Origin of the sequence: Pararoseomonas baculiformis (assembly GCF_017813395.1) — a bacterium.
In the GTDB taxonomy this organism is placed as follows: Bacteria; Pseudomonadota; Alphaproteobacteria; order Acetobacterales; family Acetobacteraceae; genus Roseomonas; species Roseomonas baculiformis.
Genome location: NZ_JAGIZB010000010.1, coordinates 54,480 through 108,321, shown reverse-complemented (window position 1 = coordinate 108,321; position 53,842 = coordinate 54,480). Strand labels below are relative to the sequence as shown.

The following is a 53,842-nucleotide window of genomic DNA, read 5'->3' as shown; positions in this document are numbered from 1 at the left end:
TCTGGAAGCCGGCGCGGACGAGGATGGCGGCCTGGCCCAGCGGCACGCCCTTGCGCTGTGCCTGTTCGATCCGCTCGCCGACCATGCGGGCCTCCTCCTCGGAGTCCCACAGGGAAACCACGCGGACCTTCTCGCCATCGGCGTCGTTGCGCCCGGCGCGCAGCGTCTTGCCCAGGCGGCCTTCGTTCTTTGCAATGAGGTGCGAGGCGGCGGCGAGGATGGGGCGGGTGGAGCGGTAGTTGGACTCCAGGCGCACGATCCTGGCGCCGGGGAAGTCCTTCTCGAAGCGCAGGATGTTCTCCACCTCCGCGCCGCGCCAGGAATAGATGGACTGGTCGTCGTCGCCCACGCAGCAGATGTTGTGGTGGCCCTGGGCCAGCAGGCGCAGCCACAGATACTGCACGGTGTTCGTGTCCTGGTACTCGTCCACCAGGATGTAGCGGAAGGCGCGGTGATACTGGGCCAGCACGTCTGGCTGGGTGCGCAGGATCTCCGTCATGTGCAGCATCAGGTCGCCGAAATCGGCGGCGTTCAGGGCCTTCAGGCGCGACTGGTAGGCCTCGTAGATGGAGCGGGCCTTGTTGTTGGCATAGTCGCTGTCCTCGGCGGGCGAGACGCGGGCCGGCGTCAGGCCACGGTCCTTCCAGCGCTGGATCACCGCCATCATGCCCTGGGCGGGCCAGCGCTTGATGTCCACCACGGCGGCATCCATCACCTGCTTGAGCAGGCGCATCTGGTCGTCGGTGTCGAGGATGGTGAAGGAGCTGGTCAGCCCGACATATTCGGCGTGCCGCCGCAGCATCCGCGCGCAGAGGGCATGGAAGGTACCGAGCCAGAGCCCCTCCGCGGGACGGCCGAGGATGGCGGAGACTCGCTCGCGCATCTCCTTCGCCGCCTTGTTGGTGAAGGTGACGGCCAGCACCTGGTTGGGGAAGGCCCGGCGCGTCATGAGGATATGGGCGAAGCGGGTGGTCAGAACCCGTGTCTTGCCCGTGCCCGCGCCGGCGAGGACGAGCAGCGGCCCGTCCACCGTCTCCACGGCCTCGCGCTGCTCCGGATTGAGCTTGGCGAGGTAGTCGGTCCCGGAATCGGGGAATGGGGCGGGGGGCTGGGCTGGTGGGAACACGGGGGCGGCTATAGAACGGGACGCGAACCCGCGCCAAGCATTCGGGAGCGCCCTTGTCCCTTCGCCTTGCCCTCGAATGGTCCGCCCGGCATGGCGGCGCGCTGCTGGCAGTGGGGATTTTCGCGGGATTGCTGACCCCCCCGGTCGCCGCAGCGCTGCGCGACGTGGTCACCCCCGTGGTGGCGGGGCTGATGACCCTGGTGCTGCTGCGGGTGGATCCGGCGCAGGTGCTGGCCTATCTGCGGCGCCCCGTCCTGGTCGCGGCGCTGCTGGCCTGGCTGCTCCTGGCCTGCCCGGTGCTGGCCTTCGCCGTGGCCTGGGCCACGGGGCTGGACGGGCCCCTGGGCGCCGCGCTGGTGATCATGGCCACGGGCTGCGCCGCCACCTCCTCCCCCGCCTTCGCCCGGCTTGTGGGGCTGGATGGGGAAGTCTCACTCGTCGTCGCGGTGCTCTCCACCCTGCTCGTGCCCTTTACCGCCCCTCCCCTCGCTCTCGGGCTGCTGGGGATCGACCTGTCCATCTCCATGCCCGCGCTGATGGGGCGGCTGGTGCTGGTGGTGGGGCTGCCGCTGGTTCTTTCGCTGCTGATCCGCCGCTTGGTCGCGCGGGAGGTGCTGGAGCGCTGGGGGCGCGCGGTGGACGGCACGGTGGTGCTGCTGGTGGTGCTCTACGGCTTCGGGATCATGGATGGCGTGCTGGCGCGGCTGATGGCGGCGCCGGGCTTCGTGCTGGGCGGCATCGCCCTGGCCTTCGGCGGCTCCTTCGCGCTGAACGCGGCGACGGCCGCGGCCTTCCTGCCCGCGGGGCGCCGCCTGGCCCTCTCGGCGGGGCTGCTCTCGGGCAACCGGAACATGGCCCTGTATTTCGCGGTGCTGCCGGCCACGACCGATCCGCGGATCCTGCTCTTTTTTGCGCTCTGCCAGTTCCCGCTCTTCCTGAGCCCGTTCCTGCTGCGGCCGATCTATCGCCGCATGCGCGTCCAGGACTGAGGGAGCGCGGCGCGCCGGGCCCGTCCTGCCGGCAGCGCCTCCCCATCTTGCCCGGAAACTACCCGGGCATAAATAGGCCGGGATTCGAGGACTCCTGCCATGGACACCGCGGTCCAGCGCGTTACCGCCTTTGACGGCCACCGCCTTCTAGCCTCCGGCACGCCGGCAGAGGTTGCCATGGCCATCCGCGCCCGCCCCGGGGAGGCCGGGCCGGTGCTGGTCTTCGACGACAGGACGGGCCAGCAGGTGGATTTCGACCTGCGCGGCACCGACCCGGAGGTTCTGGCGCGGCTCGCGCCGCCGCGCGGGCCCGGGCGGCCGAGGCTGGGCGTGGTCGCGCGGGAGGTCACGCTGCTGCCGCGCCACTGGGAATGGCTGGCGGCACAGCCCGGCGGCGCCTCGGTGGCGCTGCGCAAGCTGGTGGAGGCGGCGATGCGCGGGAATGCCGGCGCGGAGGCCGCGCGCCTGGCGCGGGAGGCGGCCGACCGGTTCATGGCCGCCATCGCCGGCGATGCGCCGGGCTATGAGGAAGCCTCGCGCGCCCTTTACGCCGGGGATGCGGCGCGTTTCCGGGCCCTGACCGAGGGCTGGCCCGCTGATCTGCGGGACCATGCGAGGCGCCTCGCCGCCCCCGGCCTTGCCGGGGGGGCCGAAGCCGCCTGACCCCGCCGGGATTCAGCCCTGCGGGCGGGCGCCCAGGATATGGGCGATGGCGTAGGTCAGGTCCGGGCGGTTCAGCGTGTAGAAGTGGAACTCGTCCACGCCATTGGCCTGGAGCAGCCGCACCTGCTCGGCGGCCACCACGGCCGCCACCATGCGACGGGTTTCCGCATCCTCCTCCAGCCCATCGAACAGGCGGGCCATCCAGTCCGGCACCTTGGCGCCGCACATGGCGGAGAACTTGGCCACCTGGCCGAAATTCGTCACGGGCAGGATGCCCGGCACGATCGGCACGGTGATACCCGCGGCATGGGCACGGTCGATGAAGCGGAGGAAGGTCGGGGCATCGAAGAAGTACTGGGTGATGGCCCGGGTCGCGCCCGCGTCGATCTTGCGCTTGAGGTTGTCGAGGTCGTCATCGGGGGAGGTGGCGGTCGGGTGCACCTCCGGATAGGCGGCCACCGAGATCTCGAAATCGCCGATCCGCTTCAGCCCGGCCACGAGGTCGGCGGCATAGGCGTAGCCGCCCGGATGCGGCTCATAACCGGCCTGGCCGGCAGGCGGGTCGCCACGCAGGGCGACGATGTGGCGCACGCCCGCTTCCCAGTAGCCCCGGGCCACCTCGTCCACCTCGTCCCGGGTCGCGCCCACGCAGGTCAGGTGGGCGGCGGGGGTCAGGGAGGTTTCCCGCAGGATGCGGGTGACCGTGGCATGGGTGCGGGCCTGGGTGGTGCCCCCGGCGCCATAGGTGACCGAGACGAAGCGCGGCCGCAGCGGCTCCAGCCGCTTCACGCAGGACCAGAGCTGCGCTTCCAGGGCCTCGGTGCGGGGCGGGAAGAATTCGAAGGAGAGCAGCGGCGCCGGCATGGCCGTGAGCGAGGGCAGCGCGCCCACGCGGGGACCGGTCAGCCAGCTCTGGAGCGTCTTGGCCTTCGGAGACTGGTTGGCCTTCGGAGACTGGGCGGGAGGCGACATCTCGTTCATGGTGCGGTTCATAGAGCATCCCGCGCGGAAGCCGAAATGGTGAAGTCGCGCCGGGCGCCCCGTTTCGGCCGGCGGATCAGGATCACGAGAGCATCCACCACCCGGGCGACCCCGGCGCGCGCCCGGATTTCCCGTTTGCCGCCGCGGGTGCTAACAGCGGCAGGATCAGGATCGCCGAACCCATGCGCCATTTCCGCTTCCCCCTGCCCCGCCTCCTCGCCGCCACCCTGGCATTCGGGCTGCTCGGCGGTGCCCTTTCGGGCTGCGCCACCCGCCCGCCGGCTGACGACCCCGAGGCGATCGAGGAGTTCCGGGCGACCAACGACCCGATCGAGCCCTGGAACCGCGCGATGTACGACGTGCACCAGGCGATCGACACGGTGGTGCTGCGCCCCGTGGCCGTGGTCTACCGGGAGGTGCTGCCGCAGCCCGTCCGCACCGGCGTCTCCAATGTGCTGAGCAACCTGCGCAGCCCCGTGATCGCGCTGAACGACGCGCTGCAGGGCGAAACGCAGCGCTTCGGCACCACGCTGGGCCGCTTCCTGCTGAACACCACCCTGGGCGTCGGCGGCATCTTCGACGTGGCCTCGGAGTTCGGCCTGCCGCCGCATACCGAGGATTTCGGCCAGACCTTCGCCGTTGCGGGGGTGGAGGAAGGCCCCTACCTCTTCATCCCGATCCTGGGCCCGAGCAACCCGCGCGACCTGCTGGGCTTCGCCGCCGGCATCGCGGCCGATCCTTTCACCTGGCTGACCTACGGGAACCGGGACCTGGCGGATACGCTGAGCTACATCCGTGCCGGCACGACCGTGGTCAGCACGCGCGAATCCCTGCTCGACACCCTGGACGACGTGCAGCGGACCAGCCTCGACCCCTATGCGACGCTGCGGAGCGCCTATCGCCAGCAACGCGCGCGGGAGATCGCGAACACGCCGGGCGCCGTGCCGGCGGCGCCGCAGGGCCTTGGCTCCGGGCTGGGCAGCACCGGTCCCGCGCCGCAGCAGCCCTGAGGCAGAAAGGGCGGCCTGCCCGCCCGGGTAACGGAATCGTCCGGCGCGGAACATATCCGCACGCGATGCGTTGAGCCGGCGGAACCGACGCACCAACTGCAACGCGGGCGCGGCGGCCAAGGCCGCCCCGAAGCGCCGCAATGACAGAACGAGACGCCTGACCCGATGCCCGAGACGCTGATCGCCCGTCGCCCCCTGCTCGCTTCCCTGGGCCTTGCCTCCCTCGGGGCCGTGGGTGCCCTGCCGGCCAGGGCCCAGGCCGTGGATGCCAACCGCGCCGCCGCCTTCATCCAGGCCACGGGGCAGGAGCTGGTGGCCGCCATCAACGGGCGCGCCCCCGCAGCCCAGCGCCGCGAGCAGGTGGCGGCGATCCTGCGGCGCGCCGTGGACGTGGAGGGCGTGGGCCGCTTCATCCTCGGCCGCTACTGGCGCCAGGCGACGCCGGAGGAGCAGCAGCAATATATGCGGCTCTTCGAGGAGACGCTGATCCGCAACCTGTCCGCCCGGTTCGGCGAGTACCAGGGCATCCGCTTCTCCCTCGGCCGCACCCAGCAGCGCACCGAGGACGACACGCTGGTGAACACCATCGTCGAGCGCCCGAACAGCGCGCCCTTCACGCTGGACTGGCGCGTGGGCGAGGTGGGCGGCCAGCCGCGCGTGGTGGATGTGATCGCCGAGGGAACCTCGCTGCGCCTGACCACGCGCAGCGAGTACTCGGCGGTGATCAGCCGCAATGGCGGCCGCGTCTCCGCCCTGCTGGACGCGATGCGCAATCAGGTGGCGCAGCTGGCGGCGCGCGAGGGGCGCTAGCCCCTCCCTCCCCCCGGAGCGGCTAGCCTCCCGCCAGCTCCCGCTCCACCAGCCGGACGAGGCAGCTGGCCCCGATCGGCAGAAGATCGTCGTTGAAGTCGTATCGCCCGTTATGGACGGGCGTGCGGCTGGTCTCGGACTCGCCGGCCTGGCCGAGCAGCAGGAAGGCGCCACTCGTCTCCCGCAGCATATAGGCGAAGTCCTCTCCCGCCGTGAGCGAGGGCAGGTCCGCCTTGATGCCGTCGGCGCCCACCACATCCGCCGCCGCCTCGGCGGCCAGGGCTGCCTGGGCCGGGGTGTTGATGGTGGGCGGGTAGGAATAGTTCAGATCCAGTTCCAGCCGCAGCCCATGGGCGGCGGCGGTGTTCTCCACCACCTGGCGGAACAGGCCGTGGAGCCGGTCATGCGTCTCCGGCAGCAGGGTGCGGATGGTGCCGCGAAGCTCCACCGTCTCCGGGATCACGATGTCCGAGGTGCCCGCATGGAACTGGCCGATGCTGAGCACGGCCGTGTCATGTGGGCTGGTGCGGCGGCTCACGAGGGTCTGCAGCGCGTTGTAGATCTGCACGGCGCAGGGCAGCGGATCCAGCCCGTTATGCGGCTCCGCGCCATGGCTGCTCCTGCCATGCAGGCGGATGGAGAAGTAATCCACCGCGGCGAGAACGGTGCCCGGGCGGATGGCGATGGTGCCCAGCGGCATGCTGGGATGATTGTGCAGCCCATAAACGGCATCGCAGAGGAAGCGGGTGAAGAGCCCGTCCTTCACCATTTCCAGCGCACCGGTCAGCCCTTCCTCGGCGGGCTGGAAGATGAAGTGGACCGTGCCCGGGAAGTCCCGCGTGGTGGCAAGGTGCTTCGCGGCGCCCAGCAGCATGGCCGTATGCCCATCATGGCCGCAGGCATGCATGGCGCCAGGATTGGTGCTGCGATGGGCGAAGTCGTTCAGCTCGGGCATGGGCAGCGCGTCCATGTCGGCGCGCAGGCCGATGCTGCGGTTGCCCGGCCGCTTGCCCCGCAGCACGCCGACGACCCCGGTCTGGCCGAGGCCCCGATGCACCTCGATGCCCCAGGATTCCAGCTTCTCAGCCACGATGCCGGAGGTGCGGACCTCCTGGAAACCGGTTTCCGGATGCGCGTGGAAGTCGCGCCGCCAGGCCTGCATCTCCGGGCGGAGGGCTTCGAGGGCGTCGAGTGGGGGCATCTCAGCTGTCCTGCGGCAAGGACGGGCAGGATGCGGTAGCGGGCCCGGCACGGCAACGCCGGCGGATCCCTCCCCGCCGGGACGCGGGCGCTGCCGGCCTGGATTCAGGCCGCCCGCCGGCTCTCGAAGACCAGCATGCGATGGCCGGCATTGGTGAACTCGCCCGCCGGTTCCATGCCGATATCCTCCATCACCGCGCGGGAGGAGGTGTTGGTCGCCCGCGCCACCGCGATGATGCGGCGGAGACCGGCGGCATGGCCGAAATCCAGCGCGGCCTTCGCCGCCTCCCGCGCGAAGCCCTGGCCGCGGCAATGCGGCCAGAGGGCGTAGCGAAGGGCGACGCCGCGGCCATCCGGCCGCTCCATCAACCCGGTGATGCCGAGGAACTCGCCATCCTCCGTGCGGTGCACGGCCCAGGTGCCGTAGCCCCGCACCTCCCAGAAATCGATGTCGTCCTCCAGCTCCTCCTGCGTCCGCTCGGGCGTGCGGACGCCATGGAGCATCAGGCCGAAGGCCTCGGGATCGCCCTTCAGGCGGATGAGGTCGGGAAGGTTCTCCTTCCCGACCGGCAGCAGGGTCAGCCGCGCCGTCCTCACGACGCGGGACCGGGCCAGGCGAAGCGCCGGTTGCATGCCCGCCCTACCTGGTGAGGGGGCGGTACTTGATCCGGTGCGGCTGGTCCGCCGCCGCGCCCATGCGGCGTCGCTTGTCGGCCTCATAGGCCTGGTAGTTGCCCTCGAACCACTCGACATGGCTGTCGCCCTCGAAGGCGAGGATGTGGGTCGCCAGGCGGTCCAGGAACCAGCGGTCATGCGAGATGATCACCGCGCAGCCCGCGAAATCCTGCAGCGCCTCTTCCAGGGCACGGAGCGTATCCACGTCCAGGTCGTTGGTCGGCTCGTCCAGCAGCAGCACGTTGTGCGGGTTCTTCAGCATCTTCGCGAGGTGCACGCGGTTGCGCTCACCGCCCGAGAGGACGCCGACCGGCTTCTGCTGGTCGCCGCCCTTGAAGTTGAAGGCGGCGCAATAGGCACGGCTGGGCACCTGGCGCTTGCCCATGGTGATCAGCTCCTGCCCGTCGGAGATCTCCTTCCAGACGGTGTTCTTGTCGTCCAGCGTGTCGCGGCTCTGGTCGACATAGCCGAGCTGGACGCTGTCGCCGATGATCATGGTGCCGGAATCGGGCTTGTCGCGGCCCGTGATCATCTTGAACAGCGTGGTCTTGCCCGCGCCGTTCGGGCCGATGACGCCGACGATGCCGCCGGGCGGCAGCTTGAAGGACAGGTCGTCGATCAGCAGGCGGTTGCCGAAGGCCTTGCGGATGTTCTCGGCGGTGATGACGATGTTGCCCAGGCGCGGCGCGGGCGGGATCTGGATCTCGGTGGGGTCCGGCGCCTTGTCGAGGCTCTTCTGCAGCAGCTCCTCATAGGCCTGGATGCGCGCCTTGCTCTTGGACTGGCGCGCGGCCGGGCTGCGCCCGATCCATTCCTGCTCCTCGGCCAGCTGGCGCTGGCGGCTGCTCTCCTCCTTCTCCTCCTGCTGCAGGCGCTTGCGCTTGGCGGCGAGGTAGGAGGAGTAGTTGCCCTCATACGGGATGCCCCGGCCGCGATCGACCTCAAGGATCCAGTTCGTCACGTTGTCCAGGAAGTAGCGGTCATGGGTGACGATCAGCACGGCGCCCTGGTACTCGCGCAGCGTCTTCTCCAGCCAGGAGACGCTCTCAGCGTCCAGGTGGTTGGTCGGCTCGTCCAGCAGCAGCAGCTCGGGCTTCTCAAGAAGCAGCTTGCACAGCGCCACGCGGCGGCGCTCACCGCCGGAGAGATGGGTCACGGCGCTCTCCGCGGGCGGGCAGCGCAGGGCATCGAGGGCGATGTCCACCGTGCGGTCCAGTTCCCAGCCATTGGCGGCGTCGATGCGCTCCTGCAGCTCGGCCTGCTCGGCCAGCAGGGTGTTCATCTCGTCCTCGGACATCTCCTCGGCGAACTTCATGCTGATCTCGTTGAAGCGCTCGAGATCGGCCGTCAGCGTGCCGAAGGCGTCGCGGACATTCTCGCCGACGGTCTTGGTGGGATCGAGATGCGGTTCCTGGGAGAGATAGCCCACGCGCACGCCCTCGGCCGCCCAGGCCTCGCCGCCGAACTCCTTGTCCTGCCCGGCCATGATCCGCATCAGCGTGGACTTGCCGGCGCCGTTGGGGCCGAGCACGCCGATCTTGGCCGTGGGCAGGAAGGAGAGGGTGATGCCTTTGAAGACCTCGCGACCGCCCGGATAGGACTTGGTCAGGTCCTTCATGACGTAGATGTACTGGTAGGCGGCCATGGTGCGGGCTCCGGGAGGCGTGCTGCAGCGCCGCGTTCTAGCGGCGGCACCCCATCACGCCAAGGCAAGGGTTGAAATCAGGGGCCGGTGGCGCGGTCAGCGCCATTTCGGCGTGCGGTCCCGCGATATGCGGGTGGGGGCGTGGAAGTCCGGCGGCTTGCCGGCGACCCAGGCCAGGAAGCCGGCCAGGCGGGGCTCGGCCCGCAGCGCCTCGGGTTCGGTCAGGTGCCGGGCCAGTTCCGCCTCGGTGAAGCGGGCATGGATGGCCTGGTGACAGATATGGTGCAGGCGCACCGTGCCCCGGTGCGTGCCCCCCTTCAGCCTGGGCAGGAGGTGATGGCGGCTGGCCCTCGCGCCCGGCGGGATCGGGCGGAGGCAGAGCGGGCAAGGCGCATCTTCGGCAGGCGACGGGGACAGGGCGCGCCCGCTTCGCGCGGCGCGCCTTTCGTGGCGGCGGGACACGACGAAGACATGGGGATGGGGTGCGGCCCGGAAAAGGCGCCGGGCCCGCTGCTTGGCGCCTGCCCCCTGCCGGCGCTAGAAGCTGGCCGGCTGGGTCGCACTCCAGGGGAGCTGTGCCCGGCTCTCCATCGTCTTTCGGAACGGCCATGCAGGACCCCGTCCTCTTCACCCTGACGGTGCTGCTGATCCTGGGCACGCCAGGCCCGACCAACACGCTGCTGGCCACGGCGGGCGGAGCTATGGGGTTCCGAAGGGCTGCCCCGTTGGTCCCGGCAGAGGCCGCGGGATACCTCATCTCAATTCTCGTGATTGGCTTGGTGATTGGACCAGTGATCGCCTCGGCCCCGACGGTCCTAATCGGGCTGAGAGTGACTGTGGGCCTTTATCTAATCTGGCTGGCCGCAATGTTGTGGCGGAACGGCGCCATAGATGCCGCAGCACCGGTCACGGCACGCCAAGTCTTCATTACCACCCTGCTGAACCCCAAATCCTTGGTGCTTGCCCTTGGAGTGATTCCGTTTGGCGCCCCTCCCTGGTGGCCTTTCCTCCTCGGATTTCTTCTGCTTCTGACGTGCGTAGCTATTAGCTGGATCGCCCTTGGCGCACTTCTGGGAAGCGTGGCGAGCACTGTCGCCCGCGCTGGATGGGTGCCCCGCATCGGCGCCACGATCATAGGCGCTTTCGCATTGACCGCTGTGATTGGTCCCCTTTTCCGTTGAGGCTTACCATCAGAGAGAACGGAAGCAAAGCAGTATGCCAACCATTTCTCGGCCAGACAACGTGCAAAGCCATCAGTTTTGGAGATAATGATTTTTTCAGTGGGGGTTTAACGAAAACAAAAATGTAATAAAAACTCTCCCGAGATTAAAACGATAAGGTAGAATCGTGATGCAGACCGCCCTACAGCCAGACCGCTCCAATGATGCATTTACGGAGGCGGAGTTATGTGCCATGATGGAAAAGGATCACCCAGATCATGCTGGAGTGGGATTGCGAAGAACGATAGAGATCCTGTTAAAGCGCTGTCCAGAGAAAACTGTTGAAGCGATTGAAAACTTGATCGTCAGTGGATCTGCAGGCCGAACTGCACATCATCTACTGGCACATCATCTTATGCGACTGGGCGAAATAACAAGAGCTGAGCGACACTTCCGAGATCTCCACGCAACAAGCACCTCCAAAGCTAGAGGCGGGGATCTATGCACGCTGATTCGTTGCATTTTATCGCACCCAGAGCCATTTAGAAAGCAAATCATGGATGGCGACCCGGAGACTGATAGCTGTCACCTTAGCGTGCTCCAGCGACTTAGTTTGTGCGCCCAACTTGCCGCCAGACGCCACGAAAACGACCACACCTTTGATCCTTCTCCGTTCTTAGCCCGCTTTAATGAGGCGTTGAATCGGTCGGTGCTCCTGGCGCTCATCTCTTTCAAATCAGAAACAAGCTTCCAGAACGAAAGTGAAGCGCGGAGGAATCGGGCATTCCTTAACCTTACATCTCATACACTCAAAGCGAATGCCGTAGCGATTGTTGGAAGCGGCCCCTCGCTGAAAGAATTCAAAGCAGGAGACGCCATAGACAAGCACGACGTAGTGATCCGATTGAATTTCCCTAACTTGCAACGAATGAAGGAACATACCGGAGATCGAACCGACATCGTCGTTTTCAGTGGCCGTCAAATCTCGAAGGAGGGCGGTTCGGCGTGGCTAAAAACACAGCTGCAAAACGCTCCTCATCTACAATGTATTTATATGGGAAAGTTACCGCCGGAGACCTCGTCTACGCTTGGCACAGATATTGAACGCGTACATGAACTTCCTTCAAACATCCTTGGAATTATGAAGGATGTATGTTATCCGTTAATGACGAGTGGCCTCTTTGCTCAGGTCCTCTTTGGTGTAATACTGAAGGCTCCGTGCCGCGCCTTCGGTTTTGACCTGTTTGAAGGGGCCGATTTCCGACACATCTATGACCGGTATGTTGTTCCTCCACTTTATCATGAACTGGCTTTCGAACGATGGTATGCACGCGGGTTCATTCCCAGAATCAATCCCCTAATCGTAACTCGCGCCGAATCGGAGGCGCCGCCACAGGTAGAAACAGGCAAAAGCACCTAATCAGCTAGGTGCAACCACTCCTGCTTTGCCATTGAGCATCTGGGTTGACATGAGACGCCGCGTCTCGCCTTCGGCCGTTTAGTCCCGCCGGCCACGCCCCGGCGGGCCCCGGTCGTCCGGCCCGCCCCGGCCATCGCGCCAGTCCTCCCGGCGGTCACGCCAGTCGTCCCGGCGTTCGCGCCGCTCCTGCCGCCATTCCTCCCGGCGCTCGCGCCTTTCGTCACGCCACTCGGCGCGGCGGTCCGCGCGGCCATCCCGCCATTCCGGTCCTCGCCCAGGCGGGCCATCGCGCCAGGCCGGGGGCGGCGGATCGCGGAAGGCGGCGCGGGGCGGGGGTGGCCCGCCCCAGCGGTCCCGCTCCGCATACCAGGACCGGCCGCGGTAATGGTCCCGCCAGTAATTGCCGAACTGGAAGGTCACCACCGGCACGCCGGCCTGGGGCGCATATTGCGGCAGCGGCACGCGCCGCTCCTCATAGAGGTATTGCAGGAAGTTCGAGGAGACCCAGCCCCGGATATGGCCGAAGCCGACATCGCACCAGCTGTAGCCCTGCAGGCAGCCGAAGATCTCCACCTGGGCGCCGGCGGGCACCACGGTGACCTGCGGGTAGTTCGTGCCGGGCCCGGCGCGCAGGTTCACATTGCCGGTCGCGAAGCCGGGCGCGGCCAGGGCGGGGCCAGCCAGGCCGAGCAGAAGGGCGGTGGCTGGCAGGAGGGCGGATCGCATCAGAGTTCTCCCGCTGTTTCGCCACCATGAACGCCTGGCCGGCAGATGCGATGCGCTCGGGAATCAGGGCATTTCCTGGGCACGCTTCCGGAGCGGCCGGGCGAGGTTCTGCCCGGCCGGGGCGAATCCCAGGGCCTGGAGGAAGGCCCCGGCCGCCTCCCCCTCGCCGGGCGCCGCGGCTTCCAGCAGGTCGCACCCCGCCACCCGCGCGGCCTGGGCACCCGCCTTGATAAGCAGACGGCCGATGCCGTTGCGCCGCTCCTCCTGCGCCACGGCCAGGGCGCTGATTCGTGCCAAGGGGCGGTCGGCGGCGAGCGTGTGGTGCCAGTTCAGGGCGATCACGCCGATCGCGGCGCCGTTCCAGCCCGTGGCGACGAGGACGGCCCCGGCCTCGCGCGGCATGGCCTCCAGGCGCTGCGCCATCTGGCGAGGCGTGCCGCCGAGCAGGGCGGCCAGATCCGCCGAATCGGCGGGCAGCGCCGCGCGGATATCGACGCCGTATCGGGTTCCCGCTGCCATTCCGCTCCTTCCGGCATCGCGCGCCGGGCTGCCGCGTTGGCGGAAGCGGGCAGCGCGCCCATCAATATGGGGCGGGCGACCGGCTCGCCGCCAAGAGGAGAACGCGATGAAGAAGCATGGTTCGGCCACCTGGGAAGGCGGCATCAAGGATGGGCGCGGCACCATCTCCACCGAAAGCGGGGCGATGAATGCCCATCCCTACGGCTTCGCCATGCGCTTCGAGGGGGTGAAGGGCACCAATCCCGAGGAGCTGATCGGCGCCGCCCATGCCGGCTGCTTCACCATGGCGCTTTCCGGCGTGCTGGGGCGCGCCGGGCTGACGGCCGAGCGGATGGAGACCAAGGCCGATGTGACGCTCGACAAGGTGGGCGAGGGATTCGAGATCACCAGGATCCACCTGACCCTGCGGGCGAAGGTGCCGGGCGTGGATGACGCGCGCTTCCAGGAGCTGGCCGGGCAGGCGAAGACGGGCTGCCCGGTTTCCAAGGTGCTGCGCGCCGAAATCACGCTGGACGCAACGCTCGAGTCCTGATCCCGCCGCCCTCGCGCCGCCTTGCCTTGACAGGGCGGCGCGAGGCCCCTGGCATTCGGTTCCGCCGCCGAGGGGATGATCCATGACGACACGCCGCGCCCTGCTGGGCACCGCCGCCGCCGCAGGCCTCGCCCGCGCCGCGCCCGCCATCGCGCAGGGCGATGCCGCGCATACGCTGCGCTTCATCCCGCAGGCGGATGTGACGCAGATCGACCCGCTCTCCACCACCTCCTATGCCGTGCGCAACCACGGCCACATGTGCTGGGACACGCTCTACGGGCTGGATGCGGATTACCGCCCGCAGCCCCAGCTGGCCGAAGGGCATGTGGTGGAGGATGATGGGCGGCGCTGGACCTTCACCCTGCGGGACGGCCCCACCTTCCACGATGGCGAGAAGATCCGCGCCGCCGATGCCGTGGCCTCCATCCGCCGCTGGATGACGCGGGACACGCACGGGCAGACCCTGGCGGCGCGGATGGACGGGATCCGCGCGCTGGACGACCGGCGCTTCGAGATCCGGCTGAAGCGCCCCTTCGGCGTGATGCTGGACGCGCTGGGCAAGGCTTCTTCCTATCCCTGCTTCGTCATGCCGGAGCGCTTCGCCAGCCAGCCGGCCACGGCGCAGCTGACGGAAATCGTCGGTTCCGGCCCCTATCGCTTCGTGGCGGAGGAGCGCCGCTCCGGCTCGCAGGTGGTGTACCGGAAATACGACCGCTACGTGCCCACGCCTGTCGGCACCCCGGGGGTGACGGCCGGGCCGAAGCTCGCGCATTTCGAGCGGATGGTCTGGATGGTGATCGCCGATCCCAGCACCGCCGGCGCCGCGCTGCAGTCCGGCGAGGTGGATATCTGGGAGCGGATGCACAACGACCTCCGCCCCATCCTCGCCCGGCGGCGCGACGTGGCGATCGACCGCGTGGAGACGAGCGGCACGGTGGTGATGCTGCGCCCGAACCACCTGCACCCGCCTTTCGACGACCCCGCCGTGCGCCGCGCCGTGTGGCCCGCCCTGGTTCAGTCCGACTACATGCAGGCCATCATGGGGAATGACCGCTCGCTCTGGCGCGACGGCGTGGGCCCCTTCCCGCCCGGCACCGCCCTGGCCTCGGAGGAGGGGCTCTCGGTGCTGACCTCGCCCCGCGACATGGCGGCGGCGCGCGCTGCCCTGGCCGCCACGGGCAAGGCGGGCTCCAGGGTCGTGATGCTCGATCCCGCCGACCAGGCCACCAACAACGCGCTGACTCTCGTCGGCATCGACATGCTGCGGAAGATCGGCTTCGAGGTGGAAGACGCGGTCTCGGACTGGGGCACGCTCCTCCAGCGCCGCGCCAACAAGGCACCGCCCGCCCAGGGCGGCTGGAATGCGGTGGTGGTGCTCTTCGGCGGGGACGATCTTTCCAACCCGGGCGGCCATCCCCTGCTGCGCGCGAATGGGCAGGATGCCTGGTTCGGCTGGCCCAGCAGCCCGCGCCTGGAAGCCCTGCGCGACGAGTGGCTGGAAGCGCCGGACGTGGAGGCCCAGAAGCGCGTCGGCCGCGCCATCCAGGCGCAGTTCTTCCAGGACGTGCCCTACTGGCCCCTGGGCCAGTATTTCGTCGATTGCGCCCATCGCCGTGGCATGACGCTGGAGCGGCGGGGGATGATGCTGCCGCTGAACGTGAAGCGGTCATAGGGCCTGGTTGAGGAGCCCTTGTTCCATCGGCAGGGGGCGGGAGCCGCGATCGCGGCTCCCGCCCCGGGGTCGCGCAATCTCCATGCCGGCAGGGGCGTGTTCATCATTCCTGCCGGGAGGGTGCCCGAAGCGGTCGGCGTCGCTAAGGGCACCCGGTAACGGATCTCAGGCCCCGGGCTCGACCACAAGCGCCCGTCCCGCCACCACGCGGCTTGGCTGGGGAACGAAGCTTTCCCCCTTCTCCCGGATCAGCTGGAGAACACGCTGGTTCGAGCGATCCGCATTCTCCCGGCTATCGAAGAGGGTCACGACGGCGGCTCGTGTCCGGCCGGGATCGCCCCAGGCGGCATAGAAGCCGCGGAACCCCTGTGAACCACGGACCGCTGGAACCGAGATCTCCCGCGTGAACTGCTCAGCCTTGTCGGGTTCACCCATGTTCTCGAACTTGCGGATCAGCACGTAGAGCGGGCCGGAGGGGATGCCTTGCCCCCCTTCCGTCCCGTCCATGCCCGCCTGGATGGCGATCGGCCCGAGGAATGTTTCCGGGGGATCGGGCAGAAGGTCGCGCATGTCGGACCTAACCCAGGAAAGGGCCAGTTCGCCGGCCCTGCCCGCCTGCTGTTCATTCTCGAAGAGCGAGACGGCGACCGCATCGCCGTCCTCACTGGCGAAAGCGCAGTAGCCCCTGAATCCCGGCGCCCGCTTCAGGATGGGAACCAATCCCTCCCTGGCACTGCGGGCGATGTCAGTGGCCCTTGCACCACCCCCGGCAAAGCGCCTCAGGGTCAGATACATGGCGCTCCTCCCTGTCTGTTCCTGCCGGCCGTGCCCGGCAGGATGAGCCTGCGACCGGGCCGGAGCGGAAGTCAAAGAAACCATGCCGGAACCGGGGCGGCAGGCCTTCCCGCGGCCGTCGCTGTGCCCCCTTGTCTCTGCCCCCCGCTGCTTCGATCTTGGCGGGGACCGAGGAGACTTCGCCATGGATCTCGCCCCTTCCCCCGCCACGCTGCCTGTTCTCGCCGGGTCCGACGATGCCCGCCTGGACAAGCTGGCGGAGCTGGCCGTGAAGGTCGGGCTTGGGCTTGTTCCGGGGCAGGAGCTGGTGATGACGGCGCCCGTCGAGGCGCTGCCCCTGGCCCGCCGCATCACCGAGCACGCCTACAAGGCCGGCGCCGACCTGGTGACCACCATCCTCTCCGACGAGCAATCCGCCCTGCTGCGCTACCAGCATGCGCGGGACGAGAGCTTCGATGCCGCGCCCGGCTGGCTCTTCGAGGGCATGGCGGCCGCCTATCGCAACAACGCGGCGCGGCTGGCCATCGTGGGCGCGGATCCCTCCCTGCTCTCGGGGCAGGATCCGGCGAAGGTGGCGCGCGCCAACCGGGCGCAGAGCCTGGCCTATCGCCCGGCGCTGGACCTGATCGTGGACAGCCACATCAACTGGACCCTCGTGCCCTTCGCGCATCCGGCCTGGGCCAGCGCCGTCTTCCCCGGCGAAACGGCGGAGGAGGCGGTGCGCAAGCTGTGGGACGCGATCTACGCGACCACACGGGTGAACGAGGCCGATCCGATCGCCGCCTGGGCCGAGCATAACGCGAAGCTGAAGGCGCGGCAGGACCGGCTGAACGAGCAGCGCTTCCGCTCCCTGCATTTCCGCGGGCCGGGCACGGACCTGATTGTGGGGCTGGCGGATGGCCATGCCTGGATGGGCGGCGCCAGCAAGGCCAAGAACGGCATCTATGGCAACCCGAACATCCCGACCGAGGAGGTGTTCACCACCCCCCATCGGGCGATGACGGAGGGCGTCGTGGCGGCCACCAAGCCGCTTTCCCACCAGGGCACGCTGATCGACGGAATCCGTGTGCGCTTCGAGGCGGGCGCCATCGTGGAGGCCCATGCCACGCGCGGGCAGGAGGTGCTGGAGAAGATGATCTCCACCGATGCCGGTGCGCGCCAACTCGGCGAGGTGGCGCTGGTGCCCAATTCCAACCCCATCGCGCAGAGCGGGATCCTGTTCCTCAACACGCTCTTCGACGAGAACGCGGCCAGCCACATTGCCCTCGGCCAAGCTTATTCGAAGTGCTTCGTGGACACCTTCTCCGAGGAGGAGCTGGTGAAGCGCGGCGCCAATCGCAGCCTCATCCATGTGGACTGGATGATCGGCTCGCCCGAGGTGGAGGTGGACGGGCTGGACATGGAGGGCAATCGCACGCCGCTGATGCGCCGCGGCGAATGGGTGGAATGATCTTCCGGTGACTTCGGGCGGCGGCCGGGCTAGAGCCTTGGCCATGCGCCGCCTCCGGCCCGGCCTCGCGCGCCTTCTCCCGCTCCTGCTGCTGCTCCAATGGGGCGCGGCCACCGTGCCGCATGCGCGGGCGCTGGAGCGGCTGGGCGGGGCCATGCTGTTGGAGCTGTGCAGCCCCCACGGCGCGCGTAGCCTGCTGGTGGATGAGGAAGGCCAGCCGATCCAGCGGGATGCCGCGCAGGATTGCTGCACCCTCTGCCTCGCCCCTGCCGCCGCGCCGCCACCGGTATCCTGCGCCCCGCCGCGTCCTGTCGGCTACGTCGTCCTGGCGGCCGCTCCGGACCGGCCAGGCCTTCCACCGCTTCCGCCGCGCGCGCCGCCGCAGCTTCCCCGCGCGCCGCCCATCCTCTGATCCGCACGCCGCATCGCATCGGGGCGCCGCAGCGCGCCCCAGGGATCACCGAGGATCAGATCATGACCATTTCTCGTCGCACCATGGCCGGGCTTGCCGCGCTGGGCGCCCTTTCCTTCGTCCAGGCCGCCGCCGCGCAGCCGGCCGGCATTACCGTCGAGCAGCCCTGGGCCCGCGCGGCCCTGCAGGGCGGCACGGGTGGCGCCTTTCTCACCATCCGGAATGCCGGCAGCCAGCCGGATCGCCTCCTCTCCGCCTCCACGCCGCTGGCCCGCGCGGTGGAGATCCACGAAACCGTGCGGGAGGGTGACATCTCCCGCATGCGCCCCGTCCAGGCGCTGGAGGTGCCGGGGGAAGGAAGCGTCACCCTGCAGCCCGGCGGGCTGCATGTGATGCTGCTGGGCCTTTCCCAGGCGCTGCGCCCCGGGACCACCCTGCCCCTTACCCTCGCCTTCGAACGAGCGGGTTCCGTGACGGTGCAGGTCGCCGTGCAGGCCGCGGGCGCTTCCGGTCCCGCCGGCCATCATCACCACTGAGCGCGGGAGCGAGACGATGACACTGCGTTCCATCACGGCCGCGCTTGCGCTGGCCGCGGGCCTCGCGGCCCCGGCCGCCGCCCATGTGGTGCTGGATCAGGCCGAGGCGCCAGCCGGGAGCTATGTGCGGCTCGCCATCCGCGTCGGCCATGGGTGCGGCGGCGCCGCGACCACCGCCCTCCGCATCACCGTGCCGCCCGAGTTGCAGGGCGCCCGCCCCATGCCGCACCCGGGGTGGACGGTCTCGGCCGGAGGGGCAGAGGAAAGGGCCGGGCACGGTTCCCATGCCGGGCACGCTGCCCATCATGGCGGCCATCACGCCGCAGCTTCACCTGGCGAGATCGCCTGGACCGGCGGCCGGCTGGACGACGCCTTCTTCGACGAATTCGTCCTGCTGGTCCGCACCCCGGCGGAGGCTGGCGGCGTGCTCGCCTTCCCCGTGGTGCAGGAATGCGAAGGCGGCAAGGTGGCACGCTGGGTCGAGCGCGCCGCCAATCCCGGCGAGCGGGTGGCCTATCCGGTGCCCTTGCTGCGGGTAGTGCCGAAGCGATGATGCCGCGGCCGGGGTGGCGGCCACCCCGGCCCCCGGCTCCGGCTTGGCCGGGAATCCATGGACGGCCCGGTGGATGAAATCCCCCGGGCCCTCCTGCCACCCGCTTGCCAATCCCGCCCGAACATGACGATCCTCCCCCATGCCGCAAAGACGGCGTGGAGGGGACCGACAAGTCGCGCGGCGTGCCGTGCCCGATGTCCTCCCCGGCCTTCATCCCGCCCGCCGTGGCGTGTCGCCAGGAGAGAGTTCCGCATGAGTGTTGGCCTTCGCATCGTCGAGACGCGGCCCGAGCCCGATTCCTCCCTCATCGCCCGCGCGGCGAAGCTGCCCGTCGCGAATATCGGCGATGTGATGAACCGGCTGCAGTCAATGCGTGGCGGCTTCTTCGCCTATGGCGGGCGCAGGACCTTCGTCGGCCCGGCGCTCACGGTGAAGGCGCGCCCCGGCGACAACCTGTTCCTGCACCGGGCGATCGACCTTGCGCGGCCCGGCGAGGTGATTGTCTGCGATGGTGGCGGCGACCTGAACATCGCCCTCTCCGGCGACCTGATGATCGGCCACGCCGAGAAGCGCGGCGTGGGCGCGCTGGTGCTCGATGGCGCGGTGCGCGATATCGAGGGGCTCCGCAAGATGGATATCGGCGTCTGGGCGCGCGGCGCGAATCCCTCCGGCCCCTACAAGGACGGCCCGGGCGAGATCGGCTACCCCGTCGCCTGCGGCGGGCAGGTGGTGATGCCGGGCGACCTGATCGCGGCCGATGAGGACGGCATCGTGGTGATCCCGCGCGCCGAGGCCGCGGAGGTGATCGCGGCCGCCGAGAAGCACGCGGCGAAGGAGGCGGAAACCACGGCGGCGATCCATGGCGGCGGCTGGGCGCGCGGCTGGGTGGAGGAGACGCTCTCCGCCAAGGGCGTCGCCGTCACGCGATGAGGCTGGTTCCGGCGGAGCGCGTCCGGCTCCAGATCCTCAACGTGCTCCATGCCTGGGGCATGGCGGAGGACCTGGCCGCCACCACCGCCGAGGCGATGGTGGAGACGGACCTGATGGGCATCGACAGCCACGGGCTGTCGATGCTGATGATGTACGAGACCTTCCGGAACAACGGGCAGCTCGATCTTTCGGCGCGGCCGAAGGTGGTGCTGGATTCCGCCGCCACCGCGCTGGTGGATGGTGGCGCCAATCTCGGCCATCCCAACGCGGATTTCGCGATGCGCCTGGCGGTGCGGAAGGCGAAGGCGGCGGGAATCGGCGCGGTGGGCGTGCGGAACTCGCACCATTTCGGCGCGGCCGGGCATTACGCGCGCATCGCGACGGGTGAAGGGGTGATCGGCTTCATCACCTCATCGGCCCGCACCGTGCTGATGGTGCCGACCCGCGGCACGCTGCCACTGCTGGGCGCCAATCCCATCGCCTTCGCGGCGCCGGCGCTGCGGAACCGGCCCTTCGTGCTGGACATCTCCTCCACCACGGTCGCGGCGAACAAGGTGAAGGTTTACGACCTGAACGGGAAGCCGATCCCGGAAGGATGGGTGGTGGACGAGGCCGGGCGGCCCATCACGGATTCCGCCCGCGCGATGGAGGTGATCTTCAAGGAACCCGGCGGCGGCGTGACGCCACTGGGCGGCGCGGAGGTGACCGGCGGGCACAAGGGCTATGGCCTGGGCGCGATGGTGCAGATCCTCTCCTCCACGCTGACCGGCGCCGCCTTCGGCCCCATCCGCAATCCGCAGCGGAAGCCCGGCGATCCGGATGATGTCGGGCATTTCTTCATGGCGATCGATCCGCGCGCCTTCCGCCCGGAAGGCGGGTTCGAGGAGGACCTGGACGCCATGATCGACGTGCTGCACGCCACGCCGCCCGCCGATCCCGCGAAGCCCGTGAAGGTCGCGGGCGACCCGGAGGCGGAGGAGCGCGAGCGGCGCCTGGCCGGGGGCATTCCCGTGCCGCCCGCGCTGGAGAAGCATCTGCGCGAGATCTGCGCGCGCTCGGGTGCCCGGTACGAACTCAGCGACGACTGAGGATGCCGGCGCCCCGCCGAAGAACAATGAACAGGGAGCGACAGGAATGATGAGGATCACCCGCCGGGCCATGCTCGGCGCCACGGGCGCGGCGCTGGCCGCGCCGGCCTATGCGCAGCAGATCGGCCGCTGGCAGCCCACGCGGCCGATCCAGCTCATCGTCGGCTTCGCGCCAGGCGGCGGAAGCGACATCATCGCCCGCACCATCGCCGAGGCCTGCGCGCCGCTGGTGCCCGTGCCGATGGTGGTGGTGAACCGCCCCGGCGCGGGCGGTGCGCTGGCGGCCGAGCAGGTGGCGCGGGCGGCCCCCGATGGCCACACGCTGGTGATCCATGGCGGCAGCGAGAGCACCTCGATCCCCGCGCACCGTGAGGTGCCCTACGATCCCAAGACATCCTTCCGTGCGGTGATCCGGCTGACGCGGAACGGCCATATCCTGTCCTGCAAGGGCGGGGACCAGCCGCGCTATGCCAACCTGGCCGCGGCCATCGCGGCGGCGAAGGCGGATCCGGGCAGCATCGCGCATGGATCGGCGGGCGTCGGATCGCTCTCGCATTCGATCTTCATCCTGCTGGAGCGGGCGGCGAATGTGGAGCTGCTGCACGTGCCCTATACCGGCGGCGGCCCCGCCCTGCAGGCGCTGCTGGCCGGGCAGACGCAGCTGAACGTGAACGCCACGGACGAGCTGGGCGACCAGGTGAACTCCGGCGCGCTGAAGGCGCTGGCCATCGCCTCCGAGCAGCGGGCGCCCGCCTACAAGGACGTGCCCACGCTTCGCGAACTCGGCTACGACATCGTGGCGGACAACATGAAGGGCTGGGTCGGCCCTGCCGGCATGACGGACGAGATGGTGACCTACCTGCATGACCGCTTCCGCCAGGGCATGCAGACCCCGACCTGGGCGCGGTTCATGGAGCGCGTGGGCGAGGCCGATGGCTATGCGGATGGCCCGACCTTCCAGCGCGCCATGGACACGCTGCTCGACCAGATCCGCGCTGCCCTGAAGAGGAGCTGAGCACCTTGCAGACCATTTCGCCACCGGCGCGCGTCGCCTTCCTGGGCCTCGGGGTGATGGGGGCCTCGATGGCCGCCAACCTCCTGAAGGCCGGGTTCCAGCTCACGGTTCACAACCGCAGCCGGGGCAAGGCGGAGGCGCTGGAGGCGGATGGCGCGTCCTGGGCCGGAACGCCGGCCGAGGCTGCGCGCGGCGCCGCCTGCATCGGCCTCTGCCTGCCCGACACGCCGGATGTGGAGGCCGTGCTCTTCGGCCCGGATGGCGTGGCCGAAGGCGTGGCGCCCGGCACCGTCGTCATCGATTTCAGCACCATCGCCGCCGCCCCCGCCGCAGGCTTCGCGCGCCGGATGCTGGAGGAGCGCGGGGCCCATCTTCTGGACAGCCCCGTGAGCGGCGGGCCGGGCGGCGCGAAGGAGGGCACGCTGACCTGTATGATCGGCGGCGATGCCGCGGCCTTCGACGCCGCGCGGCCCTTTTTCGGGGCTGTGGGCAAGACCCTCACCCATCTCGGCCCGCCCGGCGCGGGGCAGGTCTGCAAGTCCGCGAACCAGCTTCTCGTCGCCGCCACCATGCAGGCGGTGTCCGAGGCGCTGGCCCTGGGCCGCAAGGCCGGGCTGGATCCGGCGGCGATGCGCCAGGCGCTGCTCGGCGGATCCGCGAAGTCCTTCGTGCTGGAGAACCACGCCAGGCGCATCAACGAGAAAACCTTCGCCCCCGGCTTCCGGGCGGAGCTGATGCGCAAGGACACGCGCCTTTCGCTGGCCGCCATGCGCGACCACGGTGTCTTCGCCCCCGCCACCGCCATGGTGGCGCAGATGATGGAGGCTTTGGTGAACAGCGGGCGCGGCGGGCTGGATTCCTCCTCGCTCGGCGCGCTGGTTGCTGAGCTTTCAGGGCTGGAAGCATGACGCTCCGCATCCTTTCCACCCTCGCGGTGGTCGGCGCCATGCGCGGCATGACGGCGCGGCTGGAGGCCGTTGCCGGCATGACGGTGGAGGCGGATTTCCTGCCGACGGTCGGCCTGCTGCAGCGCATCCGCGGCGGCGAGCGCGCGGATCTCGCCATCCTTACCGCCGACGGCATCGGGCAGCTCTGCGCCGATGGCGTGCTGGATCCCGCCAGCCGAAAGGACCTCGTCCGCTCCCATGTCGGCTTCGCGGTGAAGGCCGGGGCGCCGCATCCGGATCTCGGCTCACTCGATGCGCTGCGCGAGACGCTGCGGGCGGCGCCCTCCGTCGCCTATTCCCGCACGGGGGCAAGCGGCATCGCCTTCGCCGGGTTGATCGAGCGCCTGGGCATCGCGGAGGAGGTGAACGCCAAGGCCAGGATCATCCAGGCCGGCTTCACGGCCGAGCTGGCTGCGAGCGGCGAGGTGGCGATCGCCGTGCAGCAGGTGAGCGAGCTGCTGGCCGTGCCGGGGATCGAGGTGGCCGGGCGGCTTCCGCCCGAGGTGGAGGTGGTGGCCGTCTTCTCCGCCGCGATCTTCCGGGGCGCCGCGCAGCCCGTGGCGGCGGAGCGGCTGCTGCGCTTCCTGGCTTCCCGCGACGCCGCCCCGACGCTTGAGGCGGCGGGGCTGGAGCCGATCCTTCCGCCCTGAGCAGCGAAGGGCGGCACCGGGGAACCCGGCGCCCGCCCAGGCGTTACAGGACGACCCCGCCAGAAGCCCCGGCGGGATATCAGGGCGGGTGCCACGGGGCGGTTTGGCACCCGTCTGAAGCTGCGGCAGCCCCATGGCGGGTCCAGGGCATGCCGACCAGCCCGGCTGGCTCGCAGCATCAGGCCGGGTGGCGCGCGCGGCGGGCCTGCTGGGGCGCTCGGGTCAGGCGTCCTCGAACCACCTGACATCGCCATCATCCAGGTCGTATCGTGCGGCAACCACTTTCAGCTTCTTCTGACTGATCGCGGCCTGGAGGACGGGGCTCTGGGTCTTCAGGCGCATGGCGACGCGCCTGGCATTGGCGATCACCGCGTCATCAAGCGAAAGCTTCCCGTCCGCGCCCCGGGCCGACAGCACGGCGGGAAGGATCGGCTGGACCATCTCGCCGATGACGCCCGGGAATGTGGCGTTGCGTTCCACCATCTCCAGGGCCGCGGCGACAGCCCCGCAGCCCTCATGGCCGAGGACAACCACCAAGGGGCAGCCGAGCACCCCGACGCCGTATTCGATGCTGCCCAGCGCTGCGGTGTCCACGGTATTGCCCGCGTTGCGCACGATGAACAGCTCGCCAAGTCCGCGGCCGAAGAGGAGTTCCGGCGGAACCCGGCTGTCCGAACAGCCGACGAGCACGGCGAAAGGCGCCTGTCCGCGGGCCAGTTCGACACGGCGCGGTCGGTCGTGGGCGAAGCTGTACGGTGCTCCGTGCTGGTAATCGTCATTGCCCTTCTTGAGCTGATCTAGGGCCTGGTCGGGCGTCAGCGTCGTATGCGCGACGGCACTCGCGGACAGGGCTGGCGCCCGCGGCAGGCCCGTGGCGACAAGGCCGGCCGCTATTCCGCGCGCCAGGAGGCCACGCCGTCCGTGAAGGATGCCGGCATGGGTTCCATCGCCGCAGCAGAGGCAGGGCCGGTTTTGCACGGGGGCACTCCCAGGGAGGACGCGGCGGGGCCGGTGAGATGCCGCGCCCAGGCGGATACCTTGTATCCGAGCTTCAGCACCCCGGATATGTATCGATTCCGAAATTTTCCTCTGAATGCCGCCTAGTTCGAAGAGCAGCCTTCCCGGACATTCCGCGTGGTGGGCCTATTGGCGCTCCATCCCAGTGCGCTGGATCACCCCGGCCCAGCGCGTGATTTCCGCATGCACCGCGGCCTTCACCGCATCGGGCGGGATGGTGGCCCGGGGCGCGAGGCCCAGTTCGCCCAGCCGCGCGCGCAGGGCCGGATCGGCGAGCGTTCTTTCCGCCGCTTCGGTGACGCGCGCCACAACATCGGGCGGCGTACCGGCCGGCAGGGCGATGGCGTACCAGGTCTGGATGTCGAAATCCGGCGCGCCGAGCAGCTCCGCGACGGTTGGCACGTCCGGCAGCAGCGGCGAGCGATCCCGCGATGTGATGGCGAGCGGCCTTGCCTCCCCGCCCCGGATCTGGCCGAGCACGGAGGAGGCGGGCTCCACCACCAGTTCCACCTCTCCATTGCGCAGCGCCACCAGGGCGGCGGGCGTGCCGCGATAGGGCACATGGGTCAGCCGGATGCCAGCGGCGGCCTGGATGGCCTCGGCCACGAAATGCTGCGTGCTGCCGACGCCGACCGTGGCGAGGTTCAGCGCGCCTGGGGAGGCCTTGGCGCGGCGAACCAGTTCCGCCATGTCGCGCGGCGCCTCCGCCCCGCCGCCCGCGAGCAGCACGAGGCCGACGGAGGCCACCATCGCCACCGGCTCCACATCCGCGAGCGGATCATAGGGAAGGCGGCGATAGAGGGCGGCGGAGACCGCATAGCCGTTGTTGATGAGCATCATCGTGTGCCCATCCCTGGCGCGGGCCAGCCCTTCGGCGGCCAGGGTGCCACCGGCGCCGGGGCGGTTCTCCATCACCACGGGCTGGCCGAGATGTGCGGCCAGCGACGGCGCGATCAGCCGCGCGACGATATCCGTCGTGCCGCCCGCGCCGAAGCCCTGGAGGAAGCGGATCGGCCGGTCCGGCCAGCGCGGTTGGGCCAGCCCGCGCGCCGGGAGAAGCGCGGGAAGGGCGAGCAGGCCAAGCGCGGCGCGGCGCGCCACGGGCATGGAACGGGGCATGGACCATCCTCCTGGCCCCCTGCCCCTCCTTGTGGCGGAGTTCACGGCGGCGGCCTCGGTGGATTGGGGACGGCGCAGGGCCCGCGCGTCAAGCCGCTCATATCGCCAGCGTGACGGGACAGGCCTATCCTGCCCACAAGGGCACGAGGCGGAGGAAACGGGATGAGCGAGGCGATGCTGCGCCGGCTGCAGGTGATGGAGCTGGTGCAGAACTGGGCCGTCTGGCGCGATGCGGGCGACTGGGAGCGGTTCCGCACGGTCTGGGCACCAGAGGGGCGGATGATGGCCACCTGGTGCCAGGCCCCGGCCGCCGAGTTCATCCGCGCCAGCCAGGAGGGATGGGCCAGGGGCGTTTCCATCCTGCATTTCCTCGGCGGCTGCGCCGTGGACATGCAGGGCCGCCGCGCGGTCGCGCAGACGAAGATGACCATCTCCCAGCGCGCGCCCGTGCATGGGGTGCCGGTGGATGTGGTCTGCACAGGCCGCTTCTACGACTTCATCGAGGAGCGGGAGGATGGCTGGAAGATCGTGCTGCGCCAGCCGATCTACGAGAAGGACCGGATGGACCCGGTGGATCCCGCCGCGCGGCTGGAGCTGGATGGCGCGCTGCTCTCGCGCTTCCCCGAGGGCTATCGGCATCTCGCCTATTTGCAAACCGGCATCGGCTACCAGGTGAAGACCGACATGCCCGGGCTGAAAGGGGAGAAGGTGCAGGCGCTCTACGCGGCCGGCGCCGCCTGGCTTCGGGGAGAGGCACTGGACTGGGAGGAGTGACCGCCATGCGCGCCTTCACCCATGCGCCGCTCCCGCAGCGCGTGGTCTTCGGGGCGGAAAGCCTCGGCCGGCTGCCGGCGGAACTCGACGCCATGGGGCTGCGGCGCGTGCTGGTCCTCTCCACCCCGGGCCAGCGGGCCCTGGGCGAGAGGGTGCTCGCGCTCATCGGCGCGCGCGGGGCCGGGCTGCATGCGGAGGCGCGGATGCATGTGCCGGTGGAGGTTGCCGAGGCCGCTTCCGTCCGTGCCGCAGCCCTGGGCGCCGACGCGGTGCTGGCCGTTGGCGGCGGTAGCGCCATTGGGCTGGCCAAGGCGGTCGCGCTGTCCGGCAGCCTGCCCGCGCTGGCCGTGCCCACGACCTATTCCGGCTCGGAATGCACCGCCGTGTGGGGGCTGACGCGTGGCGGGGCGAAGAGCACGGGGCGCGACCCGCGCGTGCTGCCGGCCCTGGTGCTCTATGATCCCACGCTGACCCTGGACCTGCCGCCGGGCATTGCCGCCGTTTCCGGGTTGAACGCCATCGCCCACGCGGTGGAGGTGCTCTACGCCCCCGACGGCACGCCGGTGACCGCGATCATGGCGGAGGAAGGCGTTCGCGCCCTGGCCGCCGCCCTGCCCCGGATCCGCGAGGAGCCCCGGGACGCCGAGGCGCGGGCCGAGGCGCTCTATGGCGCCTGGCTCTGCGGCACGGTGCTGGGGCAGGTGACCATGGGGCTGCACCACAAGCTCTGCCATGCGCTGGGGGGCGGTTTCGACCTGCCGCATGCCGAGACCCACGCGGTGATCCTGCCCCATGCCGCCGCCTACAACGCCCCGGCCGCGCCGGAGGCCATGGCGCGCATCGCCCGCGCCCTGGGGGCGGAGGATGCGCCGGGCGGGCTCTGGGCGCTGGCGGGGCGGCTGGGGGCCGCGCGCTCCCTGGCGGAACTGGGGCTGCGTGAGGCGGACCTGCCGCGCGCGCTGTCCCTCGCCACCGCCAGCCCCTATCCCAATCCGCGCCCCGTGACCGAGGCGGGGTTGGCGGCCCTGCTCGCCCGCGCCCTGGCCGGGGAGCCGCCCCTGGTGGAAAAGCCGTGATTCCTTCTGGAGACATCATCCACGATGAGCGATTTCAAGATCCTCGGCATTTCCGGCAGCCTCCGGCGCGGGTCGCACAACACGGCCGCCCTGCGCGCCGCGGCCGAGCTGGCGCCCGAGGGGGTGGTCGTCACCCTCTTTGAGGGGCTGCGGGATATTCCGCCCTATGACGATGATCTCCGCGCCGGGCAGGGCTATCCGGCCGCGGTGGAGGCGTTCCGCCACGCGGTGCGGGAAGCCGACGCGCTGCTGATCGCCACGCCGGAATACAACTACTCCATCCCCGGCGTGCTGAAGAACGCGATCGACTGGGCCTCCCGCCCGCCGGAGCAGCCCTTCAACGAGAAGCCCATCGCCATCATGGGCGCCAGCCAGGGCCTGCTCGGCACGGCGCGGGCCCAGTACGACCTGCGGAAGATGTGCGTCTTCCTCAACGCCCATCCGCTGAACAAGCCGGAGGTGTTCATCGCCCAGTCCGGCGCCAAGGTGGACTCCGAGGGCCGGCTGACCGACGAGGCGACGCGGGGCTTCATCGCCCAGCAGCTGGTGGCCCTGCGGGACTGGTCCCGCCGCCTCAAGGGCTGAGGCGCAGGGCGCGCGGCCCGTTTACTTGGCGCGCGCGCCCGGCTTAGCTTCATGCCGGGACGCTTCACCGCCGGGAAAACCCGGCTCCTGGAAAAGACGGAGACCGCGCTTGGCCTATGCCCTGCAGCAGCTCATCAACGGCGTCGCGCTGGGCATGATCTATGGATTGATCGCGGTGGGCTACACGATGGTCTACGGGATCATCGGCATGATCAATTTCGCCCATGGCGACATCTTCATGATCGGCGCCTTCATCTCCCTCATTTCCTTCGTGCTGATCTCCATGGGGGGGTGGGGAACCGGGCCGGGCGCGATCCTCCTCGTGCTCCTGGTCTCCATGGCCGTCACGGCGCTCTATGGCTGGTCGGTGGAGCGGGTGGCCTACCGGCCGCTCCGCGGATCCTTCCGCCTGGCGCCGCTGATCAGCGCCATCGGCATGTCCATCGTGCTGCAGAACTATGTTCAGGTGGCCCAGGGCGCGCGGGTGAAGCCGATCGAATCCCTCGTCACCGGCAGCGTGGAGCTTTGGCACGGGAATGGCTTCGCCGTCTCGATCTCCACCATGCAGGCCATGATCGTGATCGTGACCCTCGTCATCCTCGCCGTGTTCACCTGGCTGGTCACGCGGACATCGCTGGGGCGGGCCATGCGCGCCTGCGAGCAGGACCGGAAGATGGCGGGGCTACTGGGCATCGACACGGACCGCACCATCAGCATCACCTTCGTCATCGGCGCGTCGCTCGCCGCGGTGGCCGGCACCATGTACCTGCTGCGATACGGGGTGATCGACTTCTATATCGGCTTCCTGGCCGGGGTTAAGGCTTTCACAGCCGCCGTGCTGGGCGGCATCGGCTCCCTGCCCGGGGCGGTGCTGGGCGGGCTGCTCATCGGGCTGATCGAGACCTTCTGGAGCGCCTATTTTTCCGTCCAGTACAAGGATGTCGCGACCTTCGCGATCCTGGCGATCACCCTCGTCTTCATGCCGACCGGCCTGCTGGGCCGCGCGGAAGTGGAGAAGGTATGAGCGGCGCCGCCTCGCCGCTCGGCACGCCGCATGAGGGCGGGCGCCCGCACAATGACGACGGCGTGCCCGATCCGGGGGAACTGACCGGCATTCCCCGCGGCGCGGCGCCGCCCCGGGCCCGCCCGCCCCTTTCCCATGCCATGCGGGATGCCGGGATCGCGGCCCTTGTCGCGCTCGGGCTTTTCGTGCCGCTGGTGGGGCTGCGCACGGATGTCGGGCCCATGGGCGGTGGGCTGATCATCCGCACGCGCTGGGCGGACGTGGCCATCCTGGTCGCCCTCGTCTTCGCCGGGCGGCTGGCGCTGAATCTCTGGGAGAGCTTCCGGCCGGAGCGCAAGCCGCAAACGGCGCAGCGCACGGCCCTCCTGCTCCGCATCGGCACCCTGGTGGCGCCGGTCCTCCTGCTCTTCGCCATCGCCTTCCCCGTCCTGCCCGGCACCACGCGCTACGGGCTGGATCTCGGCATCCTGGTGCTGACCTATGTGATGCTGGGATGGGGGCTGAACATCGTGGTCGGCCTCGCCGGGCTCCTCGACCTCGGCTATGTCGCCTTCTACGCGGTTGGCGCCTATTCCTACGCGCTGCTCTCCACCAGCTTCGGCTGGTCCTTCTGGGTGTGCCTGCCGCTGGCGGGGATCATGGCAGCCTTCTGGGGCGTGCTCCTCGGCTTCCCCGTGCTCCGGCTGCGCGGCGACTACCTCGCCATCGTCACCCTGGCCTTCGGCGAGATCATCCGCGTCGTCCTCATCAACTGGGTGTCGCTAACGGGTGGGCCGAACGGCATCTCCGGCATTCCCCGCCCCTCCTTCTTCGGGCTGACCTTCAGCGCGGGTGGCGGGCCCGGCTCCTTCGCGGATTTCTTCGGGCTGGAACCATCCCCGACGCACCGGGTGATGTTCCTCTACTACCTCATCCTCGTGCTGGCGCTGCTGACGAACTGGGTGACCATCCGGCTGCGCCGCCAGCCCCTCGGCCGCGCATGGGAGGCCCTGCGCGAGGATGAGATCGCCTGCCGCGCGCTGGGCATCAACGTCACCAACACGAAGCTGACGGCCTTCGCCATCGGCGCGATGTTCGGCGGCTTCGCCGGTGCCTTCTTCGCCACGCGCCAGGCCTTCATCAGCCCGGAGAGCTTCACCTTCATCGAGAGCGCCATCATCCTCGCCATCGTCGTGCTCGGGGGCCTCGGCAGCCAGCTCGGGGTGGCGCTCGCCGCCCTGGTGATGATCGGCGGGTTCGAGGCGTTCCGCGACCTTGAGGAATGGCGGATGCTCGTCTTCGGCGGGGCCATGGTGGTGATCATGGTCTGGCGGCCGCGCGGCCTCGTCTCCACCCGCACGCCCTCGATCTCCCTGGGCAAGCGGAGGGCCATATCCGGCGACCTGGTGGGAGAAGGCCACGGATGAGCGCGCCCATCCTCCAGGTGCGGGAGCTGGTCATGCGCTTCGGCGGCCTGACCGCCGTGAACCAGGTTTCCTTCGAGGCCGCGCAGGGCGACATCACCGCGGTGATCGGCCCCAATGGCGCCGGCAAGACCACAGTGTTCAACCTCATCACCGGCTTCTACACGCCGAGCGCCGGCGAGATACTGCTGAATGGCCGGGACGGCCAGCGGGCGCTGCACAACACGCCGGGCCACCGGATCGCTCAGGCGGGCGTGGCCCGCACCTTCCAGAACATCCGCCTCTTCCCCGGCATGACGGTGCTGGAGAACCTGCTGGTCGCGCAGCACAACCGGCTGCAGGCGGCCACCGGCTTCGGCATTGCCGCCGTGCTCGGCCTGGGCCGCTACCGCGCCGCCGAGCGCGAGGCGGTGGAGCGCGCGAAGCACTGGCTGGAGGCGACACGGCTGATGGACCGCGCGGATGACGCGGCCGGCAGCCTGCCCTATGGCGCGCAGCGGCGGCTGGAGATCGCGCGGGCCATGTGCACCGATCCCGTCCTGCTCTGCCTGGACGAGCCGGCAGCCGGCCTCAACCCCCGCGAATCCGAGGAGCTGGCCGAGCTGATCCGCCTGATCCGCGGCCGCGGCTGCTCCATCCTGCTGATCGAGCACGACATGGGCGTGGTGATGCGAATTTCCGACCACATCGTGGTGCTGGACCATGGCAAGAAGATCGCCGACGGCACCCCCGCCCAGATCCGCGCCGATGAAAAGGTGATCGCCGCCTATCTCGGCGAGGGAGACGAGGACGAGGCCCCCGCCCCGGCGGAGGGTGCGGCATGAGCGCGATGCTGCGGATGGAGGGCGTCACCGCCGCCTATGGCGCGGTGGAGGCGCTGAAGGGCGTTTCCATCCATGTGGACCAGGGCGAGATCGTGACGCTGATCGGCGCGAACGGCGCCGGAAAGTCCACCCTGCTGATGACCATCTTCGGCAGCCCGCGCGCGCGCCAGGGACGCATCACCTTCGAGGGGCGGGACATCACGGGCCTGCCCATGCACGAGATCGCGCGTGCCGGCATCGCGCAGTCACCGGAAGGCCGCCGCATCTTTCCGCGCATGACCGTGCGCGAGAACCTGCTGATGGGGGCGCAATCCTTCGGCGTCGATCCCGCGCCGGGGCTGGAGCAGGCCTTCACCCTCTTCCCGCGCCTCAAGGAACGCGAGGCGCAGCGCGGCGGCACGCTTTCGGGCGGGGAGCAGCAGATGCTCGCCATCGCCCGCGCCCTGATGTCCCGCCCCCGGCTGCTGCTGCTGGACGAACCCTCGCTCGGCCTCGCGCCACTCGTGGTGCGGCAGATCTTCTCCGCCATCCGCACGCTGAACGCCGAGACGGGGCTGACCGTGCTGCTGGTGGAGCAGAACGCCAACCAGGCGCTGCGCCTCGCCCATCGCGGCTATGTCCTCGTCACCGGCCGCACCACGCTCCAGGGCACGGGGGCGGAGCTGCTGGCCCGGCCGGAGATCCGGGACGCCTATCTCGGAACCCATTGAAGCCTGGAGCAGCGCGGTTCTAGGCTCTCATCCAACCGTTCCAACGGAGGCTTCACCAAGATGACCATGCAGCGTCGCACTCTCCTGGGGGCCACCATCGCGGGCCCCGCGATCCTTGCCGCCGGGGGCGCCCGCGCCCAGGCGCGCGGCCCGATCCGCATCGGCATGGCCGGGCCGCTCACCGGCGCCAACGCCACCTTCGGTGCCCAGATGCGCGAGGGCGCCAGCCAGGCCGTGACCGACATCAACGCCGCCGGCGGCGTGCTCGGCCAGCAGATCGTGCTGGAGACGGGCGATGATGCCTGCGACCCGCGCCAGGCCGTCTCGGTCGCCAACCAGCTCTCGGGCCGGCAGGTTCGGGTGGTGATCGGGCATTACTGCTCCGGCTCCTCCATCCCCGCCAGCAAGGTCTATCTGGAGGAAGGCGTGCTGCAGATCAGCCCCGCCTCCACCAACCCCGCCTATACCGACCAGGGCGGCTGGAACACCTTCCGCACCTGCGGGCGCGACGACCAGCAGGGCGCCATCGCCGGCAAGTACATTGCCGATACCTACAAGGGGAAGCGCGTCGCCGTGCTTCACGACAACTCCGCCTATGGCAAGGGTCTGGCGGACGAGACGAAGAAGGCGATGAACGCGGCCGGGCTGAACGAGGAGATCTACGCCGCCTATACCCCGGGGGAGCGTGACTACAACGCCATCGTTTCCCGCCTGAAGGCCGGCAACATCGATGTCATCTATGTCGGCGGCTACCACACCGAGGCCGGGCTGATCGTTCGCCAGGCCAAGGAGCAGGGGATGAATGTCACGCTCATCGGCGGCGATGCGCTGATGACGAACGAGTTCTGGCAGATCAGCGGCGCCGCCGGGGAAGGCACGCTGATGACCTTCTCCTCCGACCCGCGCAAGCGCCCGACCGCGGCCGAGGTGGTGGAGCGCTTCCGCGCCCGCAACGTGAACCCCGAGGGCTTCGTTCTCTACACCTATGCCGCCACCCAGATCTGGGCCGAGGCGGCGAAGAAGGCGAATTCGGTGGATCCGCGCCGCGTCGCCGAGACGATGAAGTCCTCCGGCCCCTGGCAGACCGTGCTCGGCCCGATCAGCTTCGACCGCAAGGGCGACGTGACCGTGCCTGACTACGTCTTCTATGTCTGGAAGAACGGCAGCTACGCCGAGATGTCTTGAAGACGCGGAGACGCTTTCCCATCTCCGTTCACGTCAACAACATGAAAGGAGGTGATCCGGTGTCTCATCGCATCAACCAGGTCCTCGTGGCCGCCACTCGGATCACCGTGCAGGGCTGAACCCGCACGGGTCACCAGGTGACGCGGGCCGCGAACCGGCCGCGCGATGGGAAGGCCCCGGCGGGACACCGCCGGGGCCTTCTGCGTTTCCTGACCTCCGCGCCTTCGCCCTCATCCTTTGGCGGTGGTCTGTCCCGGGGAGAGGAAGAAGGAATTCTTCCTCTCCCCGGACCCCTCACCATCATCTTCTTTTGGCAGTTTGGAGCGGTTCGGCTGGCGGTGCGCCTCCGGTCGATGACCGGAGGCGACTGCAAGGGCAGGATAAGGGCTCAGAAACCCCTGCTTGCATCGCATCCGCGGCAGCCAGATGGGGTTCCAAGGGCCTCAGGCCCTTGGCGGGTGAGGTCCGGAGAGGGCAGAGCCCTCTCCGGGAACCGCATTGTCAGAACACGAAAAGCCGCCCGCCTAACCCGGCAGGCCGACAGGGTGGTAGTTGCGAGAAAACCAGATCAGCGCCGGCCTCTGGGCACCGAGGCGGATCGCCCGCACCTGGGCGAAGACGACGCTGTGCGTGCCCTTTTCCACGACCTCCTCGACCCCGCAATCGATGGCGGCCACCGCTTCCTCCAGCGCCGGGGCGCCGGTGACGAGGCTGGACCAGTTGCCGAAGGCGAAGCGGGCCACCTGGTCCGCCCCGGTGAAGCCGGCGAATAGGTTGGAGAGCTCCTGCGCATCCCCGGGCAGGACATTGACGCAGAGCACGCCATTCGCCTGAACCGCCGGGTTCAGGCTGCTGTTGCGGTTCATGCAGACCAGGAGCGTGGGGGGCGAGTCCGTCACGCTGCAGACCGCGCTGGCAGTGATCCCGACGCGCCCGGCCGGGCCATCCGTGGTGACGATCGTGACGGCAGCACCGAGCCGCGCCATGGCATCGCGGAACTCCTGGCGGCTCGGCTCCATCACGGCGATCCCCTGCTGCATTGCGCCTTGGATATCGCGCCGATTGCCGGTTTTTCATAGGGCCGCTCTCTCGCCCTGGCGGGGCACGGCGCTAGATGCAGGGCATGAGCGCCAGCGAACGCCGATCCCTTCCCCGCCGCGCAGCCCTGGCGGTGCCGCTTCTCCTTGCCCGCCCGGCAGGTGCGGAACCGGGCTGGGCCGGGCTGGCGGCGGATGCGCTGGCGCCCATCCGGCACGCGGCCGCCGCGGCGGACGGGCCGGCGCTGCTGAAATCCTTCACCACCGAAGGACGGGAGGATTTCGACCGGGTCCATGCCGAAGTTGCCTTCACCTATGACAACGCCCTGGCCGGCCTGGCCCTGCTGGCGGGTGGGGAGCGCGGCCTGGCCTTGCGGATCGCCGAGGCGCTGCGTCTGGCCCAGGAGCAGGATCGCCATTGGCAGGACGGGCGGCTGCGGAACGCCTATCCCGCCGGGCGCGTCTTCGCCGAGGCGCCGCGCAGCATCCGCCCGCCGGGATGGTGGGATGCGGCGCGCGGCCAGTGGCTGGAGGATGGCTACCAGGCCGGCAGCGCCGCCGGGCCCATCGCCTTCGCCATGCTGCTCTGGACCGCGCTGGGGGACCCGCCCTTCCGCCACGCGGCCGGACGGGCGGCGGATTGGCTGGAAAGGCTTCGCGGCCCCAGGGGCTTCCGGGGCGGCACCATCGGCCATGAACCCGCCCCCGATGCGCTTCCATGGGTAAGCACCGAGCAGAACCTCGATCTGGCGGTGGCCTTCGGGCGGCTGGGGCGCGGCGACGCGGCAGCCCATGCGGCAGGCTTCGTGCGCTCCATGTGGATGGAGGCGGAGGGCCGCTTCGCCATGGGGCTGGCGCCGGATGGCGCGGTGAACCGGGGCAGCGCACTGGACGCCAATCTCTGGCCGGCCCTGGCCTGGCCCGGCCAAGGGCTGGAGCGGGCGCTGGACTGGGTGCTGTCACGGCACGGGCTCCCGTCCGGCGCGCCTCCCGCTGAGATGCAGGGGCTCGATTTCAACGACGACCGGGACGGCATCTGGATGGAGGGCACGGCGCAGGCGGCCTTGCTGCTGCGGCGGTTGGGGCGCGGTGCCCTGGCGGCGCGCTTCGCCAACACCATCGCCCGGCACCGCCGCCCGGATGGCTGGATCGCGGCGGCAAGCATTCCCTGGCTCACCACCGGGCTGGGCACCGGGCTGCGGCCGGGCATGGCGGATTTCCTCTATCCGGCGCGAGGCCATCTGGCCGCGAATGCCTGGGCCGCCCTGGCCGCCCTGGATGTCAGCCCCTTCGGCTGAAGCCGCGCTTACCCTTCCTTCATGGGGCTCCGCCTAGCGTGAGCGCGGGAACAGCCAGGATGGAGCCCGCGAGATGTTCGGCAGCTTCCGAGCCGAAAGCGCCACCGCTCTTCGCGTGGCGGCGCTGGATGCGTTGCGGACGAATGTGATGATCGCCGACAGCGACCTGACGATCATCTACATGAACCCTTCCGTCATGGCGCTGATGCGGGAGGCGGAGCCGGAGCTGAAACAGGACCTGCCGCGCTTCAGCGCGGACCGGCTGATCGGCAGCAACATCGATGTGTTCCACCGGAACCCCGTCCACCAACGGCAGCTTCTCGCCCGCATCACGCGGCCGCATGAGGCCACCATCCGCGTCGGCAGCCGCAGCTTCGACCTGCGGGTCTGCCCGCTCATGCGCGGCACCACCCGCCTCGGCTTCGTCGTGGAATGGGCGGATGCGAAGGAACGGCTGCTCAACCTCGATTACGCGGCGCAGGTGGCCGCCGTCAGCCGTTCCCAGGCCGTGGTGCAGTTCACGCCCGAGGGCGTGGTGCTGGATGCCAACGAGAACTTCCTGAACAGCATGGGCTACACGCTCGACGAAGTGCGTGGGCAGCACCACAGCATCTTCGTCGAACCCGGCATGCGCGGCAGCGCCGAATATGCGCAGTTCTGGGAAGGGCTGAAGGCAGGCGAGCACCAGGCCGCGCAGTTCCGCCGCGTGGCGAAGGATGGCAGCCCCGTCTGGATCGAGGGCTCCTACAGCCCGCTCCTGGACCCGCAGGGGCACGTCTCGAAGGTGGTGAAGATCGCGAGCGACGTCACGGCCGAGGTGAGGCTCCTCGCGAACCTGAAGGCGTTGATCGACGTGAACTTCCAGGAGGTGGAAGGCGCAATGACGCTCTCCACCACCGAGGCATCCTCGGCCACCCGCGCGGCGGATGACATGGCGAGCGGCGTGCAGACCCTGGCCGCGAGCGCGGAGGAGCTGGCATCTTCGATCGGGGAGATCGCACGGAACATGGCGGAATCCCGGGTCGCGACCGAGAATGCCTCGGGCCAGGCCAATGCGGGGGAGGAGAGCACGGCGAAGCTGATGGCCGCCGCCCAGGCGATGAGCGGCGTCGTCAGCCTCATCCAGAACATCGCGGGGCAGGTGAACCTGCTGGCGCTGAACGCCACGATCGAGGCGGCACGCGCCGGGGAAGCCGGAAAGGGCTTCGCCGTGGTGGCGGCGGAGGTGAAGAACCTGGCCAGCCAGACCGCCGCCGCCACGGAGCAGATCGCCCGCGAGATCGAGGGCATCCAGGCGACATCGGGCGCCGTCGCCGGCTCGCTCTCTGCGATCCGGGAGGCGGTGGATTCCGTGCGCGAGCATGTCGCCGTCACCGCGGCGGCGGTGGAGGAGCAGACGGCGGTCACGCAGAGCATGTCCGCCAGCATGGCCAGCGCCTCGGCCGCCGTGCGCACCGTCTCGGCCAGCGTCGGCCAGATCGCGATGGCGGTGGAGCAGGCCTCGGGCGCCGTGGCGAAGACGAAGGAGGCGGCGCAGGTGCTGGTGCGCTAGGACAGCCTTCTACCCGCGGTCGAGCGCGTACCAGACATGGTGCCGGAGGCGGTGGCCCGGCGGCACGCGGGGATGGTCGAAGAAGCTGGAGCGGCGCATCCCAAGCCGCTCCATGAGGCGCCAGGACCGCTCATTCTCCATGGTGGTGAAGGAGACGATGCGGTCCAGCCCCAGCTCGCCGAAGCCGCGTGCCAGGGCGAGGCGGGCCGCCTCGGTGGCGAGGCCTCGGCCCTGGAAGGCGGGGCGGAAGCGCCAGCCGATCTCCACCGCCGGGGTAAAGCTGGCCTCGAAGCCGACCCTGAGGAGGCCGCACATCCCGGCCAGTTCGCCCGCCACCTCCACGGCCCAGAAGGTGAAGCCGTGTTCCGCCGCATGGGCCCGCAGCCGGTCCATCAAGGCGTCGGATTCCGCGCGGGACAGGGTGGCGGGGAAGTGGCGCATCACCGCCGGATCGGCGTTCATCGCGGCGAAAGCGGCCCTGTCCTCATCCCGCCAGTCCCGCAGGGCAACACATCCAGTTGCGGTCATCGCCCCCTCCCCTTCCGGCCCGGCTCGGCCTAGCCTCCATCCCGGAGGAACTGCAATGACGCAAGTGAGCCTGGAGGCCCTGGCGGCCGCCGTACCAGACGGTGCGATGCTGGCCCTGCCGCCGGATAATTCCCTTCCCTCGGTCGCCCTCGCCAAGGCACTGGTCCGGCGGGGCGCAAGGGGGCTGCGGCTGCTCGGCGTTCCCGTCTCGGGCTTTGCGACCGACCTGCTGATCGGCGCGGGTTGCGTGGCGGAAGTGCAGACCAGCGCCGTCTCCCTGGGCGAGGCCGGCTTCGCGCCCCGCTTCTCCGCGGCGGTCAAGGCGGGGACCATCACCCTGCGCGACGCCACCTGCCCCGCCATCCACACCATGTTGCAGGCCGCCGAGAAGGGCGTGCCCTTCATGCCGCTGCGGGGCGTGATCGGCAGCGACATCCTGGCGCATCGCCCGGACTGGCGCGTGGTGCAGAACCCGCTCTCGGACAGGCCGGACCCGATCCTGGTGCTGCCCGCCCTGCATCCGGACGTGGCGGCGATCCATGCGGTGATGGCGGATTCCGAGGGTAATGTCTGGGTGGGGCGCCGCCGCGAATGCGCCACCCTCGCCCATGCCTCCCGCAAGCTGCTGGTGACGGTGGAGCGGGTGGTACCCGGCAATTTCCTGGAGGATGAGCGCCTGGCTCCCGGCGCCATCTCCGCCACCTATGTGGAGGCCTTCGCCGTGGCGGAGCGCGGTGCGCATCCCGTGGCGCTGCTGGACGAATATGGCTTCGACGCCGGCTATGTCGCCGCCTATGCCCGCGCCGCCCGCACGGAGGAAGGCTTCCGGGCCTGGGCGGATGAGCATGTCTTCGGCCACGCGGCCCGGGTGGCCGCGGAATGAGCGCCGTGGTGCAGCCCGAGGAGCGGCTGGCGGCGGTCCTCGCGCGGCTGATCCTCGATCCATCCGCCCCGCCCGTGCGGCATATCGCCGTGGGCGCGGCCTCGCCCATCCCGGCAGCGGCCTGCTGGCTGGTCTCGAAGCTCGGCCATCCCGTGCGGCTCTCGCTGCTGCACAAGCGCAGCGGCAATCCCTTCACCGAGGGTTCGCGCGAGCTCTTCGACCTCACGGGCCAGGGCCGGATCGACCTTTTCTTCCTCGGTGGCGGGCAGATCGACGGGCAGGCGAACATCAACCTGATCGGCACGGGGGAATGGCCCGGCCAGGGCGTGCGCTTCCCCGGCAGCTTCGGCTCGGCCTTCATGTACTTCATGACCCCGCGCACGATCCTTTTCCGGGAGGAGCATTCCCCCCGCGTGCTGGTGCCGCGCGTGGACCATGTCTCCGCCCCCGGCGTCTCGCCGCCCGAGGTGTTCCGGCGCGGGACGGCCCAGGCGCTGGTGACGGGGCGCTGCGTCTTCCGCTTCGACCCGGGCCGGGCCCGGTTCACGCTGGAAAGCACCCATCCCGGCGAGAGCCTGGACAGCATCCGGGCCGAAACCGGCTTCGACTTCGACGCCCCGGTTGAGGTGCCCACTACCCCGGACCCGACGCCGGAGGAGTTGTCCCTGCTGCGGGGGCCGGTCTGCGACGAGATGCTGGAGACCTATCCGGAGTTCTGCTCCCGGGTCTGGGCGCGCGCCGCGGCGGCTTGATCGCGGCACCCGCTTGAGCCCAACCCTGCATGGGGGCAGAACGGGGGAGACGGAGGAAGTTCCATGACCGACGCGCTCCCCCAGGCGGAAACCAAGACCGGCGGCGCCCTGTCCGGCATCCGGGTGATCGACCTCACCCGCGTGCTGGGCGGCCCCTATTGCACCATGATCCTGTCCGACCACGGGGCGGAGGTGATCAAGATCGAGCCGCCCCAGGGCGACGAGGTGCGCGCCTGGGGCCCGCCCTTCCTGGATGGCACGGCCAGCTACTTCCTCGGCGTGAACCGCAACAAGCGGAGCATCGCCCTGGACCTTTCCAAGCAGGAGGGGCGCGACGTGCTGCTGCGCCTGCTGGAGGGCGCCGACGTCCTGGTCGAGAACTACAAGCCCGGCAGCATGGAGAAGTGGGGGATCGGCTACGACACCCTCTCCCAGCGCTTCCCCCGGCTGGTGCATTGCCGCGTCTCCGGCTTCGGCGCCGAGGGGCCGCTGGGCGGGCTGCCGGGCTATGATGCCATCGTGCAGGCGATGGTCGGGCTGATGTCCATCAATGGCGAGCCGGGCAGCGGGCCGCTGCGCATGGGCACCCCGGTGGTGGATCTCGCCACCGGCCTCTACTCCACCATCGGCATCCTGATGGCGCTGCAGGAGCGGGAGCGCTCCGGCCGTGGCCAGTATGTGGACATGACGCTGCATGACTGCGGCATGGCGCTGCTGCACCCCCAGGCCGCCAACCACTTCCTGAACGGCAAGCGCCCGGTGGCGACCGGCAACCCGCATCCGAATATCAGCCCCTATTCCAAGTTCCCCACCGCCACCTGCGAGATCTTCGTCGCCTGCGGCAATGAGCCGGCCTGGCGCAAGTTCTGCGCCTTCCTCGGGCTGGAGGAGATCGTGAACGACCCGCGCTTCGCCACCAATGGCGACCGCGTGGTGAACCGCGACGCGCTGAACGCCATCCTGGAGGAACGGCTGCGGACCGAGGACGGCCATGCCCTCTGCGACAAGATGCTGAAGGCCGGCCTGCCCGCCGGCCCCGTGCTCTTCGTGGACGAGGCCGTGGCGGCGCCGCATACCAAGGCGCGCAACATGGTGGCGGAGATCGGCGAGTTCCGCGCCCTCAACACGCCCATCAAGCTCTCCCGCACGCCTGGTGGCGCGCGCAGCGTGCCGCCCCGCTTCAACGAGCATGGCGAGGCCGTTCTCTCCGCGGCGGGCTACTCCGCCGAGGAGATCGAAGGGCTGAAGGAGAAGGGCATCCTGGTGGAGAAGCCGCGCGGCTGAGGCCGCGCCAGGCCCGGGACCGAGGCGGCAGGAGCCGCAATGGCGCCTTCAGCGGCGGAGGCGATCCTGCGCCGCCGTCGCTGAAAGGCCTTCCTTCATGGCGCAGGAGGATGTGAGGCGGGTGACCTCGGTGGCGGCGGCCTTCAGGTCGCCGCGGAGCTTTCCTCGGGGTCCATCGCCAGCCGCGCCGCTGCCAGCTTCTGGCGGTAGGAGTGAAGGGAGAACGGGATCATCCCCATATAGAGGAGCCCGGCGGCGGCCAGCGCGGCCCAGGGCTCCGCCACGAGCAGCGCGGCATAGGCGGCGGCGCCCAGCATCAGCGGCAGCACCGCTTCGCGCGGGATCTTCACCTTCTTGAACGACCAGGTGGGCAGCGTGCTCACCAGCAGCGCCGCGATCCCCACCAGCAGCACGGCCGAGAAGACTGGGTGCCGCATGGCACCGGCCAAGCCGTGCAGGCCCCAGCCATCGAGGGTGAGGGCCGTGAAGATCGGGAACAGGGCCAAGCCGGCCCCTGCCGGCGCGGGCACGCCCGTGAAGAAGCCGGCCGGACGCGGCACGCCGCCCGGCGTCAGCGGCGCATCGATCGCGGCGTTGAAGCGCGCAAGGCGCAGCGCCATGCAGGCGGCGAAGAGAAGGCAGGGGATGAAGCCCAGCCCTCGCGCGTCATGCAGCGTCCAGAGATAGAGGATGAAGGCCGGCGCCACGCCGAAGCAGAGGAAGTCCGACAGGCTGTCGAACTCCGCCCCGAAGCGCGACGTGGCCTGCAGAAGCCGGGCCAGCCGCCCGTCCAGCCCGTCGATGAAGGCCGCGACGACGATCAGGGTCACCGCCGGCTCCCAGCGATCCTCGATCGCGAAGCGGATCGCGGTCATGCCGGCGCAAAGGCCGATCATCGTCAGCAGGTTCGGCAACAGCCGGTTGAAGGACAGGCCATGCAGCCGCGGGCGGCGCCGCGGGGTGAAGCGGAAGCGGCGCGGCGCCTGTCCCATCAGTTGCTAAACTCCGGTGCTGTGGCTGGCGGCGGGAAGGGAGAGATCGGCGATCACCGTCTCCCCACCGATCATGGTCTGGCCGACCTCGACAAGCGGCCGCACGCCCTCGGGCAGATACAGGTCGGTGCGGCTGCCGAAGCGGATGATGCCGAAGCGCTCGCCCCCGCGCACCCGGTCGCCCTCGCGCACATGGCAGAGGATGCGGCGCGCGATGAGGCCGGCGATCTGGATCACCGCGATGTCGCGGCCATCATCCAGGCGGATGGCCAGGGCGTTGCGCTCATTGTCCACGCTCGCCTTGTCCAGCGATGCGTTGAGGAAGGCGCCGTGGCGATAGGCGATGCGGGTGACCGTGCCGTCGATCGGCATGCGGTTCACATGCACGTCCAGCACCGAGAGGAAGATGGCCACGCGCCAGCGCGGCGCGGAGCCGAGGCCCAGATCCTCCGGCGGCACGGCCGGCTCGACGGAGACGACATGCCCGTCCGCCGGTGAAACGAAGAGGCCGGGCCGGGCCGGCGTCACCCGCTCCGGGTCACGGAAGAAATAGAGGCAGAATCCGGTGAAGGCCGCGCCCAGCCAGAAGAGCCAGCTTCCGACAGCGAGGCCCCCGATGACGGCCACGGCCGCCCCGCCGATGAGGAAGGGCTTGCCGGCCGGGTGCGGGGGCGCGAGGACGAGGCGCATGCTGTGCGCGAGGGACATGGCGATCCAGGTAAGAGGGGAGGCCCGGTTATGGTTGCTCCCCCGCCCCCGGACAACCCTCGGACTGGATCAGGGGACGGAGGGAACGGAGAAGACCTGGCCCGGATAGATGCGGGAAGGGTTCCGGATCTGGGCCTGGTTCGCCCGGTAGATCACGGTGTAGCGGATGCCGCGCCCATAGGCATCACGCGCAATCCGCCACAGATTGTTGCCGGGCTGCACCACCACCCGCCCCTCCCCCAGCGCGCCAGGTGACAGGGATTCGCGCTGGAAGGCCACCTCGATCCGGTTCGCGACCTGCACCTGCTCCTGCCCGGCCGCGAACTGGTCCACCCGCAAGGTATGGCGGCCCACCGCGGGCGGCTCGGCCGGGGCCAGGGACCAGCGGCCCGCCGCATCCGCGGCCGTGTCGCCGAGATGCCGGCCATCCGCATAGAGGCGAAGCCGCGCGCCCGGCGCGGCCGTGCCGGCGAAGCGCATGGTGTTGCTGTCGTCGTAATCCACGATGTCCAGACCCAGCGGGGCGGTGGCCGCACCCCCGGTGGGGGCGGAAAGGCTGCGCGGGGCGGCTTCAGCCGTGGGCGGCAGAAGCAGGACCAGGGGCTGCTCGGCCCGGGTTTCGGCCGCCGGCGCGGCCTCCGCGGTCCTGGCGGGCTCCTCCTGGCGAGGCTCCGTCCGGGCCGGCGTAGCGGCTCCCCGCTCCTCTGCTCCGGCCTGGATGCCGGCCCGCTGCGTGGCGGCGGGACTGGGCTGGTCCCCCTGGCGAGGGGCCTGCTGGTTTCCTGCCACCGCCTCGGCGGGCTTGGCAGGCTCCTCGCGCCGGGGTCCCTGGCCCTCCGGCCGCGCGGTGGCCTGGGCCATCCGGGGATCGGCGGTGCTGGGACCGACCACCAGCACGGTATCGGGGCCGCCCATCTCCTCGCCCCCGGGCAAGCGGGCGCGCAGGGACAGTTCCCGGGCACCCGCCCCGATGGGATCAGCGGGCAGGATCACCCATTCCCCGCGCCCATCGGCACGGGCCCGGCCGATCTCGCGCCCGCCCTCATACAGGATGACCTCGGCGCCCGGCGCGGCGCGGCCGGCCACCACCATCATCCCCCGCGCCCCCATCCGCACCACGTCGAAGCGCGGCGGCTCCGCGGCGCGGGCGGGCCGGCGCTCGGCCTGGGCAGGCGGGGAAGCGGAGCTGGCCATGCCATCGGCGGGCCGGGTGGAACCGGCGGGCTGTTCGGTGGGCAGGGACCTTGGCTGGGCGCCGGTCTGGTCAGCCCCGGCGGAGGCGGTGGCGGCGGAATGGGGGGGCGGTGCCTGGCGGGGCGCCTCGGCCGGCCGCACCCACGGTGCGGCTGCCATGGGCAGCAACACCTGGTCCCGGGTTCCATAAAAGGCGGCGGCGCCGACAACACCAAGCAGGACCGCGGCGCCGCCGACGACTCGCAGCCGCGATGCGTCTGTCATGCCTGCGTAACTACGTCGTTCCATTGTCAAATCACAAGGGCGGCTGCTGTGCCGTGGCATATTTTGCTGCCCGCGCGCATCGCCTCTGGGCGGGTGCGGCGCAACATTCCTATCCTGCCTGCGGAGCGAGGGAGGTCGGGATGCCGGGCGAGGCCAGGATTCGCGTGAAGGTCTGGGATGGCTGGATCCGCCTGTTCCACTGGGGTCTCGTGGCCCTGATCGGCTTCTCCTGGTGGAGCGCGGAAACCGGCCGCCTGGACTGGCACATCCTTTCGGGGGAGGTGATCCTCGCCCTGCTTCTCTTTCGCCTTGCCTGGGGTTTCCTCGGCTCCGACACCGCGCGCTTCTCGCGCTTCCTGCGATCCCCGGTGGAGGGGCTGCGGCATCTGCGGCATCTGCATCGGCGCGAGCCGGATACCGAGATCGGACACAATGCGGCCGGCGGCTGGATGGTACTGGTGCTGCTCGGCCTCATCCTGGCGCAGGCGGTCTCGGGCCTGTTCACCGATGACGGCATCCTCGCGCGCGGACCGCTGGCACGCAGCGTCTCTCCCGGCCTGGCGGATTCGGCGCGCAGCCTTCACTTCCTGGTCTTTGACCTGGTCCTGATCGCGATCGGCCTGCATGTGCTGGCCGTCCTCGCCTATGCCGTGCTCAAGCGGCACGACCTGGTGCGCCCGATGGTGACCGGCTTCAAGAAGCTGCCGGCGGGCTTCGCGGCACGGGCCCCGCGCATGGGCAGCCCCTGGCTGGCCCTTGTGCTTCTTGCCCTGGCGGCTGGGGTGGTGACGGTGATCGCCCGCCAGGGCTGATCACCGCCACCAGGCCCCACGCTTGGCTCAGCGCGACCGGTAGTTGCGGTGGCAGGCGCCGCAGGTGGCGCCCATGGCGCGAACCGCGGCGGTGGTCGCGGCCGCATCCCCGCTGGCGGCGGCGACCCGCAGCGCCTCGGCCGCCGTGGACGCGTTGGCCGCGGCACGCTCGAAGCCCTCCCGCTCGGACCAGACGGTCGGCAAGGCGCGGGTTCCGCCGCCGTCGGAGCCCGGCGGGAAAAGCGTGGGGAGATTGCGGAAGAAGGCCGCCATCTCCTCGGCGCGGGGCGCCGCATCCCGCGTGTCGCCGCCGGCCTGGGCGACGGCCCCGATCGCTTCGAGATTCGTCTGCATCCTGCGCAGCCCCTCCTTGCGGGTGGAGACGGGATCGGGCTGCGCGACGGCCGCGCCGAGGATCGCGAAGGAGGCCAGCAGCGTGGCAGGAAGAAGCAGATGTGCCATGGGACCTTTCCAGGGATGGTTTCGCCCGAAGTATGGAATGTCCCGGCGATCGGCGCGATGAAATTACCGCATCGGGATTATCCGTGCCCGGTGCCCTTGCCGTGCCCGCGGCAGGGCGTTATACGCCCGCACCCCGACGTCGTCTGACGGAGCGTAGCTCAGCCTGGTAGAGCACTGTGTTCGGGACGCAGGGGCCGGAGGTTCGAATCCTCTCGCTCCGACCAACGACGAAGGGAAAGCCCCGCATGGCCCGGCCATGCGGGGCTTTTCTATTTCGCCCTCCTATAGCCGGGGCGGAGAATTGTGGCGGATCGGCAACATCCCCCGCCGTCACCGCCGGGTGGGCCCGCCAAACCCGCCGCGCTGGCACGCGCCTCGCTTGGCGAGTTTGGCCACGCAAGCGCGTGAGGGGGACCATTCCATGAAGAACAATGTCGTCGCCGCGGCCACATTCGCGCTGGGGCTGTCTCTGGCGGGCGGCACCGCGGGCGCCTTCGAGATTGAGGGGACTGGCCTGACCATCGGCATCACGCCCACCATTTCATCGGACTACCTGTTCCGTGGCGTCAGCCAGACCCAGAACCGGGGCGCGGTACAGGGAACGGTCGATATCCAGCACAGCACCGGATTCTATGTCGGCGCCTTCGTCTCCAATGTCACCTTCCTCGGCACCAATGCCCGGCAGGAGATCGACGCGCTGGCCGGCTGGCGCACCACCCTGGGCGGGGTCAGCCTGGACCTGGGCGGCATCGCCTACACCTATCCCGGCTACCGCAACCCCGAGGGCTCGGGCCTCTATGACCTCCAGTACTACGAACTGGCGGTGAAGGCCTCCTACGAGATCCCATCCCTTCCCGTGCCGGTGAAGGTGCTCGGCGCCTTCAACTGGTCGCCGAACTACCAGCTTGAAACCGGGAATGGTTACTACCTCGAGGGCGGCGTCGAGATCGGGCTTCCCTATGATCTCACCTTGGGCGGCCGGTTCGGCTACCAGTGGATCCAGAACAACCCGCGCTGGGGTTCGCCGGATTTCGCGAACTGGAACGTGACGCTGTCCTACAAGTTCTCGGACTTCGTCCTGACCGCCGGCTACTTCGACACGGATCTGAACCGCCGCGAGTGCTTCGCCGGGCAGAAGATCTGCGACGCCCGCGGCATGGTCTATCTCAGCCGCACCTTCTGAAGCCGCAAGGCCGGGCGGCGCGAGCCTATTTCCGCGCCGCCCAGTACATCAGGCGGCTGATCGGCCAGACCCAGGCCATCCCGGCGACCAGAAAATAGAGCAGCTGCAGTGTCCAGTGCCGCGGCAGCACGAAATCGGCCAGCGCCACTGCCGCCCCGATATAGAGCAGAATGCCAAGAACACCGGCCATGACGGCCACGGGAATGCGCGACATGGCCCTGCAGGTGCCGGATTCCTGCGCGCGCGCCAAGCCTTTTCCGTCCTGCACCACTCCGCCCCGCCCCGCCCGGTTTGCCCCCGCCCCCCGGCCCGGCCTATGACGCGGGCCGCCATTTCCACACGGAGTCCCGTGCGATGACCGACAGCCCCGCCGATGCGTCCACCGCCGGCGCCGCCATCGATATCAAGGACCATATCCGCGGCATCCCGGATTTCCCGAAGCCCGGCATTCTCTTCTATGACATCTCCACCCTGCTGCGGCATGGGCCGGCCTGGAAGGAGGCGATGCGCCGCCTGGCCGAGGTCGTGCGCCCGCACCGCCCCACCCTTCTTGCGGGAATCGAGAGCCGCGGCTTCCTGGTCGCCGCCCCCCTCGCGCTGGAGCTGGGCCTCGGCTTCGTGATGCTGCGCAAGCGCGGCAAGCTGCCGGGCGCCATCATCGGGCTGAACTACGCCCTCGAATACGGCACGGACCGCATCGAGATGCAGGCGGATGCCGTGAAGCCCGGCGACCGCGTGGTGGTGCTGGACGACCTGCTGGCCACCGGCGGCACCCTCGCGGCCTCCATCGCCCTGCTGCGCCAGGCCGGGGCCGAGGTGCCGGCGGCCGCGGCGCTGATCGAGCTCACCTTCCTGAAGGGCCGCGAGCGGCTGGGCGACACCGCCTTCGCCTCTCTCGTGGCCTATGACGACTGAGCCGGGACTGATTGCCACATTCCCGCCCCAGCAACCCGGCAGCGTCCGCTACCATGATGACGCCTGCGCAGCCTGACCGGGCCCGACCGGCTCGCATGTCCCCTCTGGTGTCCCCTCTGGGGCGGCGGAATGCCGGGCTTGCCATGCTCGCCCTCGCTTTGCCCCGCCCCGCGGGCGCGCAGGCCCAGGACAGCGGCACGATCCTCGTGCCCGGGCCGGAGGATGGTGGCTGCGCCCGCTGGGCCGCCCGGGCCGCCGCCGTGCTCACCCGGGGATTGCAGCGGCCTGCCAACCTGCGCCTGAGCGTCCTGGGCGGGCCGGATGGTGTGACCGCCGCCAACCGCTTTGCCACGCAGGAGGGCGGGAACGACGCACGCTTCCTCGTGCTGCCGGGCTGGACCTGCCATGTGCGCCTGACCGGCGCCACCCGGGCCCGCTTCGAGCCGCGCGGCTGGCTGCCGCTGATGCTCACCTGGCACGGCGCCCTGCTGGCCGGGCGGGGGGCCCTTCCCACGCGCCCGCTGGTACCGCTGCGCATCGCCATCCCCTCCCCCGATGCTCCCGAGGCCGCGGCGCTGGCCGCGCTCGACCTGCTCGGGATCACGGCCCAGCCCGTGATCGGCGTGCCCGAGGCAGCCTTCGCTGCCGGCGAGGCGGACGCGCTGATCGTGACGGGACCGGATCCGGCGGCACGCGCCCGGGCCATGGGCGCGGTGCCCTGGTATCTGCTCTCCACCCCTGCCGAGGGGCAGCTTTCGGAAATCCCGCCTTTCCCCGTCACCTCCCCTGCCCATCGCGGTGTCCTGGCCGCCGTGGCCGGTCTGCAGATGCGGGCGGCACTGGTGATGCCGGCGCTGACCCCGGCCGACACGGTTGCGATCTGGCGCCGCGCGGCCATGCGCTGGCCAGATGAGGAAAGGGCCCATCCGGATCTGGGGCTGGCGCTGATCGGAACGGGGGCGGCGGGCGCCTTCGCCATCCTCTCCCCGCCCCCCGAGGCCACGCTGGCCTATCGCAGCTGGCTGGACCAGCGGCTGGGCTGGCGCGCGGGGTAGGCCCCCGCGATCAGGCAAAGAGACTGAGCAGGCCGGAGCCGCTCCCGCCCATGCCTCCGCCTGCCGCAGTCATCACATAGCGTTCTGCCAGCTTCGTCGCCTGCCGGGGATCGGCGAGCTTCGACAGGTCGATCCGCGAGGTGATGGCGCGGGCCTGGGTTTCCACTTCCTGGATCGCGATGGTCTGCGGCAGGCCAAGCGCGCCTGTGACCACGCGCCGCAGCACCGCATCGCCCAGAACCTCATAGGCGGTCAGCGGCTTTCCCGTTCCCGCCCGCTGCTGGAAATAGAGGGCATCCGATATCCCCGCCGCCTCCTCGTTCCGGGAGAGGCGCCACTGATAGGCCGTGTAGGCCTCGGTGAGGGTTTTCTGCACCCCGGCGTCGCGCAGGCCCTCCAGGCCACGCTTGGCCAGGTTCAGGGTGCTCGCAGCGCTCTTCCAGCGCGCATCCGTGACGGCCAGCTTGGAGGCAAGGGACTTCGGATCGGCCGGATCCGACAGGAGCGCGCGCATCACCAGCCCAGGCGAGCCCACCGCATCCGGCAGGCCCAGGGCCGGCATCAGCACGGCGGACACGCGGGGGTCGCGCAGCGCAGCCTCCACGGTTTTCGCGCGCGCGATCCCCTCGGTGAAGCGGGACAGGGCCAGCTTCACCGAGGCATCCTTCGCAATCTGCGCGACGCCCTTCTGCTCCGCTCCCGGTGCCGTCGCGCGGCGGAAGGCGAGCACGGCCGATGCGGGATCGGCCGTGCTCCGGGCGACACCGCCGCCACCCAGGACTGAAAGAGCGAGCGAGCCGGACATGCTAGTTGTTCATGGAAAGCCCGGCGGCCATGCTCTCATTGACCTCGATCAGGAAATCGAGGTCAGGCTCCGGCTTCTCCATCTCGCGCAGCACGCTCCGCCCCACGGAGATGATGGAGGCGCGCAGCGGCGGCGGCAGCGCATTGGTGGGATCGAGCAGGACACCTTCCACCGCCAGCCAGAGCCGCCGGTTATCGGCCAGGGCGCGCACGGCGCGCAGCCCGGCCTCCCCGCCCCTTCCACCATTCGTCACCAGCGCGGCCCGCAGCGCGCCGTTCACGCGGCGGAACACATCCGCCTCCTGCACGCGCGGTGGCATGGCCGCGCGGGCGGCGCGATAGGCATGGGCGGGGCTCGGATGCGGCATCATGCGGTCATCTCCTCCGGCACGGGTCGGGTGGTGGGCGGGGCGATGCCGAGCACCGCCTCCTCATGCCGCATGACGCGGCGGGCGAGCTTCAGGGCCGTGTAGCAATCATCCTCCTCCGCCGCCGTCAGGGCCCGGTCGAGCATGGCGGAGGCGAGGTTGGAGGTGGTGGCGGCCTGGAACTCGGCGATGAGCGCGCGTGCCGCTTCCAGCCCGCGCTCGCGCTCCTCCTCGCTGCCGATATAGGCGGTCTGGAGCGCGAAATAGATGCGGCGCGCGGGGGTATCGGCCGCCTCGGGCGGAAGGATCTGCTTCCCGAAGAGGAAGCGCGCCTTCGCCGTGAGTTCGATGCGCGTGCGGTTGCGGAAGCGGATGGGTGCGCCGTTGACGACCATCAGGTCGCCCTGGCGCAGTTCGAGAACCAGCGTGGACACGGTCTTCGCGTTCCTTCGTGGCTTGCAGGGCGTGCCGCGGATGCTGCGCGGGAACGGCCCTGCCGCCGGGGGCGGAAATACGCCCGGCGCGATGGAGGGGGGAGAGCACGGGGCGCCGCAGGTCTTTCACGGCGCCATGCCCTTCAGCGGAACAGGCTGAGCAGGCTCTGCGGAGCCTGGTTCGCGATGCTCAGCGATTGCGTGCCCAGCTGTTGCTTGATCTGCAGCGCCTGCAGCTTCGCGCTTTCCTTCGCGAGATCCGCATCGACCAGCGCGCCGAGGCCGGTCTCCAGCGCGTCCATCTTCTCCTTGTTGTAGGAGACCTGGCCCTCCAGATACTTGTTGTTGCTGCCGAAGGTGTTCAGCGCGGTGCTCACCGCCGCCATCTTCGTGGCGAAATCGCCGCCCGAGGCCAGCGCCGTGGCCGCCGCGGCCGCGGTGAACGTGGTCGAGGCGACGGTGAGGTTGGCCCCGTCCACGGCGCTGAGCGTGTAGGTGGTGCCGGATTCGTTGCGGACGGTGGCGATGTTGCCGCCCACCGAACCGGCGGCGCTGGCGGTGCTCAGCAGCGTCCGGCCGTTATAGGTGGCATCCGAGATGTAGTTCGACACCTGGGTGCGCAGCGAATCATATTGCGACTGGTACTGCGTGCGCTGGGAATCGGAGAGGGTGCCGTCCGCCAGCTTCACGAGCACGCCCCGGATCTCGCCCATGGTTTCCGAGACCTTGTTGAGACTCGACAGCGTGGTGTCCAGCACGCCCTTCACGCCACCGATCTGCTCATTGGCGGAGGTCAGGCCGGCGATATCCGCGCGCACGGCCTGGGCCACCGCGAAAGCCGCGCCGTCATCCTTCGCATCGGCCACGCGGAAGCCGGTGGAGATGCGCTTCTGGGTGACCGCCAACGCATCATTGGTGCGGTTCAGCGACTGCAGCGCCACGGCGGCGCCCATATTCGTATTGACTGAATTCAGGGCCATGTCCTGCCCCTTTCCTGTCCGGCAGGGCCCGTGCGGCGGCCCCTGCCCGTTGCGCTCCGCCTTTTGCGGTATGGGACCATCCTGTCCCCCGCGCGGTTAACGCCGTTTGAATCCCTGCCTTCAGCGCATGAAGCTGGCGATGGAAAGGCCAGAGAGCATGGCGAGCGCCTGCCAGGAGGCCTGGAGGCGCGTCTGAGTCTCCTGCAGCGCCGTCAGCGCGGCCGCCATGTCCACCTCCTCCACATCGGCGATCTGCGCGGACAGGGCCACCTGCAGCTCCTCATGCCGCCCCCTGGCCGACTCCAGCCTTGCCTCCGACTGGCCAAGCGCGCCGGCCTCCTCGCCCAGCACGACCATCGCGGCGTTCAGCCCCTTCTTCACGCTGGTCATCACCGCGTCGAAATCCGCGCCGGCCGCGGTCTTGTCCGGGGAGAGGCTGGCCAGGGTCATCAGGCCGCGCAGCAGGTCGCGGGACCAGCTTCCGGCCTCGCTGCCGGCGGGGTCCGCGGCGGCGTTGCGGCTGGCGAAGAGGCCGGTGGCCACGCTTTCCCCATCGCCGGTCAGCGTGGCCGGGCGGGGCTCGTTCAGCCCGCGCGCCGGATCGGTGGAATAGGCGGAAAAGGGCGTTGCGCCCGGCGCGGTGGTGGATGCGGCGGCGAGGGTGGCGGAAAGCACCGCGCCGCTGTTGCCGGGCGCCAGCGAGGCGATGGCGGCGGCGATATCCGTGGCCATGGCGGTTCCCATGATGCCGCCCGGATCGGGAATGGGGGGGTTGGCCGTGTCGGCGCCCCCGAAGAGGTAGGATCCGGTGTGCTGCTCATTCAGCAGGGCGGCAACCTGCCCGATCGCCTGGCGCGCGCTGCCGGCCAGGGCGGTGATGCGCGTGCTGTCCGCGCTGCTCACCTTTCCGGCCTGGGTCAGGAATTCCTCAGCGATGGAGGAAAGGCGCTCCAGCGCCTCCTGTGCGGCGCCGGTGCGGCCCAGGGCGCGGCCGATGGCGGTTGCATGCGTCTCCCGCCGGTCCAGCTCCGCGCGCAGGCTGATGGAGCGCCGGGCATCGCCGGCGAGATCGCCATAATAGGTGCCGCGCCGGCCATCGATGGTCTGGGCCGAGAGTTTGTCCATCTGCGCCTGGAGGCTCGCGGACTGCGCGACGAGCCGCGCCAGCACGCCAGAGCCGATGCCCGGGATCGCCATCAGCGCACCGCCTGGAAGAGGGTGTCGTACAGGCCCTGCACCACCGAGATCAGGCGGGCATTCGCGGCATAGGCGGTCTGCAGCGTCATCATCCTGGCCAGCTCCGTGTCCATGTCCACGCCCGAGCGCTCGGAGAAGGCTGTCTCGAGCGTGGAAAGGAGATCGCCAGCGGCCTTTCCGTCCTCCTCCGCCCGCGCGCGCGCGGCGGCCTGGGTGGCGACAAGCCGGCCAGCATGCTCACCGAGGCTCCGGGCGTTGCGGAGGGTGGAGGAAAGGCTTCCATCCGGCCCCAGTCCACCAAAGGCGAAGGCGGGATGCGGATTTCCCGCCGAGGCCTCGTTGCCCAGGCTGTGGTTCAGCACGCGATCGATCAGCGTGGTGAATGCGGCGGGGCCGCCGGCGGGGTTGGGGGTGAAGGCGCTGGGTCCGCCCGGCAACCCGACCACGGCATGCGTGCCATCCCGCAACAGGGTGGAATCGGCCAGCACGGCCGGGTTCACCCTCAGCGCACCGGAGAAGCCGATCCAGCCACTGGTCGCATAGGGCGTGGCAGGATCGGGAACCGCGCCGGAATCCCCGGTGAAAAGGCGGAGCCCCTGCGCCTCGAAGCGCGCGGCCAGGTTGGCGGCGGAGACGTCCAGCTCCGCCTGGGCCAGCGGCAGATCCCGGTCCCGCAGGGCGGCCAGCGCGGCGAGGGAACCGTTCCCGAGCTGCGCGGTGACATCCACGCCGCCCAGCACCACCCCCGGCAGGGTGCCGCTGCCGCCGTGATAGGCCTGGGCGCCGACCGCCGCTGCGGCGATGGAGAAAGGCCCTTCCTGTGCATGCAACGGCAGGGCGAGGCCTCCGGCGCCGATCAGCACCATGTTCCCATCGGCATGCCCGACGGCCCGCACCTCCATAATGGCGGCGATGCCGGCAACGGCGAGGTCCCGCTGGTCCTCCAGCTCCACCGTGCTCATGCCCTGGGCCCGCAGCGGCACGATGCGCGCCGTGAGATCGGAAACCTGCCGCAGCGCGCGATTCAGCGCGGCGACACCCTCCTCCAACCCGTCCTGCGCACCCTGGCGGGCTTCCTGGATGGCGGCGGAGACGGTTTTGTAGCGCGCGGTAAGCGCCTCCGCCGCATCCAGCACCGCGCCCTGCAGCAACGCGTCCGCGGGATCACCGCGCAGAAGGACGAAGGCATCGCCCAGCGCACCGGTCAGGTCGGCCACGGATTCCCCCGTGGCGCCATGCGCCACCTCCACGCCTTCCAGCAGGCGGGCGCGGGTGGATGCTGCCTCGGCGGTGGCGCGGGCGGCGTTCAGCTTCGTCAGCAGCGCCGCATCCACGGCGCGCGTCGCCTCGGCGCTGCGCACCCCGGCGGAGAGCCTGCCGGCGACGGAGGCCTCTCCTTCCACGGTCTTGCGCGTGTAGCCCGGCGTGGCCGCGTTCGCGACATTGGCCGCCGACTGCGCGAGCTGGCGATTGACATGGGACAGCCCGCTGCGCGCGATGGAGAGTGCGAGGTCGAGGCTCATCCGCTCCGTGTCTCCGGCGCGGCGGCAGGCGCCGCGCCATCATGATGGGTGCCGCGCGCCATCACCGGCGCATGTTCAGCGTGTCCTGCAGCAGCTCATCGGCCGCGGTCACGATCTTCGTGTTCGCCGAATAGGCGCGCTGGGCGAGGATGAGCTTGGAGAATTCCGAGGCGATATCGACGTTGGAGCTTTCGAGCGAGGAGCTGACGATCTTGCCGCTGCCATTCGACGAGGGGTCGTTCACCCGCGCCTCCCCGCTCTCCTGCGTGCGCAGATAGGCCTGGCCATCGGCCTTCTGCAGCTTGTCCGGATCGGAAAAGGTGACGATCGGCACGCGCCCGATCACGCGGGACTGGCCGTTGTCGTAGTTCACGGTCAGGTCGCCATTGTCGTTCA

59 protein-coding genes and 1 tRNA gene (2 of these 60 only partly in view) are annotated in these 53,842 nt (G+C 69.9%); 35 read left to right on the top strand and 25 right to left on the bottom strand.

The features are described from left to right. Positions 1-1,126, bottom strand: partial view of an ATP-dependent helicase gene (locus tag J8J14_RS12310; protein WP_209379799.1) — the 5' portion only. 1,112 nt of this gene lie to the left of the window's left edge; 1,126 of the gene's 2,238 nt are visible here — the first part of the coding sequence; its start codon is at positions 1,124-1,126; the stop codon falls past the left edge of the window. Between the two features lie 53 nt (positions 1,127-1,179). Here J8J14_RS12310 and J8J14_RS12305 point away from each other — a divergent pair, with 53 nt between their 5' ends. Next, positions 1,180-2,115: a hypothetical protein gene (locus J8J14_RS12305; protein WP_209379798.1), complete on the top strand. Its 936-nt coding sequence runs from the start codon at positions 1,180-1,182 to the stop codon at positions 2,113-2,115. Between the two features lie 99 nt (positions 2,116-2,214). Then, on the top strand, positions 2,215-2,778 hold the full coding sequence (locus J8J14_RS12300; RefSeq protein WP_209379797.1) for a DUF2239 family protein: 564 nt from the start codon (positions 2,215-2,217) through the stop codon (positions 2,776-2,778). Positions 2,779-2,790: 12 nt separating this feature from the next. Here J8J14_RS12300 and metF read toward each other — a convergent pair whose 3' ends face one another. Next, complete coding sequence (gene metF / locus J8J14_RS12295; RefSeq protein WP_408895951.1) at positions 2,791-3,750, bottom strand: methylenetetrahydrofolate reductase [NAD(P)H]; 960 nt, start codon at positions 3,748-3,750, stop codon at positions 2,791-2,793. A 191-nt stretch (positions 3,751-3,941) separates the two neighbouring features. On the opposite strand from metF, the gene J8J14_RS12290 reads away from it, so the two are divergent. Then, positions 3,942-4,769 (top strand): MlaA family lipoprotein, encoded by an 828-nt coding sequence (locus J8J14_RS12290; protein WP_209379796.1) that lies wholly within the window; start codon positions 3,942-3,944, stop codon positions 4,767-4,769. A 165-nt stretch (positions 4,770-4,934) separates the two neighbouring features. Continuing rightward, the gene (locus tag J8J14_RS12285; RefSeq protein ID WP_209379795.1) at positions 4,935-5,579 is read left to right on the top strand and encodes an MlaC/ttg2D family ABC transporter substrate-binding protein; all 645 of its coding nucleotides are present in this window, start codon (positions 4,935-4,937) and stop codon (positions 5,577-5,579) included. Between the two features lie 22 nt (positions 5,580-5,601). Here J8J14_RS12285 and J8J14_RS12280 read toward each other — a convergent pair whose 3' ends face one another. From J8J14_RS12280 to J8J14_RS12265, 4 genes are all read right to left on the bottom strand, one after another. Continuing rightward, the gene (locus J8J14_RS12280; protein ID WP_209379794.1) at positions 5,602-6,780 is read right to left on the bottom strand and encodes a M20 aminoacylase family protein; all 1,179 of its coding nucleotides are present in this window, start codon (positions 6,778-6,780) and stop codon (positions 5,602-5,604) included. A gap of 104 nt (positions 6,781-6,884) precedes the next feature. Continuing rightward, positions 6,885-7,412, bottom strand: coding sequence for a GNAT family N-acetyltransferase (locus J8J14_RS12275; protein WP_209379793.1), 528 nt, complete (start codon positions 7,410-7,412; stop codon positions 6,885-6,887). 7 nt (positions 7,413-7,419) lie between these two features. Next, positions 7,420-9,099, bottom strand: coding sequence for an energy-dependent translational throttle protein EttA (ettA, locus tag J8J14_RS12270; RefSeq protein ID WP_209379792.1), 1,680 nt, complete (start codon positions 9,097-9,099; stop codon positions 7,420-7,422). A 96-nt stretch (positions 9,100-9,195) separates the two neighbouring features. Next, the gene (locus J8J14_RS12265; protein ID WP_245215710.1) at positions 9,196-9,393 is read right to left on the bottom strand and encodes an HNH endonuclease; all 198 of its coding nucleotides are present in this window, start codon (positions 9,391-9,393) and stop codon (positions 9,196-9,198) included. Between the two features lie 314 nt (positions 9,394-9,707). Between J8J14_RS12265 and J8J14_RS12260 the strand changes: the two genes are divergently transcribed. Both J8J14_RS12260 and J8J14_RS12255 read left to right on the top strand, forming a co-directional pair. Next, complete coding sequence (locus J8J14_RS12260) at positions 9,708-10,280, top strand: LysE family translocator (RefSeq protein WP_209379791.1); 573 nt, start codon at positions 9,708-9,710, stop codon at positions 10,278-10,280. A gap of 169 nt (positions 10,281-10,449) precedes the next feature. Next, a complete protein-coding gene (locus J8J14_RS12255; protein ID WP_245215724.1) occupies positions 10,450-11,679 on the top strand; it encodes a glycosyltransferase family 29 protein in 1,230 nt (409 codons plus the stop codon). A 78-nt stretch (positions 11,680-11,757) separates the two neighbouring features. Here the strand turns inward: J8J14_RS12255 and J8J14_RS12250 are convergent, their stop codons facing one another. Together J8J14_RS12250 and J8J14_RS12245 are read right to left on the bottom strand one after the other, a co-directional pair. Next, on the bottom strand, positions 11,758-12,405 hold the full coding sequence (locus tag J8J14_RS12250) for an SH3 domain-containing protein (protein WP_209379789.1): 648 nt from the start codon (positions 12,403-12,405) through the stop codon (positions 11,758-11,760). Positions 12,406-12,468: 63 nt separating this feature from the next. Then, entirely contained in the window at positions 12,469-12,924 is a 456-nt protein-coding gene (locus J8J14_RS12245) for a GNAT family N-acetyltransferase (RefSeq protein ID WP_209379788.1), read from the bottom strand. A 106-nt stretch (positions 12,925-13,030) separates the two neighbouring features. On the opposite strand from J8J14_RS12245, the gene J8J14_RS12240 reads away from it, so the two are divergent. Beyond that, positions 13,031-13,456: an OsmC family protein gene (locus J8J14_RS12240; protein WP_209379787.1), complete on the top strand. Its 426-nt coding sequence runs from the start codon at positions 13,031-13,033 to the stop codon at positions 13,454-13,456. An 82-nt stretch (positions 13,457-13,538) separates the two neighbouring features. Further along, positions 13,539-15,128 (top strand): ABC transporter substrate-binding protein, encoded by a 1,590-nt coding sequence (locus J8J14_RS12235; RefSeq protein ID WP_209379786.1) that lies wholly within the window; start codon positions 13,539-13,541, stop codon positions 15,126-15,128. Between the two features lie 165 nt (positions 15,129-15,293). Here J8J14_RS12235 and J8J14_RS12230 read toward each other — a convergent pair whose 3' ends face one another. After that, positions 15,294-15,923, bottom strand: coding sequence for a hypothetical protein (locus tag J8J14_RS12230; RefSeq protein WP_209379785.1), 630 nt, complete (start codon positions 15,921-15,923; stop codon positions 15,294-15,296). A 184-nt stretch (positions 15,924-16,107) separates the two neighbouring features. Between J8J14_RS12230 and J8J14_RS12225 the strand changes: the two genes are divergently transcribed. The 9 genes from J8J14_RS12225 to J8J14_RS12185 all read left to right on the top strand — a co-directional run bounded on the left by J8J14_RS12225 (position 16,108) and on the right by J8J14_RS12185 (position 23,504). Further along, positions 16,108-17,373 (top strand): aminopeptidase, encoded by a 1,266-nt coding sequence (locus J8J14_RS12225; RefSeq protein ID WP_209379784.1) that lies wholly within the window; start codon positions 16,108-16,110, stop codon positions 17,371-17,373. 43 nt (positions 17,374-17,416) lie between these two features. Further along, positions 17,417-17,785, top strand: coding sequence for a DUF2946 family protein (locus tag J8J14_RS12220; RefSeq protein ID WP_209379783.1), 369 nt, complete (start codon positions 17,417-17,419; stop codon positions 17,783-17,785). A gap of 62 nt (positions 17,786-17,847) precedes the next feature. Continuing rightward, a complete protein-coding gene (locus J8J14_RS12215) occupies positions 17,848-18,321 on the top strand; it encodes a copper chaperone PCu(A)C (RefSeq protein WP_209379782.1) in 474 nt (157 codons plus the stop codon). 16 nt (positions 18,322-18,337) lie between these two features. Beyond that, entirely contained in the window at positions 18,338-18,874 is a 537-nt protein-coding gene (locus J8J14_RS12210; RefSeq protein WP_209379781.1) for a YcnI family protein, read from the top strand. 252 nt (positions 18,875-19,126) lie between these two features. Continuing rightward, entirely contained in the window at positions 19,127-19,804 is a 678-nt protein-coding gene (locus J8J14_RS12205) for an RraA family protein (protein WP_209379780.1), read from the top strand. Beyond that, positions 19,801-20,892: an Ldh family oxidoreductase gene (locus J8J14_RS12200; protein WP_209379779.1), complete on the top strand. Its 1,092-nt coding sequence runs from the start codon at positions 19,801-19,803 to the stop codon at positions 20,890-20,892. Before J8J14_RS12205 ends, J8J14_RS12200 begins: the two co-directional genes overlap by 4 nt. A gap of 46 nt (positions 20,893-20,938) precedes the next feature. Next, positions 20,939-21,907 carry a Bug family tripartite tricarboxylate transporter substrate binding protein gene (locus J8J14_RS12195; protein WP_209379778.1) on the top strand — a complete coding sequence of 323 codons (969 nt, stop codon included), beginning with the start codon at positions 20,939-20,941 and terminating at the stop codon, positions 21,905-21,907. 5 nt (positions 21,908-21,912) lie between these two features. After that, entirely contained in the window at positions 21,913-22,815 is a 903-nt protein-coding gene (locus tag J8J14_RS12190; protein WP_209379777.1) for an NAD(P)-dependent oxidoreductase, read from the top strand. Further along, positions 22,812-23,504: a substrate-binding domain-containing protein gene (locus tag J8J14_RS12185; protein WP_209379776.1), complete on the top strand. Its 693-nt coding sequence runs from the start codon at positions 22,812-22,814 to the stop codon at positions 23,502-23,504. Before J8J14_RS12190 ends, J8J14_RS12185 begins: the two co-directional genes overlap by 4 nt. A 222-nt stretch (positions 23,505-23,726) precedes the next feature. Here J8J14_RS12185 and J8J14_RS12180 read toward each other — a convergent pair whose 3' ends face one another. Beyond that, the gene (locus J8J14_RS12180; RefSeq protein ID WP_342452437.1) at positions 23,727-24,482 is read right to left on the bottom strand and encodes a carbonic anhydrase; all 756 of its coding nucleotides are present in this window, start codon (positions 24,480-24,482) and stop codon (positions 23,727-23,729) included. 165 nt (positions 24,483-24,647) lie between these two features. Beyond that, positions 24,648-25,640: a Bug family tripartite tricarboxylate transporter substrate binding protein gene (locus J8J14_RS12175; protein ID WP_209379775.1), complete on the bottom strand. Its 993-nt coding sequence runs from the start codon at positions 25,638-25,640 to the stop codon at positions 24,648-24,650. 162 nt (positions 25,641-25,802) lie between these two features. Between J8J14_RS12175 and J8J14_RS12170 the strand changes: the two genes are divergently transcribed. The 8 genes from J8J14_RS12170 (at position 25,803) to J8J14_RS12135 (ending at position 33,221) form a co-directional block, all read left to right on the top strand. Continuing rightward, positions 25,803-26,414, top strand: a complete 612-nt coding sequence (locus J8J14_RS12170) for a nuclear transport factor 2 family protein (protein ID WP_245215709.1) — start codon at positions 25,803-25,805, stop codon at positions 26,412-26,414. 5 nt (positions 26,415-26,419) lie between these two features. Next, complete coding sequence (locus tag J8J14_RS12165; RefSeq protein WP_209379774.1) at positions 26,420-27,490, top strand: maleylacetate reductase; 1,071 nt, start codon at positions 26,420-26,422, stop codon at positions 27,488-27,490. A gap of 24 nt (positions 27,491-27,514) precedes the next feature. After that, the gene (locus tag J8J14_RS12160) at positions 27,515-28,075 is read left to right on the top strand and encodes an NADPH-dependent FMN reductase (protein WP_209379773.1); all 561 of its coding nucleotides are present in this window, start codon (positions 27,515-27,517) and stop codon (positions 28,073-28,075) included. Positions 28,076-28,184: 109 nt separating this feature from the next. Next, positions 28,185-29,099: an ABC transporter permease subunit gene (locus J8J14_RS12155; RefSeq protein ID WP_209379772.1), complete on the top strand. Its 915-nt coding sequence runs from the start codon at positions 28,185-28,187 to the stop codon at positions 29,097-29,099. Further along, positions 29,096-30,505, top strand: a complete 1,410-nt coding sequence (livM, locus tag J8J14_RS12150; RefSeq protein ID WP_456307515.1) for a high-affinity branched-chain amino acid ABC transporter permease LivM — start codon at positions 29,096-29,098, stop codon at positions 30,503-30,505. The genes J8J14_RS12155 and livM overlap by 4 nt, the downstream gene beginning before the upstream one ends. Continuing rightward, a complete protein-coding gene (locus J8J14_RS12145; protein ID WP_209379771.1) occupies positions 30,502-31,326 on the top strand; it encodes an ABC transporter ATP-binding protein in 825 nt (274 codons plus the stop codon). The genes livM and J8J14_RS12145 overlap by 4 nt, the downstream gene beginning before the upstream one ends. Beyond that, entirely contained in the window at positions 31,323-32,036 is a 714-nt protein-coding gene (locus J8J14_RS12140; protein WP_456307514.1) for an ABC transporter ATP-binding protein, read from the top strand. The genes J8J14_RS12145 and J8J14_RS12140 overlap by 4 nt, the downstream gene beginning before the upstream one ends. A 66-nt stretch (positions 32,037-32,102) precedes the next feature. Beyond that, positions 32,103-33,221, top strand: a complete 1,119-nt coding sequence (locus J8J14_RS12135) for a branched-chain amino acid ABC transporter substrate-binding protein (RefSeq protein WP_209379770.1) — start codon at positions 32,103-32,105, stop codon at positions 33,219-33,221. A gap of 524 nt (positions 33,222-33,745) precedes the next feature. Here the strand turns inward: J8J14_RS12135 and J8J14_RS12130 are convergent. Then, entirely contained in the window at positions 33,746-34,261 is a 516-nt protein-coding gene (locus J8J14_RS12130) for a flavin reductase (protein ID WP_245215708.1), read from the bottom strand. Positions 34,262-34,344: 83 nt separating this feature from the next. Here J8J14_RS12130 and J8J14_RS12125 point away from each other — a divergent pair, with 83 nt between their 5' ends. Beyond that, the gene (locus J8J14_RS12125) at positions 34,345-35,556 is read left to right on the top strand and encodes a hypothetical protein (RefSeq protein WP_209379769.1); all 1,212 of its coding nucleotides are present in this window, start codon (positions 34,345-34,347) and stop codon (positions 35,554-35,556) included. A gap of 73 nt (positions 35,557-35,629) precedes the next feature. Continuing rightward, entirely contained in the window at positions 35,630-37,108 is a 1,479-nt protein-coding gene (locus J8J14_RS12120) for a methyl-accepting chemotaxis protein (RefSeq protein WP_209379768.1), read from the top strand. 9 nt (positions 37,109-37,117) lie between these two features. Here the strand turns inward: J8J14_RS12120 and J8J14_RS12115 are convergent, their stop codons facing one another. Next, complete coding sequence (locus J8J14_RS12115) at positions 37,118-37,636, bottom strand: GNAT family N-acetyltransferase (RefSeq protein WP_209379767.1); 519 nt, start codon at positions 37,634-37,636, stop codon at positions 37,118-37,120. A gap of 55 nt (positions 37,637-37,691) precedes the next feature. Between J8J14_RS12115 and J8J14_RS12110 the strand changes: the two genes are divergently transcribed. The 3 genes from J8J14_RS12110 to J8J14_RS12100 all read left to right on the top strand — a co-directional run bounded on the left by J8J14_RS12110 (position 37,692) and on the right by J8J14_RS12100 (position 40,555). Then, positions 37,692-38,519, top strand: coding sequence for a CoA transferase subunit A (locus tag J8J14_RS12110; RefSeq protein WP_209379766.1), 828 nt, complete (start codon positions 37,692-37,694; stop codon positions 38,517-38,519). Continuing rightward, positions 38,516-39,271, top strand: a complete 756-nt coding sequence (locus tag J8J14_RS12105) for a CoA-transferase (protein ID WP_209379765.1) — start codon at positions 38,516-38,518, stop codon at positions 39,269-39,271. Before J8J14_RS12110 ends, J8J14_RS12105 begins: the two co-directional genes overlap by 4 nt. Positions 39,272-39,334: 63 nt before the next feature. Further along, on the top strand, positions 39,335-40,555 hold the full coding sequence (locus J8J14_RS12100) for a CaiB/BaiF CoA transferase family protein (protein ID WP_209379764.1): 1,221 nt from the start codon (positions 39,335-39,337) through the stop codon (positions 40,553-40,555). Between the two features lie 143 nt (positions 40,556-40,698). Here the strand turns inward: J8J14_RS12100 and J8J14_RS12095 are convergent, their stop codons facing one another. The 3 genes from J8J14_RS12095 to J8J14_RS25435 all read right to left on the bottom strand — a co-directional run bounded on the left by J8J14_RS12095 (position 40,699) and on the right by J8J14_RS25435 (position 43,713). Next, the gene (locus tag J8J14_RS12095; protein WP_209379763.1) at positions 40,699-41,547 is read right to left on the bottom strand and encodes a CDP-alcohol phosphatidyltransferase family protein; all 849 of its coding nucleotides are present in this window, start codon (positions 41,545-41,547) and stop codon (positions 40,699-40,701) included. Positions 41,548-41,553: 6 nt separating this feature from the next. Continuing rightward, on the bottom strand, positions 41,554-42,255 hold the full coding sequence (locus tag J8J14_RS12090; RefSeq protein ID WP_209379762.1) for a phosphatidylserine decarboxylase: 702 nt from the start codon (positions 42,253-42,255) through the stop codon (positions 41,554-41,556). Between the two features lie 69 nt (positions 42,256-42,324). Continuing rightward, the gene (locus J8J14_RS25435; RefSeq protein ID WP_209379761.1) at positions 42,325-43,713 is read right to left on the bottom strand and encodes a LysM peptidoglycan-binding domain-containing protein; all 1,389 of its coding nucleotides are present in this window, start codon (positions 43,711-43,713) and stop codon (positions 42,325-42,327) included. 140 nt (positions 43,714-43,853) lie between these two features. On the opposite strand from J8J14_RS25435, the gene J8J14_RS12080 reads away from it, so the two are divergent. Beyond that, positions 43,854-44,525 carry a cytochrome b/b6 domain-containing protein gene (locus J8J14_RS12080; protein ID WP_209379760.1) on the top strand — a complete coding sequence of 224 codons (672 nt, stop codon included), beginning with the start codon at positions 43,854-43,856 and terminating at the stop codon, positions 44,523-44,525. Between the two features lie 27 nt (positions 44,526-44,552). On the opposite strand, the gene J8J14_RS12075 is transcribed toward J8J14_RS12080, so the two are convergent. Then, the gene (locus J8J14_RS12075) at positions 44,553-44,987 is read right to left on the bottom strand and encodes a c-type cytochrome (RefSeq protein WP_209379759.1); all 435 of its coding nucleotides are present in this window, start codon (positions 44,985-44,987) and stop codon (positions 44,553-44,555) included. Between the two features lie 147 nt (positions 44,988-45,134). Between J8J14_RS12075 and J8J14_RS12070 the strand changes: the two genes are divergently transcribed. Then, positions 45,135-45,211 (top strand) — tRNA-Pro (locus J8J14_RS12070). Positions 45,212-45,408: 197 nt separating this feature from the next. Beyond that, positions 45,409-46,170 carry a TorF family putative porin gene (locus tag J8J14_RS12065; protein ID WP_209379758.1) on the top strand — a complete coding sequence of 254 codons (762 nt, stop codon included), beginning with the start codon at positions 45,409-45,411 and terminating at the stop codon, positions 46,168-46,170. 25 nt (positions 46,171-46,195) lie between these two features. Here the strand turns inward: J8J14_RS12065 and J8J14_RS12060 are convergent, their stop codons facing one another. Further along, positions 46,196-46,384, bottom strand: a complete 189-nt coding sequence (locus tag J8J14_RS12060) for a DUF2842 domain-containing protein (protein ID WP_209379757.1) — start codon at positions 46,382-46,384, stop codon at positions 46,196-46,198. A 182-nt stretch (positions 46,385-46,566) separates the two neighbouring features. Between J8J14_RS12060 and J8J14_RS12055 the strand changes: the two genes are divergently transcribed. Together J8J14_RS12055 and J8J14_RS12050 are read left to right on the top strand one after the other, a co-directional pair. Beyond that, a complete protein-coding gene (locus tag J8J14_RS12055) occupies positions 46,567-47,085 on the top strand; it encodes an adenine phosphoribosyltransferase (RefSeq protein WP_209379854.1) in 519 nt (172 codons plus the stop codon). 107 nt (positions 47,086-47,192) lie between these two features. Then, positions 47,193-48,140 carry a hypothetical protein gene (locus tag J8J14_RS12050; RefSeq protein ID WP_209379756.1) on the top strand — a complete coding sequence of 316 codons (948 nt, stop codon included), beginning with the start codon at positions 47,193-47,195 and terminating at the stop codon, positions 48,138-48,140. Between the two features lie 10 nt (positions 48,141-48,150). On the opposite strand, the gene J8J14_RS12045 is transcribed toward J8J14_RS12050, so the two are convergent. The 7 genes from J8J14_RS12045 to flgE all read right to left on the bottom strand — a co-directional run. After that, entirely contained in the window at positions 48,151-48,945 is a 795-nt protein-coding gene (locus J8J14_RS12045) for a DUF1217 domain-containing protein (protein WP_209379755.1), read from the bottom strand. Position 48,946: 1 nt separating this feature from the next. Further along, on the bottom strand, positions 48,947-49,315 hold the full coding sequence (locus J8J14_RS12040; protein ID WP_209379754.1) for a flagellar biosynthesis regulator FlaF: 369 nt from the start codon (positions 49,313-49,315) through the stop codon (positions 48,947-48,949). Next, positions 49,312-49,746, bottom strand: a complete 435-nt coding sequence (locus J8J14_RS12035; protein ID WP_209379753.1) for a flagellar biosynthesis repressor FlbT — start codon at positions 49,744-49,746, stop codon at positions 49,312-49,314. The genes J8J14_RS12040 and J8J14_RS12035 overlap by 4 nt, the downstream gene beginning before the upstream one ends. Positions 49,747-49,889: 143 nt before the next feature. Continuing rightward, on the bottom strand, positions 49,890-50,726 hold the full coding sequence (locus J8J14_RS12030) for a flagellin (protein WP_209379752.1): 837 nt from the start codon (positions 50,724-50,726) through the stop codon (positions 49,890-49,892). 120 nt (positions 50,727-50,846) lie between these two features. After that, a complete protein-coding gene (locus tag J8J14_RS12025; RefSeq protein ID WP_209379751.1) occupies positions 50,847-51,923 on the bottom strand; it encodes a flagellin in 1,077 nt (358 codons plus the stop codon). Further along, positions 51,923-53,446 (bottom strand): flagellar hook-associated protein FlgK, encoded by a 1,524-nt coding sequence (locus J8J14_RS12020; RefSeq protein WP_209379750.1) that lies wholly within the window; start codon positions 53,444-53,446, stop codon positions 51,923-51,925. The genes J8J14_RS12025 and J8J14_RS12020 overlap by 1 nt, the downstream gene beginning before the upstream one ends. 61 nt (positions 53,447-53,507) lie before the next feature. Beyond that, positions 53,508-53,842 carry the final stretch of a flagellar hook protein FlgE gene (flgE, locus tag J8J14_RS12015; RefSeq protein WP_209379749.1) on the bottom strand. 964 nt of this gene lie beyond the right edge of the window, so only the last 335 of its 1,299 coding nucleotides appear in the window; its start codon lies beyond the right edge, outside the window; the stop codon is at positions 53,508-53,510.

Excerpts from the sequence above, each read along its gene's own strand:
- J8J14_RS12300 (WP_209379797.1), top strand. The coding sequence starts at position 2,215 with ATGGACACCGCGGTCCAGCGCGTTACCGCCTTTGACGGCCACCGCCTT.
- metF (WP_408895951.1), bottom strand. The coding sequence starts at position 3,750 with ATGTCGCCTCCCGCCCAGTCTCCGAAGGCCAACCAGTCTCCGAAGGCC.
- J8J14_RS12290 (WP_209379796.1), top strand. The coding sequence starts at position 3,942 with ATGCGCCATTTCCGCTTCCCCCTGCCCCGCCTCCTCGCCGCCACCCTG.
- J8J14_RS12285 (WP_209379795.1), top strand. The coding sequence starts at position 4,935 with ATGCCCGAGACGCTGATCGCCCGTCGCCCCCTGCTCGCTTCCCTGGGC.
- J8J14_RS12280 (WP_209379794.1), bottom strand. The coding sequence starts at position 6,780 with ATGCCCCCACTCGACGCCCTCGAAGCCCTCCGCCCGGAGATGCAGGCC.
- J8J14_RS12275 (WP_209379793.1), bottom strand. The coding sequence starts at position 7,412 with ATGCAACCGGCGCTTCGCCTGGCCCGGTCCCGCGTCGTGAGGACGGCG.
- ettA (WP_209379792.1), bottom strand. The coding sequence starts at position 9,099 with ATGGCCGCCTACCAGTACATCTACGTCATGAAGGACCTGACCAAGTCC.
- J8J14_RS12260 (WP_209379791.1), top strand. The coding sequence starts at position 9,708 with ATGCAGGACCCCGTCCTCTTCACCCTGACGGTGCTGCTGATCCTGGGC.
- J8J14_RS12255 (WP_245215724.1), top strand. The coding sequence starts at position 10,450 with ATGCAGACCGCCCTACAGCCAGACCGCTCCAATGATGCATTTACGGAG.
- J8J14_RS12250 (WP_209379789.1), bottom strand. The coding sequence starts at position 12,405 with ATGCGATCCGCCCTCCTGCCAGCCACCGCCCTTCTGCTCGGCCTGGCT.
- J8J14_RS12245 (WP_209379788.1), bottom strand. The coding sequence starts at position 12,924 with ATGGCAGCGGGAACCCGATACGGCGTCGATATCCGCGCGGCGCTGCCC.
- J8J14_RS12240 (WP_209379787.1), top strand. The coding sequence starts at position 13,031 with ATGAAGAAGCATGGTTCGGCCACCTGGGAAGGCGGCATCAAGGATGGG.
- J8J14_RS12235 (WP_209379786.1), top strand. The coding sequence starts at position 13,539 with ATGACGACACGCCGCGCCCTGCTGGGCACCGCCGCCGCCGCAGGCCTC.
- J8J14_RS12230 (WP_209379785.1), bottom strand. The coding sequence starts at position 15,923 with ATGTATCTGACCCTGAGGCGCTTTGCCGGGGGTGGTGCAAGGGCCACT.
- J8J14_RS12225 (WP_209379784.1), top strand. The coding sequence starts at position 16,108 with ATGGATCTCGCCCCTTCCCCCGCCACGCTGCCTGTTCTCGCCGGGTCC.
- J8J14_RS12220 (WP_209379783.1), top strand. The coding sequence starts at position 17,417 with ATGCGCCGCCTCCGGCCCGGCCTCGCGCGCCTTCTCCCGCTCCTGCTG.
- J8J14_RS12215 (WP_209379782.1), top strand. The coding sequence starts at position 17,848 with ATGACCATTTCTCGTCGCACCATGGCCGGGCTTGCCGCGCTGGGCGCC.
- J8J14_RS12210 (WP_209379781.1), top strand. The coding sequence starts at position 18,338 with ATGACACTGCGTTCCATCACGGCCGCGCTTGCGCTGGCCGCGGGCCTC.
- J8J14_RS12205 (WP_209379780.1), top strand. The coding sequence starts at position 19,127 with ATGAGTGTTGGCCTTCGCATCGTCGAGACGCGGCCCGAGCCCGATTCC.
- J8J14_RS12200 (WP_209379779.1), top strand. The coding sequence starts at position 19,801 with ATGAGGCTGGTTCCGGCGGAGCGCGTCCGGCTCCAGATCCTCAACGTG.
- J8J14_RS12195 (WP_209379778.1), top strand. The coding sequence starts at position 20,939 with ATGATGAGGATCACCCGCCGGGCCATGCTCGGCGCCACGGGCGCGGCG.
- J8J14_RS12185 (WP_209379776.1), top strand. The coding sequence starts at position 22,812 with ATGACGCTCCGCATCCTTTCCACCCTCGCGGTGGTCGGCGCCATGCGC.
- J8J14_RS12175 (WP_209379775.1), bottom strand. The coding sequence starts at position 25,640 with ATGCCCCGTTCCATGCCCGTGGCGCGCCGCGCCGCGCTTGGCCTGCTC.
- J8J14_RS12170 (WP_245215709.1), top strand. The coding sequence starts at position 25,803 with ATGAGCGAGGCGATGCTGCGCCGGCTGCAGGTGATGGAGCTGGTGCAG.
- J8J14_RS12165 (WP_209379774.1), top strand. The coding sequence starts at position 26,420 with ATGCGCGCCTTCACCCATGCGCCGCTCCCGCAGCGCGTGGTCTTCGGG.
- J8J14_RS12160 (WP_209379773.1), top strand. The coding sequence starts at position 27,515 with ATGAGCGATTTCAAGATCCTCGGCATTTCCGGCAGCCTCCGGCGCGGG.
- livM (WP_456307515.1), top strand. The coding sequence starts at position 29,096 with ATGAGCGGCGCCGCCTCGCCGCTCGGCACGCCGCATGAGGGCGGGCGC.
- J8J14_RS12145 (WP_209379771.1), top strand. The coding sequence starts at position 30,502 with ATGAGCGCGCCCATCCTCCAGGTGCGGGAGCTGGTCATGCGCTTCGGC.
- J8J14_RS12140 (WP_456307514.1), top strand. The coding sequence starts at position 31,323 with ATGAGCGCGATGCTGCGGATGGAGGGCGTCACCGCCGCCTATGGCGCG.
- J8J14_RS12135 (WP_209379770.1), top strand. The coding sequence starts at position 32,103 with ATGCAGCGTCGCACTCTCCTGGGGGCCACCATCGCGGGCCCCGCGATC.
- J8J14_RS12130 (WP_245215708.1), bottom strand. The coding sequence starts at position 34,261 with ATGCAGCAGGGGATCGCCGTGATGGAGCCGAGCCGCCAGGAGTTCCGC.
- J8J14_RS12125 (WP_209379769.1), top strand. The coding sequence starts at position 34,345 with ATGAGCGCCAGCGAACGCCGATCCCTTCCCCGCCGCGCAGCCCTGGCG.
- J8J14_RS12120 (WP_209379768.1), top strand. The coding sequence starts at position 35,630 with ATGTTCGGCAGCTTCCGAGCCGAAAGCGCCACCGCTCTTCGCGTGGCG.
- J8J14_RS12115 (WP_209379767.1), bottom strand. The coding sequence starts at position 37,636 with ATGACCGCAACTGGATGTGTTGCCCTGCGGGACTGGCGGGATGAGGAC.
- J8J14_RS12110 (WP_209379766.1), top strand. The coding sequence starts at position 37,692 with ATGACGCAAGTGAGCCTGGAGGCCCTGGCGGCCGCCGTACCAGACGGT.
- J8J14_RS12105 (WP_209379765.1), top strand. The coding sequence starts at position 38,516 with ATGAGCGCCGTGGTGCAGCCCGAGGAGCGGCTGGCGGCGGTCCTCGCG.
- J8J14_RS12100 (WP_209379764.1), top strand. The coding sequence starts at position 39,335 with ATGACCGACGCGCTCCCCCAGGCGGAAACCAAGACCGGCGGCGCCCTG.
- J8J14_RS12095 (WP_209379763.1), bottom strand. The coding sequence starts at position 41,547 with ATGGGACAGGCGCCGCGCCGCTTCCGCTTCACCCCGCGGCGCCGCCCG.
- J8J14_RS12090 (WP_209379762.1), bottom strand. The coding sequence starts at position 42,255 with ATGTCCCTCGCGCACAGCATGCGCCTCGTCCTCGCGCCCCCGCACCCG.
- J8J14_RS25435 (WP_209379761.1), bottom strand. The coding sequence starts at position 43,713 with ATGACAGACGCATCGCGGCTGCGAGTCGTCGGCGGCGCCGCGGTCCTG.
- J8J14_RS12080 (WP_209379760.1), top strand. The coding sequence starts at position 43,854 with ATGCCGGGCGAGGCCAGGATTCGCGTGAAGGTCTGGGATGGCTGGATC.
- J8J14_RS12075 (WP_209379759.1), bottom strand. The coding sequence starts at position 44,987 with ATGGCACATCTGCTTCTTCCTGCCACGCTGCTGGCCTCCTTCGCGATC.
- J8J14_RS12065 (WP_209379758.1), top strand. The coding sequence starts at position 45,409 with ATGAAGAACAATGTCGTCGCCGCGGCCACATTCGCGCTGGGGCTGTCT.
- J8J14_RS12060 (WP_209379757.1), bottom strand. The coding sequence starts at position 46,384 with ATGTCGCGCATTCCCGTGGCCGTCATGGCCGGTGTTCTTGGCATTCTG.
- J8J14_RS12045 (WP_209379755.1), bottom strand. The coding sequence starts at position 48,945 with ATGTCCGGCTCGCTCGCTCTTTCAGTCCTGGGTGGCGGCGGTGTCGCC.
- J8J14_RS12040 (WP_209379754.1), bottom strand. The coding sequence starts at position 49,315 with ATGATGCCGCATCCGAGCCCCGCCCATGCCTATCGCGCCGCCCGCGCG.
- J8J14_RS12030 (WP_209379752.1), bottom strand. The coding sequence starts at position 50,726 with ATGGCCCTGAATTCAGTCAATACGAATATGGGCGCCGCCGTGGCGCTG.
- J8J14_RS12025 (WP_209379751.1), bottom strand. The coding sequence starts at position 51,923 with ATGGCGATCCCGGGCATCGGCTCTGGCGTGCTGGCGCGGCTCGTCGCG.
- J8J14_RS12020 (WP_209379750.1), bottom strand. The coding sequence starts at position 53,446 with ATGAGCCTCGACCTCGCACTCTCCATCGCGCGCAGCGGGCTGTCCCAT.